This is a genomic window from Vibrio sp. 1F169 (assembly GCF_041439605.1).
Taxonomy (GTDB): domain Bacteria; phylum Pseudomonadota; class Gammaproteobacteria; order Enterobacterales; family Vibrionaceae; genus Vibrio; species Vibrio tasmaniensis_A.
Window position 1 is genome coordinate 54,505 of sequence record NZ_JBGOOI010000011.1, and the last position, 41,621, is coordinate 96,125.

44 protein-coding genes, 1 tRNA gene and 2 pseudogenes (1 of these 47 running past the window's edge) are annotated in these 41,621 nt (G+C 43.4%); 23 read left to right on the plus strand and 24 right to left on the minus strand.

Translation table 11 applies throughout. The annotated features are described in order from the left end of the window. From mgtE to ACED53_RS07115, 12 genes are all read right to left on the minus strand, one after another. Positions 1–1,350, minus strand: partial view of a magnesium transporter gene (mgtE, locus tag ACED53_RS07060; RefSeq protein ID WP_017100033.1) — the 5' portion only. The gene continues 6 nt to the left of window position 1, outside the view; only the first 1,350 of its 1,356 coding nucleotides appear in the window; the start codon lies at positions 1,348–1,350; its stop codon lies beyond the left edge, outside the window. Positions 1,351–1,497: 147 nt separating this feature from the next. Continuing rightward, a complete protein-coding gene (locus ACED53_RS07065; RefSeq protein WP_009847745.1) occupies positions 1,498–1,773 on the minus strand; it encodes an HPr family phosphocarrier protein in 276 nt (91 codons plus the stop codon). Between the two features lie 2 nt (positions 1,774–1,775). Next, positions 1,776–2,645 carry an RNase adapter RapZ gene (gene rapZ, locus ACED53_RS07070; RefSeq protein WP_017097544.1) on the minus strand — a complete coding sequence of 290 codons (870 nt, stop codon included), beginning with the start codon at positions 2,643–2,645 and terminating at the stop codon, positions 1,776–1,778. 4 nt (positions 2,646–2,649) lie between these two features. Then, positions 2,650–3,108: a PTS IIA-like nitrogen regulatory protein PtsN gene (gene ptsN, locus ACED53_RS07075; protein ID WP_017100034.1), complete on the minus strand. Its 459-nt coding sequence runs from the start codon at positions 3,106–3,108 to the stop codon at positions 2,650–2,652. A gap of 1 nt (position 3,109) precedes the next feature. Then, complete coding sequence (gene hpf / locus ACED53_RS07080; protein ID WP_009847742.1) at positions 3,110–3,397, minus strand: ribosome hibernation promoting factor; 288 nt, start codon at positions 3,395–3,397, stop codon at positions 3,110–3,112. Between the two features lie 90 nt (positions 3,398–3,487). After that, entirely contained in the window at positions 3,488–4,948 is a 1,461-nt protein-coding gene (locus ACED53_RS07085) for an RNA polymerase factor sigma-54 (protein ID WP_009847741.1), read from the minus strand. Between the two features lie 54 nt (positions 4,949–5,002). Beyond that, positions 5,003–5,728, minus strand: coding sequence for an LPS export ABC transporter ATP-binding protein (lptB, locus tag ACED53_RS07090; protein WP_009847740.1), 726 nt, complete (start codon positions 5,726–5,728; stop codon positions 5,003–5,005). Positions 5,729–5,730: 2 nt separating this feature from the next. Further along, positions 5,731–6,225: a lipopolysaccharide transport periplasmic protein LptA gene (lptA, locus tag ACED53_RS07095; protein WP_009847739.1), complete on the minus strand. Its 495-nt coding sequence runs from the start codon at positions 6,223–6,225 to the stop codon at positions 5,731–5,733. Then, on the minus strand, positions 6,206–6,769 hold the full coding sequence (gene lptC, locus ACED53_RS07100; protein WP_012604869.1) for an LPS export ABC transporter periplasmic protein LptC: 564 nt from the start codon (positions 6,767–6,769) through the stop codon (positions 6,206–6,208). The genes lptA and lptC overlap by 20 nt, the downstream gene beginning before the upstream one ends. After that, positions 6,766–7,323, minus strand: coding sequence for a 3-deoxy-manno-octulosonate-8-phosphatase KdsC (gene kdsC, locus ACED53_RS07105; protein ID WP_017100035.1), 558 nt, complete (start codon positions 7,321–7,323; stop codon positions 6,766–6,768). Before kdsC ends, lptC begins: the two co-directional genes overlap by 4 nt. Next, positions 7,323–8,294 carry an arabinose-5-phosphate isomerase KdsD gene (gene kdsD, locus ACED53_RS07110; RefSeq protein WP_017100036.1) on the minus strand — a complete coding sequence of 324 codons (972 nt, stop codon included), beginning with the start codon at positions 8,292–8,294 and terminating at the stop codon, positions 7,323–7,325. The genes kdsC and kdsD overlap by 1 nt, the downstream gene beginning before the upstream one ends. A 34-nt stretch (positions 8,295–8,328) precedes the next feature. Then, positions 8,329–9,294 carry a calcium/sodium antiporter gene (locus ACED53_RS07115; protein ID WP_009847735.1) on the minus strand — a complete coding sequence of 322 codons (966 nt, stop codon included), beginning with the start codon at positions 9,292–9,294 and terminating at the stop codon, positions 8,329–8,331. A gap of 263 nt (positions 9,295–9,557) precedes the next feature. On the opposite strand from ACED53_RS07115, the gene mlaF reads away from it, so the two are divergent. The 8 genes from mlaF (at position 9,558) to ACED53_RS07155 (ending at position 15,017) form a co-directional block, all read left to right on the plus strand. Beyond that, a complete protein-coding gene (gene mlaF, locus ACED53_RS07120) occupies positions 9,558–10,364 on the plus strand; it encodes a phospholipid ABC transporter ATP-binding protein MlaF (protein ID WP_009847734.1) in 807 nt (268 codons plus the stop codon). Then, positions 10,354–11,133, plus strand: coding sequence for a lipid asymmetry maintenance ABC transporter permease subunit MlaE (gene mlaE / locus ACED53_RS07125; protein ID WP_009847733.1), 780 nt, complete (start codon positions 10,354–10,356; stop codon positions 11,131–11,133). The genes mlaF and mlaE overlap by 11 nt, the downstream gene beginning before the upstream one ends. Positions 11,134–11,135: 2 nt before the next feature. Then, complete coding sequence (gene mlaD / locus ACED53_RS07130; RefSeq protein WP_017100037.1) at positions 11,136–11,627, plus strand: outer membrane lipid asymmetry maintenance protein MlaD; 492 nt, start codon at positions 11,136–11,138, stop codon at positions 11,625–11,627. 4 nt (positions 11,628–11,631) lie between these two features. Then, positions 11,632–12,291 (plus strand): phospholipid-binding protein MlaC, encoded by a 660-nt coding sequence (locus ACED53_RS07135; RefSeq protein WP_050546893.1) that lies wholly within the window; start codon positions 11,632–11,634, stop codon positions 12,289–12,291. Continuing rightward, a complete protein-coding gene (locus ACED53_RS07140) occupies positions 12,291–12,599 on the plus strand; it encodes a lipid asymmetry maintenance protein MlaB (RefSeq protein WP_004735315.1) in 309 nt (102 codons plus the stop codon). Before ACED53_RS07135 ends, ACED53_RS07140 begins: the two co-directional genes overlap by 1 nt. 13 nt (positions 12,600–12,612) lie before the next feature. Next, positions 12,613–12,867, plus strand: a complete 255-nt coding sequence (gene ibaG, locus ACED53_RS07145) for a BolA family iron metabolism protein IbaG (RefSeq protein ID WP_004738686.1) — start codon at positions 12,613–12,615, stop codon at positions 12,865–12,867. Positions 12,868–12,875: 8 nt separating this feature from the next. Further along, entirely contained in the window at positions 12,876–14,141 is a 1,266-nt protein-coding gene (gene murA / locus ACED53_RS07150; protein WP_029225388.1) for a UDP-N-acetylglucosamine 1-carboxyvinyltransferase, read from the plus strand. A 150-nt stretch (positions 14,142–14,291) separates the two neighbouring features. After that, positions 14,292–15,017 (plus strand): 1-acylglycerol-3-phosphate O-acyltransferase, encoded by a 726-nt coding sequence (locus ACED53_RS07155; RefSeq protein ID WP_029222177.1) that lies wholly within the window; start codon positions 14,292–14,294, stop codon positions 15,015–15,017. A 124-nt stretch (positions 15,018–15,141) separates the two neighbouring features. On the opposite strand, the gene ACED53_RS07160 is transcribed toward ACED53_RS07155, so the two are convergent. From ACED53_RS07160 to arcA, 5 genes are all read right to left on the minus strand, one after another. Then, a complete protein-coding gene (locus tag ACED53_RS07160; protein WP_004735319.1) occupies positions 15,142–15,531 on the minus strand; it encodes a RidA family protein in 390 nt (129 codons plus the stop codon). 136 nt (positions 15,532–15,667) lie between these two features. Next, entirely contained in the window at positions 15,668–16,129 is a 462-nt protein-coding gene (gene pyrI / locus ACED53_RS07165; RefSeq protein WP_004735320.1) for an aspartate carbamoyltransferase regulatory subunit, read from the minus strand. A gap of 12 nt (positions 16,130–16,141) precedes the next feature. Beyond that, positions 16,142–17,071, minus strand: a complete 930-nt coding sequence (gene pyrB, locus ACED53_RS07170; RefSeq protein WP_004735321.1) for an aspartate carbamoyltransferase — start codon at positions 17,069–17,071, stop codon at positions 16,142–16,144. A gap of 286 nt (positions 17,072–17,357) precedes the next feature. Continuing rightward, positions 17,358–18,362 (minus strand): ornithine carbamoyltransferase, encoded by a 1,005-nt coding sequence (locus tag ACED53_RS07175; RefSeq protein ID WP_017100041.1) that lies wholly within the window; start codon positions 18,360–18,362, stop codon positions 17,358–17,360. A 155-nt stretch (positions 18,363–18,517) separates the two neighbouring features. Then, the gene (gene arcA, locus ACED53_RS07180; protein WP_009847726.1) at positions 18,518–19,738 is read right to left on the minus strand and encodes an arginine deiminase; all 1,221 of its coding nucleotides are present in this window, start codon (positions 19,736–19,738) and stop codon (positions 18,518–18,520) included. A gap of 577 nt (positions 19,739–20,315) precedes the next feature. On the opposite strand from arcA, the gene rraB reads away from it, so the two are divergent. Both rraB and ACED53_RS07190 read left to right on the plus strand, forming a co-directional pair. Then, on the plus strand, positions 20,316–20,732 hold the full coding sequence (gene rraB / locus ACED53_RS07185; protein WP_004735324.1) for a ribonuclease E inhibitor RraB: 417 nt from the start codon (positions 20,316–20,318) through the stop codon (positions 20,730–20,732). 124 nt (positions 20,733–20,856) lie between these two features. Further along, the gene (locus ACED53_RS07190; RefSeq protein WP_017100042.1) at positions 20,857–21,654 is read left to right on the plus strand and encodes a beta-galactosidase; all 798 of its coding nucleotides are present in this window, start codon (positions 20,857–20,859) and stop codon (positions 21,652–21,654) included. Between the two features lie 94 nt (positions 21,655–21,748). Here the strand turns inward: ACED53_RS07190 and ACED53_RS07195 are convergent, their stop codons facing one another. From ACED53_RS07195 to pepA, 5 genes are all read right to left on the minus strand, one after another. Next, positions 21,749–22,654 carry a bifunctional helix-turn-helix transcriptional regulator/GNAT family N-acetyltransferase gene (locus ACED53_RS07195; RefSeq protein WP_017100043.1) on the minus strand — a complete coding sequence of 302 codons (906 nt, stop codon included), beginning with the start codon at positions 22,652–22,654 and terminating at the stop codon, positions 21,749–21,751. A gap of 79 nt (positions 22,655–22,733) precedes the next feature. Then, the gene (locus tag ACED53_RS07200) at positions 22,734–23,138 is read right to left on the minus strand and encodes a DUF2061 domain-containing protein (RefSeq protein ID WP_017100044.1); all 405 of its coding nucleotides are present in this window, start codon (positions 23,136–23,138) and stop codon (positions 22,734–22,736) included. Between the two features lie 220 nt (positions 23,139–23,358). Further along, positions 23,359–26,232, minus strand: a complete 2,874-nt coding sequence (locus ACED53_RS07205) for a valine--tRNA ligase (RefSeq protein ID WP_004735333.1) — start codon at positions 26,230–26,232, stop codon at positions 23,359–23,361. A 103-nt stretch (positions 26,233–26,335) separates the two neighbouring features. Then, on the minus strand, positions 26,336–26,785 hold the full coding sequence (locus ACED53_RS07210) for a DNA polymerase III subunit chi (RefSeq protein ID WP_017100045.1): 450 nt from the start codon (positions 26,783–26,785) through the stop codon (positions 26,336–26,338). A 99-nt stretch (positions 26,786–26,884) separates the two neighbouring features. After that, positions 26,885–28,405: a leucyl aminopeptidase gene (pepA, locus tag ACED53_RS07215; RefSeq protein WP_017097529.1), complete on the minus strand. Its 1,521-nt coding sequence runs from the start codon at positions 28,403–28,405 to the stop codon at positions 26,885–26,887. A gap of 191 nt (positions 28,406–28,596) precedes the next feature. Between pepA and lptF the strand changes: the two genes are divergently transcribed. Together lptF and lptG are read left to right on the plus strand one after the other, a co-directional pair. Then, positions 28,597–29,697, plus strand: a complete 1,101-nt coding sequence (gene lptF, locus ACED53_RS07220) for an LPS export ABC transporter permease LptF (protein WP_009847716.1) — start codon at positions 28,597–28,599, stop codon at positions 29,695–29,697. A gap of 3 nt (positions 29,698–29,700) precedes the next feature. Then, a complete protein-coding gene (gene lptG, locus ACED53_RS07225; protein WP_017097528.1) occupies positions 29,701–30,771 on the plus strand; it encodes an LPS export ABC transporter permease LptG in 1,071 nt (356 codons plus the stop codon). Positions 30,772–30,834: 63 nt separating this feature from the next. Here lptG and ACED53_RS07230 read toward each other — a convergent pair whose 3' ends face one another. Continuing rightward, positions 30,835–31,311, minus strand: a complete 477-nt coding sequence (locus ACED53_RS07230) for an RDD family protein (RefSeq protein ID WP_012604849.1) — start codon at positions 31,309–31,311, stop codon at positions 30,835–30,837. A 195-nt stretch (positions 31,312–31,506) separates the two neighbouring features. On the opposite strand from ACED53_RS07230, the gene ACED53_RS07235 reads away from it, so the two are divergent. Then, a tRNA-Leu gene (locus ACED53_RS07235) sits at positions 31,507–31,591 on the plus strand. A 120-nt stretch (positions 31,592–31,711) separates the two neighbouring features. Here the strand turns inward: ACED53_RS07235 and ACED53_RS07240 are convergent. Then, positions 31,712–32,995: pseudogene (locus tag ACED53_RS07240) on the minus strand (carbohydrate-binding protein). Positions 32,996–33,242: 247 nt separating this feature from the next. On the opposite strand from ACED53_RS07240, the gene ACED53_RS07245 reads away from it, so the two are divergent. The 10 genes and pseudogenes from ACED53_RS07245 to ACED53_RS07290 all read left to right on the plus strand — a co-directional run bounded on the left by ACED53_RS07245 (position 33,243) and on the right by ACED53_RS07290 (position 41,232). Next, positions 33,243–33,548, plus strand: coding sequence for a PTS sugar transporter subunit IIB (locus tag ACED53_RS07245; RefSeq protein WP_029225390.1), 306 nt, complete (start codon positions 33,243–33,245; stop codon positions 33,546–33,548). Positions 33,549–33,635: 87 nt separating this feature from the next. Beyond that, complete coding sequence (locus tag ACED53_RS07250; RefSeq protein ID WP_017100048.1) at positions 33,636–34,970, plus strand: PTS sugar transporter subunit IIC; 1,335 nt, start codon at positions 33,636–33,638, stop codon at positions 34,968–34,970. 48 nt (positions 34,971–35,018) lie between these two features. Continuing rightward, positions 35,019–35,330, plus strand: coding sequence for a PTS lactose/cellobiose transporter subunit IIA (locus ACED53_RS07255; RefSeq protein ID WP_017100049.1), 312 nt, complete (start codon positions 35,019–35,021; stop codon positions 35,328–35,330). Between the two features lie 10 nt (positions 35,331–35,340). Then, positions 35,341–36,663, plus strand: coding sequence for a 6-phospho-beta-glucosidase (locus tag ACED53_RS07260; protein ID WP_069591647.1), 1,323 nt, complete (start codon positions 35,341–35,343; stop codon positions 36,661–36,663). 16 nt (positions 36,664–36,679) lie between these two features. Further along, positions 36,680–37,435 (plus strand): chitin disaccharide deacetylase, encoded by a 756-nt coding sequence (gene chbG / locus ACED53_RS07265; RefSeq protein WP_017101456.1) that lies wholly within the window; start codon positions 36,680–36,682, stop codon positions 37,433–37,435. A 108-nt stretch (positions 37,436–37,543) separates the two neighbouring features. Continuing rightward, complete coding sequence (locus ACED53_RS07270) at positions 37,544–38,539, plus strand: LacI family DNA-binding transcriptional regulator (RefSeq protein WP_017101455.1); 996 nt, start codon at positions 37,544–37,546, stop codon at positions 38,537–38,539. Positions 38,540–38,647: 108 nt separating this feature from the next. Then, a pseudogene (locus ACED53_RS07275) lies at positions 38,648–39,004 on the plus strand (DUF3391 domain-containing protein); the annotation flags it as partial. Between the two features lie 251 nt (positions 39,005–39,255). Beyond that, positions 39,256–39,405, plus strand: coding sequence for a hypothetical protein (locus ACED53_RS07280; protein ID WP_157939758.1), 150 nt, complete (start codon positions 39,256–39,258; stop codon positions 39,403–39,405). A gap of 84 nt (positions 39,406–39,489) precedes the next feature. Continuing rightward, on the plus strand, positions 39,490–39,897 hold the full coding sequence (locus tag ACED53_RS07285) for a VOC family protein (RefSeq protein WP_029223884.1): 408 nt from the start codon (positions 39,490–39,492) through the stop codon (positions 39,895–39,897). Positions 39,898–39,978: 81 nt separating this feature from the next. Beyond that, positions 39,979–41,232 carry an HD-GYP domain-containing protein gene (locus tag ACED53_RS07290; protein ID WP_102579911.1) on the plus strand — a complete coding sequence of 418 codons (1,254 nt, stop codon included), beginning with the start codon at positions 39,979–39,981 and terminating at the stop codon, positions 41,230–41,232. The last annotated feature ends 389 nt before the right edge of the window (positions 41,233–41,621 follow it).

Consider the following 41,621-nt stretch of genomic DNA (forward strand, 5'->3'; position numbering starts at 1 on the left):
TAGTATGGTTGCTAAGCCTAAGAACACCGATAGGCCAATAACATCGGTTACTGTGGTCAGTGCCATACCGCCTGCCAATGCCGGGTCGATATTCATCTTTTTCAGCATTACCGGGATGGTTACACCGGCGATACCAGCGACAATCAAGTTGGTCATCATCGCTGCTGAGATGATGCCTCCCAGTATCCAGTTACCTTTCCAAGCAACCACAATACCACCAATGATAACAGCCCATAACACGCCGTTTAGGAAGCCGATGGCCGCCTCTTTGAGTAGTAGTTCGCGTTTGTTACTGTCACCGATATGACCGAGTGCTAAACCACGAATCACAAGCGCAACGGTTTGGTTACCAGCAACCCCGCCCATTGAAGGTACGATAGTCATTAGAACCGCAATCGCTGCCATTTGGTCGAGTGTTGCTTCAAACATATTGGATACAGATGCAGCAGCAAGTGCAGCGAGTACGTTGGCACCCAACCAGACACTACGACGACGAGCAGATTTTACGACTGGAGCGAAGGTATCTTCGTCATCGTCCATACCCGCCATGCTCATCATTGAGTGCTCGGCGTCTTCACGGATAACATCAACCACGTCATCGATAGTGATACGACCAACAAGATGCTGGTTACTATCAACAACGGGTGCAGAAACCCAATTACGACGTTCGAACAGACTGGCAATATCGGAAGCACTGGTTTCAACCGCGATCGCTTCGTCAGCATCTTCCATCACTTCGGAAACCTGAACATCGGGCTGAGTTGTTACTAGTGTGGTAAGCGATAGGTTACCGATCAGACGTTCTTCTTCATCAATAACATACAGAGCATCGGTTGCGTCGGGCAATTCGCCACGCATACGCATATAGCGCAATACAACGTCGACATCGACGTCGCCACGAATCGTGATTACGTCGGTATTCATGATCGCACCCGCTGAATCTTCTGGGTACGAAAGGGCGGTTTCTACTAATGCACGATCGACGGAGTCCATTTGAGAAAGGACTTCGCGAGAAACATCGTCGGGTAGGCTTCGAAGTACGTACGCGACGTCATCGGTTTCCATACCTTCTGTTGCTTCTGCCAAGGTTTCTGGTGCCATTTTCGACACAAGCGCATCTTTGACGTCTTCGTTTAGTTCATCAAGAATTTCACCGTAGTCTTCTGGATCGGTGAGTTGCCAGAGTACGTCACGACTTTTGCGAGGGGAGGCTTCTAAAAGGTGTGCAATATCTTCAGGTTCCATGTCCTGAAGTTGTCGACGTACGTGAACAAATCGGCCGTTTTCTAGGGCTTCGCTGACTTCTTGGAGGGTTTGGTGAGCTTGGTCGAATTCTAATTGCTCTGCCATATTTTCCTCCTATTTTTTATTCTAACAATGCTTGGGATAGTAACTTAATTCTGGGGCTTATTTAAATCATAAACTTAGCTAGAACTAAGATTTAATACTGGTTGGTTCGAAGTTTGAGTCTTCAGTGTTGTGAGTGACTCGTTTTCGCTACTCACCTTCATCAAACTTGTCTTCAATGAGGTGGCAAACAGCATCAAGTGCTTGTTGTGAATCGGTGCCTGTAGCTTGGATCGTGATGTGTTGCCCTTGCGCTGATTCCAGCATAAGCAACCCCATCACACTGTCTGCAGTTGCGATTTTATCTTCTTCGCTATGGATCGTGATAGTTGCATCAAAACTTTGGGCAAGCTCAACCAATTTTACGGCTGCTCTAGCGTGAAGACCCAAGCGATTTTGGATCAGTACAGTTCGAGTTAATTCCATGGTTAGCCTTGTTGGTGCTTCTCTAGGGAGGCATGTCTGATTTGAACTTGATGACCGAGTTGTTCGAAGTATTCACCAATTTTCTGAGTTAGATAAACTGAGCGGTGTTTGCCGCCAGTGCAACCAATCGCGACCGTTAGGTAACTGCGATTATTCTTCTCTAACATGGGTAACCACTGCTCAACAAAGCCTTGAATTTGTTGCTTGAGTTCAAGAACTTCAGCGTGTTTCTCTAGGAAAGAGTGAATTGGAGCATCAAGTCCCGTCAATGGTCGTAGTGCCGGTTCCCAGTGAGGGTTTGGCAGAAATCGAACATCAAACACATAATCGGCATCACTTGGTAGGCCGAACTTAAAGCCGAAAGACTGAAAAACGATAATGAGTTCTTGTTTTTCTTTGCCCTCAACTTTGAAACGAACCTGTTCACTCAATTCGTAGAGGTTACAGTCACTGCTATCAATCACAATGCTGGCTTGCTCTACAAGAGGAGTCAGAAGTGTTTTTTCTAAATCAATAGCTTGTTCAAGAGAGAGTTTTTCTTGGCCGATCGATAAAGGATGAATTCTGCGTGTTTCGCTGTAGCGCTTGAGTAGCGTCTGTTTACTCGCGTCTAGAAATAAGACGTTTAGGTCTATATCTGTGGCGGCTTCTAACTGGTCTAGCGTTTCTGTAACTAACTGAGGCTCTTTTGGTAGGTTACGAATATCAATGCTAACAGCGACGTTTTGATTGATCTCGCGTACCGATTCGACGAAGTCGTTGAGCAGGTTTACTGGTAGGTTATCAACACAGTAATACCCCAAGTCTTCAAGAACTCGTAGCGCAACACTTTTCCCGGCTCCTGACTGGCCACTAACAACGATTAATCGCATGTTATTACTCGCAAGTTGGCACTTGAATCATGATGTCGTAAAGCTCTTGATCGCTTTGAGCATTACGCAACTGTTTAAGAGTCTGCTTGTCGTTAAGTCGCTCTGCCATACAAGAAAGGGTTTTCAGATGCTCTTTACATTGTTCACTAGGAACAAGTAGAGCAAACAGTATATCAACTGGGCGGTTATCGATAGCATCAAATTCGATTGGGTCTTGGCATTGTATTAATACAGCAATCGCTTTATCACTGACATTCATGCGTGCATGGGGAATCGCAATACCGTTACCGATACCTGTACTGCCCATTTTTTCACGGCTCAGCATGCACTCAAACAGTTCTGTTGAATCTTGACCGCAGCTTTCTGCTGCGATTTGACTGATCAGCTCAAGGGCTCTTTTTTTGCTTGTGCATTGGACTGCACTTTTAGTGCAGTCCAATGAAAGTACTTCGCTTAATTGCATGTTAGTGACTACTTAGTTTTTCTTTGTGCTTGTTGAGTTGGCGAACAAGTTTATCAACCAATGAATCAATCGCGGCATACATGCTTTCATCTGTTGCTGTCGCATGAATTTCCCCTTGATTTATATGCAGGGTAGCTTCTGCGATTTGATTGATTTTCTCAACTTTTAAAACAACTTGAACACTATTGATATGATCAAAGAAGCGCTCAAGTTTGTCGAATTTGGTGTGAACATAGTCTTGCATTGAATCGGTAAGATCAACGTGATGGCCTTGAATATTGATTTGCATAGACTTTCCTTTTCAATTGGTTGCCAGGTTACAACTAAATTAATAGTTAACTAATCAATCGTTAATGAATAAAGAGCTAACTACTTTAGTTTATAGCAGGCGTTTACGCTGACTCGATGGGGCAATGCCCAGAGATTCACGGTATTTCGCTATGGTACGTCTAGCTACCTGAATTCCTTGGTCAGCCAGTAAAGCAGCAATCTTACTATCACTTAGAGGCTTTGCGGTATTTTCCGCTGCGACAAGCTTCTTAATGAGTGCGCGAATTGCTGTAGATGAACATTCACCGCCATTGTCAGTGCTGACATGGCTTGAGAAAAAGTACTTGAGTTCGAAGATGCCACGCGGTGTGTGCATGAATTTTTGAGTCGTCACACGAGAGATCGTGGATTCGTGCATATCAACAGCTAAAGCCACATCATTCAATACCATCGGCTTCATGGCTTCTGCGCCATGTTCGAAGAAACCGCGTTGATGTTCAACAATACACCGAGCGACTTTTAGTAGCGTTTCATTTCGGCTCTCTAGGCTTTTAATTAGCCATTTTGCTTCTTGCAAATTTGAGCGGATAAATTGGTTGTCAGCACTACTGCCTTTGCTACTAAGGGCCGCGTATTGTTGATTTACTTTTAGTTTTGGCACGCTATCTGGATTGATGGTGACCAACCATTTCCCAAGCTCTTTGAAGACGGATACGTCAGGAACCACATACTCAGTTTCGTCTGGCGTGATCTTGCTTCCAGGGCGAGGGTCCAGCTGTTGGATTAATTGCAAAACTTCGCGTAGTTCCGCTTCTTTCAACTTGGTCTCTTTGATAACCAGTTTGTAATCGCGATTGCCGAGTTGGTCGATATGGCTAGTAAGTACTAACTTAGCTTCGTTAAGCCAAGGGGTATCTTGTGGGAAGGTCGCCAATTGCAGTAACAAGCAATCTTGCAGATTCACAGAACCGACACCTAGCGGATCAAACTGCTGAATTCGTTTACGAACGGCTTCAATTTCATCAAGCTCGATCTCTTCGTTGTCGAAGTTCTCAAGGATGTCTTCACAAGATACGGTCAGGTAACCGCGGTCATCGATAGCATCAATTAGCGCAAAAGCTATGCTGCGGTCAGTTTCAGTAAATGGTGTTAAATCGAGTTGCCAGAGCAGGTAATCGTATAGACTTTGTGTAGTTTCGCCTTGATAAACGGGCATATCGTCATCAATCGCAATGCCAGTGTTACCTGTGTTTGCGCTGTAAACGTCTTCCCAAGTTGTATCGATTTCTAGTTCGTTGCCGATCTCTGATTTTTCGATCAAATCGGAGCTATCAGGTAAGTCTTGTTCTACTGTTTCAACTGTTTCTTTCTCGTCACTGCTAGGTTTTTCTTCCGATGTTGGCGTATCTTCATTGCCGTCTTCGACATCGAGTAGTGGGTTCGATTCAAGTGCTTCTTGAATCTCTTGTTGCAAATCCAAAGTAGACAATTGCAACAAACGAATCGCTTGTTGCAATTGAGGAGTCATTGCTAACTGTTGGCCTAGCTTAAGTTGTAATGAGGGTTTCATTCAGTGTTACTTACCTAGTTATTATTCTAAGAACTCTCGATACTCTCTATCTAATCATAGACGGAATTGTTCGCCTAGATAAACTTGTTTAACTTGTTCGTTATTGAGAACATCTTCAGGAGTTCCCTCAGCTATTAGATGCCCTTGACTTACGATGTAAGCTTTTTCACACACGTCTAATGTTTCACGAACGTTGTGGTCGGTAATCAAAACGCCTAAGCCGCGATCACGTAAGTGAACAATGATTTTTTTGATATCGATAACCGATATAGGGTCAACACCGGCAAAAGGTTCGTCCAGGAGAATGAATTGAGGGTTTGCTGCTAGTGCGCGAGCAATCTCAACACGGCGACGCTCACCACCAGACAATGCCATACCATTACTCGCTCGAATATGTTGGATGTGAAACTCTTCGAGAAGATCTTCCAGCTTATCTTGACGTTGCGCGTTAGTCATCTCATCACGCGTTTGTAAAACAGCCATGATGTTGTCTTCAACTGACAATTTACGAAAAATGGATGCTTCTTGAGGAAGGTAACCGATACCAAGACGAGAGCGACTGTGCATTGGTAAGATACTGATGTCTCGGTCGTCAATGCTGATAGTACCTTCATCTCGCGCAACCAGACCCACTATCATATAGAAAGAGGTGGTTTTACCTGCACCGTTTGGGCCAAGTAGCCCTACGATCTGACCTGACTCTACTTGTAAGCTTACGTCTGTTACAACTTTACGTTTTCCGTAGGTCTTCGCTAGGTTCTTTGCTGTAAGGACTGCCATGATTACTTATTCACTTCCGCTGGTTGTAAAACCGTTGATACTCGCTCACTGCTATCACTATCGGCAACCAATTTTTGAGAGGTGATCTGATAGGTAATCTTAGAGCCACGAATGATACTGCCATCTTGAGATAGCATCGCGTTCTTAGTCATGATCAATCTATCGGCAATCAGCTGGTAATGTAAATCGTCAGCTTCACCATAGAGTGTTTTCCCATCGTCAGTAAGTTGAGAAAAGGTTGCGGGCTTTCCGAAACCTTGTATTTCTTCAATTTCACCGTTGACGGCATTACGTGTAACAATGACCTTATCGGCATTGATATTGATGCTACCTTGTTTAAGGTTCACATCGCCAAGAAAGGTTACTTGATTGCTTTTCATATCTAATTGCTGACTGTCTGAATCAATATAGACAGGCTGCTCGCTATCCGAAGATAGAGCATAGACATTAGACGCCGCAAGGGTCAAAGCCAATAAACTAAGGTGTGAGAGTTTCATATCTACCCTGAACAGAATTAAAGAGAGTCGCATTGTTGGTACCGAAGTTCCCTTTCATTGCTTGCCCCTCATTTTCAAAAAATGTACCGATCATATGGACCGGAGTGTCTGAATAAAAATCTCGACTAGTCAGTTCAACAACCATTTTATCTGTGGTCATTGTATCGAAGCTAGCATCTGGCAACAGGTTTTTCGCCACAACATTGTCATAAAAAGTGATGACTTGATTTTCATCCATAATTGCGCGATCAGCGGTCACTCGCCATTCTATCGTATGCCCTTCACGGAATACTGAAAGAATAGGGTCTTGAAAGTGCGTATCGCCAACGACCGAGTAGTGCTCTAGATTAGTTGATTCAACTCGGTAGCTACGAATACCGCTTTCGCCATAGCTAATGTTATCAAGATTCTTTCCGCTAAACGCAGGCAGTTCCAAGTTTGGATCTACTTGTATCGTCGATGTTTGCTCTTTGTCGTACAAGTAATAGGCCGACCAAGAGGCAATAAAGATGAGTATTAAATAGATAATACGATTAAAACTCATATGCTTAAACCTTTGTGCACGTCGAGTTCGTTTCTTGCTTGTAAAATAAGGTCGCAGACTTCACGAACAGCACCGTAACCACCATTAATGGTGGTTACGTAGTTGGCTCTTTGTGCAAGCAATGGGTGGCCGTCTGCCACACATACCTTCAAGCCAACCTTTGCCATTACAGGCCAATCGATTAAATCGTCTCCGATATAACCTGTGTTTTCAGGATTGATTGAAAGCTTATCGCAAATATCTTGGTAGGCTTTAACTTTATCATCCTGACCTTGATAAATTAGCTTAATACCGAGAGCGGTCATTCGATTTTCAACAATTTTAGATTTACGGCCAGTGATGATCGCGATTTCAACGCCCGCGTTCATCAACGATTTAATGCCGTAACCGTCGCGCGTATGGAAAGTTTTTAGCTCTTCACCATTGTTACCCATGTAGATGCGACCATCTGAGAACACGCCATCGACATCGCAAATAAGCAATTTGATCTCTTTTGCTACGGCAAACACTTCTGAATCTACCGTGCCGTATAGGGTTTCGACTGTTTGTGACATTACATTACTCCTGCTTTCAGTAAGTCATGCATATTTAAAGCGCCTACTAATTTGCCACTATCACACAACACCAAGCCATTGATGCTCTTAGCTTGCATCAAATTTAAGCCCTCAACTGCGAGCATGTTTGGTTCTGCTACCGTTGGGTTCAGTGTCATTACATCGCCGATCTGCGTGCTATGAATATCAATACGTTTATCTAAGATACGGCGTAAATCACCATCGGTAAAAATGCCCTTCATTTGGCCATCTTCACCGACGATTGCCGTCATACCCAAGCCTTTTTGAGATATCTCTAACAGGGCATCTCGAACTAGTGCATCCGGAGCAACAATTGGGAGTGAATCGCCGGTGTGCATGATGTCGTCTAGTTTCAACAGCAGTTGACGGCCCAAAGCACCACCAGGATGAGACAGTGCAAAATCTTGAGCGGTAAAACCTCTTGCCTGTAAAAGTGCAACGGCTAATGCATCACCCATAACCAAAGTAGCGGTAGTACTGGTTGTTGGTGCTAAACCTAGAGGACACGCTTCTTCGGGTACTGAAATCTGTAAATGAATATCAGATAAAGTCGCCATGTTTGATGCCGGCTTGCCAGTCATGCTGACAATCTTAATGTTTAAACGCTTTAATACTGGGAATAGGCTGAGGATTTCTCCTGATTCACCTGAGTTGGATATTGCTATCACAATATCGCCAGGTTCGATCATGCCCAAATCACCATGCGCTGCTTCACCTGGGTGTACAAAGAAAGCCGATGTACCAGTGCTTGCCAGTGTAGCTGCTATTTTGTTACCAATGTGGCCTGATTTGCCCATGCCCATCACTACGACTTTGCCTTTGTTGTTCAGGATTAGGTCGCAAGCTTTGCTAAAATCATCATTAAAATATTGGTCTAATTGCGTGAGACCTGCAACTTCAGTTTCCAAAACTTGTTTTGCAACGCTGCAATAATCAAATGGCTGAGACATCAAATACTCCAAGTACGGGAAGTTAAATCAACAATTAAGCTGACATGTTCATTAGTAGGTAACTTTGATACGCCACAAACGTCACGATTAACACGCCGCCTTCGATACGATTCACGCTACGAGATTTTCCTAGTGCCATGATAACAAGGAGTAGTGATACGCCTAGCATCACCCAGAAGTCACGACCCATTGCAAACTCGCTCAAGATGGAAGGGTTTAGGATGCCTGGGATACCCATCACGGCAAGGATGTTGAATACGTTTGAGCCAATGATATTACCCACAGCCATATCATCTTCACCTTTCATAACACCAGCTAGTGATGCTGCAAGTTCAGGTAAACTTGTGCCAACGGCAATAATGGTTAAACCAATCACAAGGTCGCTCATACCAAAGAACTTCGCGATTACAACCGCGTTGTCAACCAACATGTTGGCCGCTAGAGGTAGAATAATCAGGCCAACCACCACCCACATTGCGGCTTTGGGGTTGCTCACGCCTTCAGGAACTTCAGATTCTTGTTCGTCAAGAAAGGCATCACCGTTCTTTTTCTCACTACGGCTGATTTGCAGCATCGCAAATAAGAAAGCGGCAAAAAGAACAAACAACAACACACCTTCATAGAAACCTAAGTGATTATCCCAAAGCAGTGCGCCCGCTAATAGAGTGACACCTATCATTAAAGGTAGTTCACGACGAATCACACCAGAGCTAATCGATAATGGCTTGATAAGGGCTGTAATACCTAAAATCAGCGCGATGTTAGCGATGTTTGAGCCTAATACATTACCTACCGCCGTATCTGTTTTACCATCAAGGGCTGCTGTAGCAGAAACCATCATTTCAGGAGCTGAAGATCCCATTGCTAAGATTGTCATACCGATAACTAGTGGTGAAATACCGAAGTTGCGAGCAAGAGCAGCGGCACCGTAGACCAGCTTATCTGCACTCCACACCAAAAAACCTAGACCGATAATAAGAAACGCAATCGCTTCAAGCATGATGATTCCTAAAAATTAATAAAAAACGGAGAATTAACCGCTAATTTTGACTTGTTGCTAGATAAAAGGGAAGTCACTCGACAAATTAATTGCTAGTTAGTGGTAAAGAAATGTTGATGAGGAATGAATTTCTCAATGCTTTCAAATCCCTGCCTTTGTTTTCTGTTTTTAATAATTAATTGAACAGCGCTTTTAATTCTAAAGTAGACTCATTATTATTGCAGCCATAATTGGCGTTTTTAAAGCAAGGAAACAACAAAAGTATGTTGAACACTGAGCTTGTGAAAGTTAAGAATCTCAGCTTCTCACGCGGTGAGCGAATTATCTTTGATGACATCAGTTTAGAGGTTCCTCAAGGAAAAATAACCGCGATCATGGGGCCGTCAGGGATCGGTAAAACAACCTTATTACGTCTGATTGGTGGACAATTACCACCAGATGAAGGTGAAATTTGGTTTGATGGCGACAACATCCCTGCATTGCCACGTCGAAAGCTATATCAAGCACGCAAGAAAATGAGCATGCTTTTCCAATCGGGGGCACTTTTCACGGATCTGAATGTCTTTGATAATGTGGCGTTTCCTTTGCGAGAGCACACTGAACTTAACGAAAAATTCATTCGTACCATTGTATTGCTTAAGCTTGAGGCGGTAGGGTTGCGAGGCGCGGCGCAATTAATGCCGAGTGAGTTGTCTGGTGGTATGGCGAGACGAGCGGCGTTGGCCCGTGCGATCGCATTGGACCCAGAACTTATTATGTATGATGAGCCTTTTGTTGGCCAAGACCCAATCACCATGGGTGTTTTGGTTGAGTTGATTCGTAACCTCAATCAAGCCTTGGGCTTAACCTCGATTGTCGTTTCTCATGATGTCCCTGAGGTGATGAGCATTGCTGATTGGGTTTATTTGATGGCTGATGGGAAAATTATTGCTGCAGGTTCTCCTGATGAGTTGTACAACAACAGCGACCCAAGAGTGCAGCAATTTTTGCAAGGTGAATCGGATGGCCCTGTGCCATTTAGGTTTCCTGCAAATAGCTTAGAAAAGGATTTGTTTGAATATGATTGCTAAAACTATTGCGGGTGTCGGTAAGCGCGCACTTGCGATCTGTGAGTCATTTGGTCGAGCAAGCCTAATGCTATTTGGGGCTTTGTTTGGCATCCCGAAACTAAAAAACTTCCCTCTATTAGTTAAACAATTTTATAGCGTTGGCGTTCAGTCATTGGCTATCATTTTAGTTTCGGGTTTGTTTATTGGCATGGTACTCAGTCTGCAGGGCTATGTCGTATTAATCGACTATGGCGCAGAGGGTAACCTTGGGCAAATGGTCGCGCTCTCGTTGTTACGGGAACTGGGCCCTGTGGTGACAGCACTTCTGTTTGCTGGCCGTGCGGGTTCAGCATTAACGGCTGAGATCGGCTTAATGAAAGCAACGGAACAGATCTCTAGTCTTGAGATGATGGCGGTTGATCCTCTTAAACGCATTATTGCGCCACGTCTCTGGGCCGGCCTTATTTCTATGCCACTGCTCGCTATGATTTTTATGGCGGTCGGGATTTGGGGTGCTCAGTTAGTCGGTGTGGATTGGAAAGGTATTGACCACGGCAGTTTCTGGTCTGCGATGCAGTCTTCCGTTGAGCTTGGCCGTGATATTGGTAACAGTATGATCAAATGCATGGTCTTCGCTATCACCGTAACTTGGATCGCACTTTTTAATGGTTATGATGCAGTACCGACATCCGAAGGTATTAGTCAGGCAACCACACGCACAGTAGTACACTCTTCTCTAGCGGTATTAGGGCTAGATTTTGTTCTTACCGCATTGATGTTTGGGAATTAATCATGCAACAAACTCGAAAATTAGAATTATGGGTCGGCACCTTTGTTATTGCCGGAATTTGCGCAATCTTAATCATGATCTTTCAAGTCGCTGACGTAAAAGGTCTCGGTTCAAACCATACTTACAACTTAAAAGCGACCTTTGACAATATTGGCAGCCTAAAGGTTCGCTCACCAGTAAAGGTGGGGGGCGTCGTTGTTGGTCGAGTTCAAAGTATTGAACTTGATACTGAGAGCTACCTTCCTGTGGTTGAACTGTCTATTGATGCGAAGTACTCACAATTTCCTGATACCTCTAGTGCTCAAATCTTAACGTCGGGCTTGATCGGTGAGCAGTACATCAGCTTAGTTCCAGGCTTCATCTTTGAAGATGAAGAGATGTTGGTTGATGGTGATTCTATCGAAGACACCAAGTCGGCATTAGTATTAGAAGATTTGATTGGCCAAGTGCTGTATAGCGTCGGTGGCTCTGATAATAGCGAAGCTAAGGAGTAGGCTCATGTTAAAGACTAATTACTTATTGAAAAGACTGCTTCTGACAGCTGTCGCTTTGCTGATGTCGACTCCAGCTTTTTCGGCAAAACCGATTGACCGAACTCAGCCTTATCAGATGATGACTCAAGTTGCAGAAGAGGCTTTCGCCCGTTTGAAGAACGAGCAAGAGAATATCCAACAAGATCCTGAGTTACTGAAGGTCATCGTGGAAGAAGAGTTGATGCCTTATGTGAATGCTCAATATGCGGCGCTGAAGTTGCTAGGGCCGAACTTGAAAGGTGCTGACAGAGGAGACGTGCGCGTATTTATTGATGCATTTCGTAAATATCTCGTTTCTTCTTATGCTCAAGTGTTAACTCAATATACAAATCAGACGATTAAATTTGGTCCAGAACCAACAATTAAAACAGATAGCCGTATTACCAGTATTAAGGTTGATATCATTGATACGCCTCGACCAAACATTAACCTTGAGTTTAAACTGCGCAAAGATAAGAAGTCAGGTGAGTGGAAGGCATTTGATATGGTTGCCGAAGGTATAAGCCTGCTATCAAGTAAGAAGTCTGAGTGGAACACTAAGATTCGTCAAGAAGGCATCTTACAAGTAGCTGACGAACTCGAGAAACTGGCTTCTCAACCGATTCGTTTTGAGAGTAATAAATAATGAGCCATTCTCAATGGCAAGCGCTAAGCTCTAAAGAATATCAACTTCTTGGTGATATAGATCGAGATAGTGTACCTGCAATCTGGCGTATATTGGAAAAGTGGCAAACGACAGAATCGAGCGTTGAAATTGACCTTAGCCATATAAATCGAGTCGATTCAGCAGGAATGGTGATGCTAATTCACTTATTAGAGCATGCAAAAAATCAAAACTGTCATATAATGCTCAGTTTCGTGCCAGAACAATTACGAACGTTGTTCCAATTGAGCAATATCCAGCCAATGATGGCAGAACACATAAAAAATTAGGCAGGAGCTATTTGTGGACAGCACAAAAGTACAAGAATTATTAGCAGAGGCTCTGAACCTTCAGGAAATTATCGTGAAGGGTGAAGGCAGTCATTACGAAGTTGTTGCGGTTGATCCATGTTTTGACGGCATGAATCGAGTTAAGAAGCAGCAACTAATCTACGGCCCACTAATGGAATACATTCAACGCAATGATATCCATGCTCTTTCTATTAAGGCTTTCACGCCGGAAGAGTGGGAACGTGATAAGAAACTGATGTCACTTTAAGGTTTATGATGGAAAAGTTTCGAGTTATTGGATCGGATAAGCCGCTAAGCGGTGAAGTGACGATCTCAGGCGCAAAAAATGCAGCCCTACCAATCCTATTTGCTTCAATTCTAGCTGAAGAGCCGGTTGAAGTGAGTAATGTTCCTCACCTACGTGACATCGATACTACGATGGAATTGCTTAAGCGTTTAGGCGCAAAAGTATCACGCAACGGTAGTGTTCATGTTGATGGCAGCGAAATTAATGAATTTTGTGCACCTTACGATTTAGTAAAAACAATGCGCGCTTCTATCTGGGCTTTAGGTCCTTTAGTCGCTCGTTTTGGTGAAGGCCAAGTGTCACTTCCTGGTGGTTGTGCAATTGGCGCTCGACCTGTTGATTTACATATCCATGGCCTAGAGCAACTAGGTGCGACCATTAAGTTGGAAGATGGTTATGTAAAAGCAAGTGTTGACGGCCGTTTGAAAGGCGCGCACATCGTGATGGATAAAGTAAGTGTGGGTGCCACCATTACTATCATGTGTGCAGCAACGCTAGCGGAAGGTACAACTGTATTAGATAACTCAGCGCGTGAGCCTGAGATTGTTGATACGGCTGATTTCCTAAACAAACTAGGTGCTAAGATTTCTGGCGCAGGTACAGATACGATTACTATCGAAGGCGTTGAACGTCTTGGTGGTGGTCATCACTCTGTGGTTGCTGACCGTATCGAAACGGGTACGTTCCTTGTTGCTGCTGCTGTTTCTGGCGGTAAAGTGGTTTGTCGCAACACCAACGCTCATCTTCTTGAAGCTGCATTAGCGAAGCTTGAAGAAGCGGGTGCGAAGGTTGAAACGGGCGAAGGTTGGATCAGCCTTGATATGACAGATCGTGAGCTGAAAGCGGTGAAAATCGTAACAGCACCTCACCCAGGTTTCCCAACCGACATGCAAGCACAGTTTACTCTGCTCAACATGATGGCGAAGGGCAGTGGTGTTATCACTGAGACTATCTTTGAAAACCGCTTTATGCACATTCCTGAGTTACAGCGAATGGGCGCAAAAGCGGAAATCGAAGGCAACACGGCTATTTGTGGTGAAACTGAGAAGTTAAGCGGCGCTCAAGTAATGGCAACGGATCTTCGTGCATCTGCGAGTCTAGTTATTGCTGGTTGTATTGCCCAAGGCGAAACTATCGTTGACCGTATTTATCACATCGATCGTGGCTACGATAAGATTGAAGATAAACTTTCAGCTTTAGGCGCAAACATTACACGATTTAGCGAGTCGAACTAACTTAGGTTAGTGGATTCATGAATCAGTAAGATGAAAACATAAAAGTCGGAACCTTGGTTTCGGCTTTTTTATAGTTGTATTTACCGCAAGTGAATCTATTGCCTATTTTGTGTGAATAGATGAATCAACTTAGCGGTTGTGAGGAGCAAAATGATAGCAATATTACGTATTTTCGCAGTGGCGATATTTGCGATTCTTATGTTTGTATTTGGTTGTGGCTATTGTCTATTAAGCCCACGTAACCCGAAACACGTATTTACCTTTGGCCGTTATTTCGGTCGCATGTCGAAAATCTTTGGCATGAAGTTAGAGCTTCGTATCCCGGAAGATGCTTACTCTCGCGGCCAACATGTTTACGTTGCAAACCACCAAAACAGCTGGGACCTATTCACGATTTCATCAGCGGTAACACCTAAGGTTGTGACTGTTGGTAAGAAGAGCTTAGCGTGGATGCCTCTTTTTGGTCAGCTGTATTGGCTGACGGGTAATATCCTAATCGACCGAGCTAACCGCAGCAAAGCGGTAGGTACGATCGATCAAGTGGTTACTAGCCTTAAAGAGAGTGATGTTTCAGTATGGATGTTCCCTGAGGGGACTCGTTCTCGTGGTCGTGGTTTGTTGCCATTCAAAACGGGTGCTTTCCATGCTGCGATTGGCGCTGGCTTACCTATTATCCCTATCGTGTGTAGCTCAACAGGTGGCGTGAAGCTGAACCGTTGGAACAATGGTCATGTGATTGTTGAAATGCTGCCACCAATCAGCACTGAAGATTACGATAAGTCTAATGTTCGTCAACTGGCTAACCTAGCTCGTGAGCAGATGGCTGCGAAGCTTGAAGAGTTAGACAAAGAAGTGATTGAGCTTAATAAGAAGTAATCATCTAAGCGAAACGATGAACAATAAAAAAGGTTGCCAATTGGGCAACCTTTTTTGTATCTGATAAACGCTCAGCATTATGCCAACTTGTTTACTAGAAACCGTTTATTCTAGATATTAAAACCTATTTGCGAACTGCAATAGCTTCGATCTCGATACCTACATCTTTTGGCAGACGCGCTACTTCAACACATGAACGTGCAGGGTAGTTTGCAACACCGTGCTCATCAAAGAACTTACCGTAAACTTCATTTACTGTACCGAAGTCGTTTAGGTCTTTAACGAATACCGTTAGTTTTACGATGTCTTTTACTGTTAGGCCAGAAGCTTCAACAACCGCTTGAACGTTGTCTAGAGATTGGCGAGCTTGTTCTGCGATATCAGCAGATACTTCACCAGTTGCTGGGTTTACTGGGATTTGACCAGAAGTCAGAACCATATTGCCAAGGTCAACACCTTGTACGTATGGGCCGATTGCAGCTGGAGCAGATTCTGTGTGAAGTACTTTAGTCATTGGTTTATTCCATCAGTTATTGGATAAAAATCAATTTTCAGTGTGCCTTCAAACTTTGGATAGGTAAAGATCAAAATACCCCGCACAGGCGAGGTATTGAATAGTTTTTGCGTTCGATCGGCGTTGCCGTATGACGTTATCTTTCTGTCACGATCTCACGAGAGAATACTTTTTCGCAGTACTTACACTTCAATCGAATATCTTCTTTCTTTTCAAAGATCTTAAAGCTGCTTTCTACGGGCTCATTGTGAGTAATACAGTTGGTGTTTGGGCACTCAAACACATCGTTGATTTGCTCAGGAAGTTCTAGTGGTAGCTTCTTAACCACTTCGTAATCTTCGATTTGGTTTACCGTTGCGTGAGGTGCGTAAAGTGCTAACTTGCTCGCCTGTTCTTCAGTGATAAAAACATTCTCTATCTTGAGTAAGTCTTTGCCGCCTAGAGCAGAAGATGGCAGGTTTAGGCCAATGGTTACTCGCTGATTTGAGTTATGCATGTCGAACAGTTTGAGTACCTTGATCCCGATGTTGGCTGGGATATGGTCGATAACCGTTCCGTTCTTGATTGCTTCAACTTTTAATTGAGTCTCTTTAGACATGATATCTCTCCTCTACAGCGTTTCGTTAAGAACAAGGGCTAGCAGTGCTTCACGTGCGTAAACACCGTTCTCTGCTTGCTGGAAGTAGTAAGCGTAAGGTGTTTTATCGACATCGACAGTAATTTCATCAACACGAGGAAGAGGGTGAAGAACCTTTAGGTTATCACGTGCATTTTCCAGCATCGGAGCAGTCAGGATGTACGCTGATTTGATGTGCGCGTATTCCGATTCATCGAAGCGCTCTTTTTGAACTCGAGTCATGTACAGAACATCCAACTCTGGAATCACATCTTCCATGTCTGTCAGAAGTTGGTACTTGATACCCGCTTCATCAAGTTCTTCGCAAATGTAGTCTGGCATCGCCAGTGCTTCTGGAGCAACGAAGTAGAAACAGATGTTGTCGAACTTCGCTAGTGCTTGAGTTAGCGAGTGAACTGTACGGCCGTACTTAAGGTCACCAACGAATGCAACGTTAAGGTTGTCGAGGCGGCCTTGAGTTTCGGCGATAGAGAACAGGTCTAATAACGTTTGTGTTGGGTGTTGGTTTGCTCCGTCGCCCGCGTTAATAACAGGTACACCGTTAGAGAACTCAGAAGCTAGACGCGCTGCGCCTTCTTGAGGGTGGCGCATTACGTAAGCATCAACGTATGAAGAGATAACCTGTACTGAGTCCGCTAGCGTTTCGCCTTTCTTCGCTAGTGACGTGTTACCACCACTGTCGAAACCAATCACATCACCACCGATGCGCTGAATAGCCGTTTCAAAAGAGAGACGAGTTCGCGTTGAAGGTTCGAAGAAGCAGCTTGCAACAACTTTGTTCTTGATGAGTTCTGGGTTTGGTTCAGCTTTAAGTTGACCTGCCGTTTGAACAATTAATTCTAGCTCTTCACGAGAAAGCTCTGGAATTGAGATGATGTGCTTTTGATAGAGCGAATTCGCCATGATCTTCTTCCCCACAATAATGTATTGGCCATAAAAAAGCCCCCCATAATGGGAGGCTTTAAAAAAGTGCTGAAAAGCAGAATAGACGGCCTGGCAAGCATGCTAGCTTGCGAGCAATATTTGGTGTCTTCACAATTTTATTATGTGTTTTCACAATATCATTATGTTTTATCACAACATTGCTTGGCGTCATTTTCACTACTCTCAGACAAATTGCCGAGAATTATACGCTTTCAATTTGTGAGCGCAAGCGATTACATCAAGCTTTGTTTACTTTCATTAGTCTCTATTGGCCAAGTGTCGCGACCATTACTGCTTTGATGGTGTGCATGCGATTCTCTGCTTCATCAAACACAATTGAGTAGTCGGACTCAAATACTTCGTCTGTTACTTCCAAACCGTTCATTCCATATTTGTCTGCGACTTGCTGGCCGATCACGGTTTCATTGTTGTGGAAAGCTGGCAGGCAATGCATGAACTTCACTTGAGGGTTACCTGTGAGCTTTATGACATCCATATTCACTTGGTAAGGTGTCATCACAGCCACGCGTTCGTCCCAAGCTTCAGGTGCTTCACCCATAGAAACCCAAACATCGGTGTAAAGGAAATCACAACCTTTTACGCCTTCGGCAACGTCTTCAGTCAGCGTTATTTGTGCACCTGTATTTTGCGCAATTGCTTGGCATTCTTCGACAAGCTGTTCTTCTGGCCAGAAAGCTTTAGGTGCAACAAGGCGAATATCCATACCCATCTTCGCGGCACCGACTAACAGAGAATTACCCATGTTGTTGCGTGCATCGCCTAGGTAAGCAAAACTGATTTGATGCAGATGTTTACCGCGACCATGCTCAAGCATAGTGAGGAAATCAGCCAAGATCTGAGTTGGATGGAACTCATCAGTAAGGCCATTCCACACTGGAACGCCAGCATAAGCGCCAAGATCTTCGACAATACTCTGGCCAAAACCACGATATTCAATACCATCGTACATACGACCTAATACACGCGCGGTATCTTTCATTGATTCTTTTTGACCAATCTGAGAACCAGAAGGGCCTAAATAAGAGACTTGAGCTCCTTGATCAAAAGCAGCAACCTCAAAGGCACATCGAGTTCGAGTTGATGCTTTTTCAAAGATCAAAGCGATGTTTTTACCGTTAAGCTTTTTTTGCTCTGTACCTGCATACTTAGCCTTTTTAAGGTCAGCAGACAGGTCGAGTAAAAACTGAATCTCTTTAGGAGTAAAGTCGAGAAGTTTTAGAAAGTTACGATTGCGAAGATTAAATGCCATCTCTCGCTCCTTGGGTATATAGAATCAATGAAGAACTTAGTTAAACATAAAAATGCTATATTTGTGAATAGTTATTTTATTAATTTGATAAAAAAGGCCAGTACAATGGTACTGGCCTAGATAAGTTATGTGTTCGCTTTACTGAACTACTTGAGTTAAATACCGTCTCTTTCTATAGGACAGCTCATGCAACGAGCGCCACCACGACCGCGACCCAGTTCATTGCCTGGAATTGTCAGAACTTCGATGCCTGCTTTGTCGTATTTCTCATTGGTGTAAACATTACGCTCATAACCGATAACCGTACCCGGTTTCACCGTCAGTACGTTGTTAGCGTCATTCCACTGTTCACGTTCAGCTTCGTAGTTATCACCACCAGTTGTGATGATCTTCAGTTGATCGAGATCCAGTGCGCCTTCAATCGCTGTTAGGTAGTTTTCAGCTTTCTCTACTCGCATTTCGCCATTTTCTTTTGGCGTTAAGCGCCAGGTGTCTAAATCTTTGCGAACGATCTCTGGATAGACAGAGAATGTGTCGATATCCATGTGCGTCATGACCGTATCAAGGTGCATACAAGAGCGGTGCTTCGGTAAATCAATCGCAATCACTTCTTTAGCTTGACCGGACTTGAATAAACTCGCAGCTAGGTTTTCGACACCTTGTGGCTTGGTACGCTCTGAAATACCGATAAGAACAGCGCCTTTACCGATTACCAGTACATCACCACCTTCAATATTGGCGTTGTCGTAATGAAGATCTTCATCACCGAAGTACTTAATGAAATCTTGCCCCGCGAATACAGGGTGCCAGCGATATATTGCTCGCAAGTGATTCGTTTCTCGTTGACGAGCAGGCATCATCATAGGGTTAAGAGAGACACCGCCATAAACCCAGCAAGAAGTATCGCGGGTAAATAGATGGTTAGGTAGCGGCTCAATAACGAAATCAAGTGGGCGGTGCATCTTCGGTAGCATTGAAGAAGATTTAATAGGAAGCTCAGAATAGGCTAAACCACCAAGTAGGATCGTCGCCAAGTGCTCATTGTCCATTTGAGCAAGGTACTCTCTTAAATCACGTGCGAATGTAGGGCCGTAACGGAAATCAGAGATTTGAGTATTAAGCAGCCACTCACGAGCTTGTGCTACAGCGAGTGTCTCAACCAGTAGGTCATGCAGTAATAACACTTCAACGTCTTGGTTACGAAGTGTTGTCGCAAAGGCATCGTGTTCTTCACCTGCTGCTTCTACTGCAAGTACATCATCAAAGAGTAGCTCATGACAGTTAGAAGGGGTGAGGTGGGTGAGTGCCCTTTCAGGCCTATTTAGGAGAACTCGTCTTAATTGACCGACTTCGGAGCCAACGTACAGCTTACTCATTTTGCATCCTTACTATTAATCCAGCGTCTATTTATGACAAGCTTGTTCGTAATATGCAAGTTTTGAAACTTGTGTAAAGGTTATGTTATTTTGATATTTTTGGTTTTAAATGCTGAGTTGTTTGGGGTTTTTGATATTAAAATCCAATCGAAAGGCTGAGTTCTGAAACAAACTTTTTGCGGATCTATGCTCAAATTTCAGTGATTCGATAATCCACTTTGCTTGGTTAACATGATTTTTCATTCAAAATTTATGCAGTTATTTACTTTTAAGTGCGGTTTTATGCACCACTCAAGTGATCTACCGTATGCATCTGATATGACTAACCACTCAACTTTGAAGGAGTAAGACTAAAAGTAACAATAAAAATGAAATGCTAAAACACGCGATGGTTAATAATATGTTGAAAATTTGTTTCTGTGATTTTGATTTCACTTTTTAATTGATATCCCTTCTGTTATCTAGCGATAAACTTACTCTTCTGCGCCTGATCTAGGTGGCTTTTCTAGGCGATCCGTGCCATATTTCGTGGCAATCAAATTTGATCTTTTCATAGTCAACACTCTGGAGCAGACACATGTCTCACGAAGATGAATATCTATCAGTAGCGGAATTAATTGAATTTCAAAAAGGAGAGACTCGCGACATCATTGAAGCACTAATCGAAGATGGTAGCGATCCTGAAGCTCTATACGATATCGAGCATCACCTATTCGCTGAAGATTTCGCAGTACTTGAGAAAGCCGTTGTTGAAGCATTCAAAATGGGCTTTGAAGTGCTTGAAGCTGAAGAGACAGAAGACGAAGATGGCAACAAGCTACTTTGTTGTGATGCAACGATGCAGTGTACTCTGAACGCAGAAGCGATTGATGAGCAAGTTGAGAAGCTTGTAAACCTTGCAGAGAAGTTTGACATTATCTACGACGGTTGGGGCACTTACTACGAAGGTGAAGATGCTATCTACCCTGACGAAGATGATGAAGACGAAGAGTAATCTCTCCCAGTTTTAAAGAATGCCAGCCTTGAGCTGGCATTTTTTTGTCCTCAGAAAAATAAATGTCTTTATATGCATTCATTCATTATAATGCGGTCAAAATTGATCTAGCTCAAGGAATGACATGCGGCTACCTCTCGATGGTCTTTGGCAAATTTCGCCACTGACGGATCTCTCTATCCCACAAGATGACATTACCTTTCCTGCTCCATTAAGCTCAAAGCTCCCTAATAGCTTGAGTGAAGAGGAAATCGCAGAGCAAGAATGGCACCTGATGCATGACATCGAAGTGGATGATGCCATGTTGGCATGCCCATTTGTTGAGCTAGTCGTCGCAGGCGTTGACTACTTTGCAGAAGTGCGACTCAATGGCGTTGCCGTGTTTGACTGTGATGGCAGCGAAGCCGAATATCGCAAGGACATTCGTCCTTATATGCAGCCTGGTCGAAATCGTTTTGAGATCCTTTTCCTTGAAGAAGAGGAGAGCCTGTTGCTTGAAGAGGATATGGATGACTCTATCTCTTCACAGGTCGTCGCTAAATCAGATTCTCGTATCGGAATCTGGCAAGCTCCATATCTGCAGTTCGTTCGTCACGTCAAGCTTGAGCAAGTTGTCACCGAGCAAATCTGGCATCACGGTGGTGGGTGTGAGTTTAAAGTAGATGTTATCTATCAAACGCTAAAGCCGGGGTTAATATCTGCATCAATCAAGTTTAATGGTATGACTCTCGTGATGCCGATTGATGTGCGAGCAGAACATACGGGTGTTGTGTTTCAGGTTGAGGCTCCACTGGTATTTAACCTTGAGAAGCCCAATCCTAAGCATTTATATCAGTTAGAAGTGGAACTCGATGGGCAAAAAGAGAGTTCTTTCGTAGCCTTGAATCCAGCCTCTTGCGTGAGTAACTTTTTGCGTAACTAGCGGTTATTCAATTAGCCCGTTACGTAATGAATCAATTTGCTCACTCGCTTGTCATCTAATGAACTGCCAACGCTAACCCTATTTCAAAAACACATTATAGCGTTTTGGCCATGACAACCTCACAAGCGTCATGGCCTGTTTCTCCCCAAGCTGAATCAAGGTGTTCAAAGCCCAATTTTTCGTAAAGTTTAACGGCGGCATTAAGGCATTCGGTCGTTTCTAGATACATATGTTGATAACCCAGTTCCTTAGCTTTCTCCATCGACATATTAACCAACTTCTTCGCTAAACCTTTGCCTCTGGTTTCTGGCAAGAAGTACATCTTTTGCAGTTCACAGACTTCTGGCATACCTGCTAGTGGTGCAAATCCACCACCACCAACAACCTTTCCATCAAGTTCAATCACCCAATATTGAGATCTTTCATTGTTATAAACACTGAACATGTCTTCTAAGGTGGGATCAGCCACACCATAACCTTTATCTTCAGTTAGCCCGTTTTCATAAGAGACTTGGCGAATCACATTGGCCACTACGATGTTGTCCTGCTGTTGTAGGGGGCGAACCACCACATCTATTGAAGCGTGGCTTTGTTGCAGTGCTTTAAGGTAGTGCTCGATTCCCCCCGAAACTTGTTGAGTTTCCGCTTCCGTTAAACGCTCAAGTACCGAGTCATAAAATTGATTTTGTTGATTGTGAAGTTTGGCAAGAGTGTTTTTCCCTTGCTCTGTTACTGAAGCCACAACACTGCGCTTATCGCTGGGGTGTGGTGAGGTTTGAATTAACGAGTTCTTCGCTAGATTGTTGACTGCTCTACTGGCGTTGGACTTATCAATATTGAGCTTATCCGCTAATTGGTTCACGGTTAATGGCTGCTGTTCTAGTTCAATCAGTGTATGAGCTTGAATCGGAGGTAGGGCAATAACACCACAATCTTTGTCGAGCATTCCAAACTGTCGAACGAGTTGACGTGATAATTCTCTAAGTTGTGCTGAAGTCATGTTGCCTCTCAATATAGTTGCGATGTACAACTATAATTTAATTGCGAATCGCAACCATGTCAACAGTAAACTGTTTAGGTTAAGCATGTTGGTGCAAACAAAACTGTGGTTGTGCTGCTTTGCTTTCTGCTTTTCGTAACCACACCTTCTCATGGAAATAGTAAGCCACAGTATTCAAAGCGGGTTCTGACGTTGCCATCACACCACCAACAAAGGCGTCGCCAGTCAATAAATAGACAACGGTAAAGGCAACACTAAAGTGGATAGTAGCGAAGCTTGCTGTTTTTAACTTTGTCATCCACTGACGAGCTTTAAGCGCTGGAACTTGAGCCCACGCCTTTTCATGAAAATAGAAGGCGACGGTATTCACAGAAGGCTCAATCATAGCGATTAAGCTACCAATTAAGATGTCGCCAGTTAGTACGTAAGCGACACTAAATGCGATAGTAAAATGTAATGCAGCAAAGGTTAGTGTCTTTTTCATGATAATTACTCAGTCGTTGTGTTGTTTCGATAGAACTATTATTGAGAATTATTATCATTAAATCTAATGGGAAGTTAAGATTGTTTTGATAGGCAAAAGCTATCAATAAGCTGGAGTGAGGTTGATTGGACTGGAACTTAGGGCACAAAAAAAGGCTGACCATGAAGGCCAACCTTTTTGTCTAGAGCGGGAGGTTCGAAACCTCCTCGTTCATTCAGTTTTAAAGAGCAGCGATTGTCGCTTTTTGCTCTTCTAGCTTAACAAGAGTTTCTTGGTAGCCTTCAAGCTTTTCACGCTCTTTCGCGATAACCGCTTCTGGTGCTTTAGCAACAAAACCTTCGTTACCTAGCTTACCTTCGATACGCTTAATCTCACCGTGAGTCTTCGCTACTTCTTTATCTAGACGAGCAAGCTCAGCATCTTTGTCGATAAGACCCGCCATTGGGATCATCAGCTCAGATTTGCCAACAAGTTTAGTTGCACAAGCTGGAGTCGCTTCGCCGTCTGCTAGAACTTTAATATCGTCTAGCTTAGCTAGAGAAGTAAGAACGATCTTATTTGCTTCGATACGAGCTGCATCTTTCTCATCAGCGACTTTGATCATTACTTCTAAGCCTTGGCTTGGTGCAATGTCGTATTCCGCACGTAGGTTACGGATAGCTGTGATGAAAGTTTTAACCCATTCGATGTCGTCAACGATCTCAGCATTGAAGTTAGCTTCATTAAACTGAGGAAGCGCTTGAGTCATGATGGTCTCGCCTTCAACGCCGTCTACTAGCGGCTTAACGCTTTGCCAGATAGATTCAGTGATGTAAGGAAGAACAGGGTGAGCAAGACGCAGAGTCTTCTCTAGAACCGTGATAAGCGTGTAACGAGTCGCTTGTTGTTGAGCTTCAGTACCCTTCCAAAGAACAGGTTTAGTTAGCTCTAGGTACCAGTCACAGAATTGGTTCCAGATGAATTCGTAAAGCGTGTTTGCTGCCATGTCTAGACGGTAGTTGTCTAGATGAGCGTTAAATTCTTTCGCTGCAACTTCAAACTGAGATTCAATCCACTTGTCTGCTAGAGAGAATTCCATGTTTGCACGGTCTTCAACAGACAGTGACATGCCACAATCGTGCTCTTCTGTGTTCATCAGTACGTAACGGCTTGCGTTCCATAGCTTGTTACAGAAGTTACGGTAACCTTCAAGACGCTTCATGTCCCAGTTGATGTCACGGCCAGTTGAAGCCATAGCAGCAAGAGTGAAACGCAGTGCATCAGTACCGTATGGTTCGATACCATCTTCGAAAGTCTTACGTGTTGCTTTTTCGATCTTAGCAGCCAGTTTAGGTTGCATCATGTTGCCACAACGCTTTTCTACTAGCTCTTCAAGGCCGATGCCGTCAATCATATCGATAGGGTCAAGTACGTTACCTTTCGATTTAGACATCTTGTCGCCGTTTTCATCACGGATAAGGCCCGTCATGTAAACTGTTTTGAAAGGTACTTGAGCCTTGCCGTCTTCGTCTTTCACGAAGTGCATGGTCATCATGATCATACGAGCAACCCAGAAGAAGATAATATCAAAACCAGATACTAGTACTTCTGATGGGTGGAATGTTTTCATTGCTTCAGTATCTTCAGGCCAGCCTTGTGTGCCGAACGTCCAAAGTGCAGAAGAGAACCATGTATCAAGAACGTCGTTGTCTTGCTTAAGAACAATTACCGGTGAAAGGTTGTTCTTTTCACGAACTTCTTCTTCAGTGCGACCTACGTAAACTTTACCATCGTTGTCGTACCATGCTGGGATACGGTGGCCCCACCAAAGTTGACGAGAGATACACCAGTCTTGCACGTCACGCATCCACGCGAAGTACATGTTTTCGTACTGCTTAGGTACGAATTGGATCTCACCATCTTCAACGGCTTTAACAGCAGGAGCAGCAAGAGGCGCTGTACGTACGTACCATTGGTCCGTCAGCATTGGTTCGATAACCACGCCACCACGGTCACCGTAAGGAACGGTTAGATCGTGATCTTTGATTTCTTCAAGTAGGCCTAGCTCTTCAAATTCAGCAACCGTTGCACGACGAGCGGCAAAACGCTCCATACCTTGGTATTTTGCTGGAAGCTCTGTTGAGTACACATCGCTTTCTTCACCGTTCGTTGTGAAGATTTCTGCCGCGTCACGGATATCACCGTTGAACGTTAGGATGTTGATCATTGGTAGGCTATGGCGCTTGCCCACTTCGTAATCGTTAAAATCATGAGCTGGCGTGATTTTCACACAACCCGTGCCTTTATCCATGTCAGCGTGCTCATCACCTACGATAGGGATAAGACGATTTACGATAGGAAGCAGGATTTCTTTGCCGATAAGATCTTTGTAGCGAGGATCTTCAGGGTTAACTGCAACGCCTGTATCACCAAGCATGGTTTCAGGACGTGTAGTTGCAACGACAATGTAGTCTTTGCCATCAGCGGTTTTAACACCATTCGCTAGTGGGTAGCGGAAGTGCCACATGAAACCTTTTTTGTCTTTGTTTTCAACTTCAAGATCAGAAATTGCAGTGTGCAGTTTAGGATCCCAGTTTACTAGACGTTTACCACGATAGATTAGGTCTTCTTCGTATAGGCGAACAAATACTTCTTGAGTCGCAGCTGATAGGCCGTCATCCATAGTGAATCGCTCACGATCCCAGTCTACAGATGCACCAAGACGACGAAGTTGTTGAGTGATCGTGCCACCTGATTCGCCTTTCCATTCCCAGATCTTGTCGATGAAAGCTTCACGGCCGTAGTCGTGTTTTGTTTTGCCTTCTTCAGCAGCGATCTTACGCTCAACAACCATTTGAGTTGCGATACCAGCGTGGTCAGTACCCACTTGCCAAAGCGTGTTTTTGCCTTTCATACGTTGAGCACGGATAAGTGTATCCATGATCGTATCTTGGAACGCGTGACCCATGTGTAGGCTACCAGTGACGTTCGGTGGCGGGATCATGATGCTGTAAGCTTCTTTTGATGTGTCACCGTGTGGCTTAAAGTAGCCTTTCTCTTCCCAAGTCTTATACAGAGCTTGTTCGATTGATGTTGGGTTGTATGTCTTTTCCATAGTGCTCTTATAACGGATACTGTGAATGGTTAATCGTGGTCAAACTTCATAAGTGAAGCTTCTTGAATCTAAATCCAAAGATAGCTTTAACTATGAGGTTTGACTATGGATGTTGAATCTCGATAGTTTGTAGCTGATATCCAGCCTGACGGTAAATTTTATACCTTTCTCGAGCGAGTTGCTTAGCTTTTTCTTCGCAAGGAACGAAGTCTATCACCTGAGCAAAGGCGTTCGCAAAGGTTGTATGATTATCGGCCAGATTTATTACCAATTGGCGGTTCCAATTAGGTTTGATTCCTTGATGGCCTATCTCAATATTCGTTGAATATTTTGGACCTTCGCCAACCAAGTTGTGCGCGATAAATTCAGTAGGCTCTACCTGCCAAAAAACTTCAGCGATACGCTCAGCATGAACTTTATCGTTACAGTTGAGATAAAGTTTAGCGCCTTGTTTTGCAAAATGCTGAGCAAGAAACAACACGTAGTGAGCAAAACCCTCTTCGCCGGCTTGTGGGCTGTCTGAAGACACAATGTAAAATGTGGCAGTCTGCATACTGAATACTCGAACTTGGAATCGTGGAAACCAATGTTACTTGGTCAACAGGAGCTAGCAAATAACGCTTATTAAAAAAGGGCCCGTAGGCCCTTTTCATTATTTAGAAGATTGCTCTTCAGTCTCATGGCCGCTGCGGTTCAATAAGAATTGGACTAGCATTGAGACAGGACGACCTGTCGAGCCTTTCGCTGCGCCTGACTTCCAAGCTGTACCGGCACTGTCAATGTGTGCCCAGTGGTACTTTTTAGCAAATTTAGATAAGAAACATGCTGCTGTGATTGTACCAGCAGGTCGGCCACCGATATTTGCCATATCTGCAAATGGACTCGTTAGTTGCTCATGGTATTCATCGGCCATTGGCATGCGCCATGCTCTGTCACTTGCTTGCTCAGAAGCATTCACTAACTCGTGAGATAGTGGGTTGTGATTAGACAGTACAGCACTGATGTGGTGACCTAACGCCATCACACACGCGCCAGTGAGTGTTGCTACATCGACAACACAGTCTGGTTCAAAGCGTTCAACGTAAGTAAGCGCATCACATAGAACCAAGCGACCTTCAGCATCCGTGTTTAACACTTCAACTGTTTGGCCTGACATGGTCGTTAGGATATCACCTGGGCGGTAAGCATTGCTGCCTGGCATGTTTTCACAACCTGCTAGGATACCAACTACATTAATCGGTAGGTTCAGTTTAGCTAGTGCCTTCATTGTACCGAATACAGAAGCCGCACCACACATGTCGTACTTCATCTCATCCATACCTTCACCAGGCTTAAGCGAAATACCGCCTGAATCGAAAGTAAGACCTTTACCGACTAGAACAATCGGTTTTGCATCTGGGTCAGCAGCACCTTTATATTCCATGATAGACATCATAGATTCGTTCTTAGAACCACGGCCTACCGCTAAGTATGAAGTCATACCCAGCTTTTCCATCTCTTCTTCGCCAATGATCTTAGTTTTCACTGTCTCGTAATCATCGGCCAAGCGACGAGCTTGAGAAGCAAGGTAAGCAGGATTTGCGATGTTAGGTGGCATGTTGCCTAAATCTTTAGACGCTTTCACACCTGAAGCAATCGCAAGACCGTGAGAGATTGCTTTCTCACCAAGGCTCAATTCACGACGAGTTGGTACGTTGAATACCAGTTTACGTAGTGGACGACGAGTCTCTGGTTTATTACTCTTGAATTGATCAAAAGTGTAAAGGCCATCTTTAGTCGCTTCGACTGCTTGGCGAACTTTCCAGTAAGTATCACGACCTTTAACGTGCAGTTCAGTCAGGAAACATACTGCTTCCATAGAACCCGTTTCGTTTAGTGTGCTGATGGTTTTTTGGATAATTTCTTTATATTGACGCTCGCCTAGCTCACGTTCTTTACCGCAGCCTACAAGCAGAACACGTTCTGAAAGTACACCAGGTACTTGATGCAGTAGTAGCATCTGGCCAGGTTTACCCTCTAGATCACCGCGACGAAGCAGTGAACTAATATAGCCATCGCTAATCTTATCTAACTGCTCGGCTACTGGAGAAAGGCGGCGCGGTTCGAATACACCGACAACGATACATGCGCTGCGCTGTTTCTCTGGGCTGCCACTTTTTACACTGAACTCCATGCGTACTCCTACATCCTGAAGACAAATCGAACTAAATGTTGGATAATGGGTTCTTACTTGTTGGATCCTATAATGGAACTGACCTTAAAGAAGAACGTTAACACTTAGCTAAAAATTTAAAAAATAAAAGGTTCAACGGGAAATTATAGTGATTCAATCAAAAAAACAAGTTTTGTATAGGTAATTTGAGCGTGATTATTGTTAGATATTTGATCCGAGAGACAATCAAGAGCCAATTTGCGATATTTTTTGTTCTCTTTCTCGTGTTTCTCAGCCAAAAGTTCATCAGTGTTTTAGCCGACGCCTCTGATGGTGATATTCCAGCAAGCCTTGTATTATCGATCGTGGGTCTAAATATGCCAGCGATGGGGCTCTTGATGCTTCCACTTAGTATCTATATTGGCATTTTGCTGACTTTTGGCCGCCTTTATGCCGAAAGTGAGATTGTGGTGATGAATGCTACGGGTATTGGCAATAAATTCCTCATCCAATCAGCACTTTATCTGGCGTTGATTACCGCAACTGTCGCTGCTTTTAACTCCTTTTGGCTGTCTCCGTGGTCACAAGATAAAGTAGAACAAATGTATGAGGAAGTGGCTGCAGAGAACAGCGTCGATTTACTACCCAAAGGCAAATTTGCAAGGACTCCCGATGGTTCTTCAGTTGTGTTTATAGAGGGTATCGATGGTAATCAATTAGACAATGTGTTCGTTTCTCAAATGCGACCTCGTGACTCAGTGCTTCCTAGTGTGATGTTCTCTAAGTCGGGAGACGTAAAAGAATTGAGCGATGGCCGCCAAGTTATTGTGATGTACGATGGTACTCGTCATGAAGGAGTGCCTTCTCGCCTTGATTATAGAGTGACGCACTTTGAAGAGTATGAAGGCTTAATTGGTCAGCGTGAAGTAGAGAAGAAAGGTCGAGAGTGGGAAGCGATTCCAACTATTGATCTTATTGGAAATCAAGATAATCGTGCCAAGGCTGAATTGCAGTGGCGCATGTCACTGGTGTTGTGTATCCCATTGTTGACTATGCTCGTTGTACCGCTGTCAGCAGTTAATCCACGACAAGGTCGTTTTGCAAAAATAGGTCCGGCAATCCTGATTTATTTGACTTACTTCTTGGCAATCAGTGCAACCAAATCTTCAATTGAAGAAGGGGACATTCCTGCTGCAATAGGCATGTGGCCAATCAATGCATTATTATTGTTTGTCGCGATTGGTGCCAACTTTATGGATAGTGTGCCGGTTAGGCGTTTGAAAGAAAAATTCAAGAATAAGAGGTTGGCTTAAGCCGTGTTTAAGATTCTCGATTTATATATAGGCAGAACCATCATCGCGACCACGTCACTGGTATTGGTGACGTTTGTCGGTCTCTCTGGAATTATCAAGTACGTTGAGCAATTGCGGAAGGTAGGTCGTGGTACATACGATCTATTACAAGCGTTGTATTTCGTTTTATTGAGTATTCCTCGTGATATCGAAATGTTCTTCCCAATGGCGGCATTGCTTGGTGCATTGATTGGGCTTGGTATGCTTGCTGCGAGTTCTGAGCTTGTGGTTATGCAAGCCGCGGGTTTCTCTAAGTTAGATATTGGTTTATCGGTACTTAAGACTGCGATTCCGTTAATGGTGATAGTGACATTACTTGGGCAGTGGGGAGCTCCGCAAGCGCAGAAGATGGCTCGTGACTTAAGAACCATCTCGGTTGCTGGTGGTAGTATTATCTCTACTCAAAGCGGTGTTTGGGCTCGAGATGCCAATGACTTCATTTTCATTGTTAAAATAGACGATGATAAGCTCTATGGTTTGAACATGTGGCGCTATGATGAGAACAAGGCTCTGAAAACGGCCATATATTCAAAAGAAGTCGATTACGTTGGAAACAACGTTTGGACAATGCGCGATGTTGAGGTCACCTCTTTTGAGAATGATATTCAGGTCACTAAAGAGAGTTTACCGACTTTTTCTTGGGAAACATCGTTAGCTCCAGACAAACTCGCGATAGTGACGGTGAAACCGGAGGAGCTGTCGTTAAGTGGGCTGTATGACTATGTTTCTTATCTCAAAGCATCAGAACAAGATGCAGCACGTTATGAGCTAGCATTGTGGCGAAAGATAACTCAACCTATTTCGATAGCGGTCATGATGTTGATGGCATTGTCGTTTATCTTTGGTCCTTTACGTAGCGTGACCATGGGAGCAAGGATTCTCTCTGGTGTGATTGCTGGTTTTACTTTCTATATATCCAGCGAGTTCTTTGGGCCAATCAGCTTGGTTTACCAAATACCACCTGCTTTTGGTGCGATAGCCCCTAGCGTGGTGTTCTTCGGAATTGCCATTATGCTTTTGAGGCGGAAACTATAAATAGAAGAAAGGAAGGCATTGCGCCTTCCTTTTTTGATCTTGCTTTAAGTTCGCTTAATAGCGTTATTGTGCTTTTGGCAACACAACGACTTCGGTCTTTGCCCAGATATCGTGAAAGCCACGTTTCTGAGGATCGAATGGAACACATAAGTTTGCAAGTCCAAACCCCGATGTACCTAAACGTATTAGCGCTTGAGTTATTGTGATCGCAGAACCATCTTTGTTTTGAACTCGTAGCTTCCAAGCTCTCATTCCCAGAGTTTGACCTGCTCTGGTCCAGAAGAAGACAAAGAAGTAAACCCAAACGACGACTAAGTAAAAAGTATACGCAGGGCTCCAAATCGGATGATTAGTCAAGAAGTCACTGACATCGGCATACCCGCCATGGTTAAAAATACCAAGAGCCATGAGTGCGTGCAGTAGAGCAACAATGATGCCGGCAGCCATCATTTCAATAGCGATTACAATGAGTGCGTCATAGAACAAGGCACCAAATCGGCGCATTACTCCGGCTGGTGGCAGAGTGTTTATTGATGTCATGGTGTTATTACTTCTTTAAAAATTGAGGCGTCAGAATATAGTTTAAGGCCTAGCCTGAAAAGAGACATGACGCACAGCTTATGACTTAGTGGCGAAATTATCGGCAAACACACATGAATTCAAGTTTTTATACTTGCCACATCAGTTCGCATACGTATAATGCCAAACATCGAAAGGGCGATGCCCCAAGATAATGCCGGTATGGTGAAATTGGTATACACGACGGATTCAAAATCCGTTGCCTTCGGGCGTGGCGGTTCAAGTCCGCCTACCGGTACCATATTTAAATGATAAAGCCTCGACGAAAGTCGGGGCTTTGTTATTTCTGAATCCCCAAAAAGAAAAAAAGCGCGAGGGGTATGCCTCGCGCAAACTACTACATGGTGATAGTAGGAACAGTCTATAGAGCTGTGAACAAGGTTTTCTGTGTATTTGGAGTCCACTCGGCTTGTGATACATGTGGTACGTTTACTAGGTAACGTAAACCTTGATATGTCACTACATCACTTTCCTCATAAGCAACGTTTAGCGTCCAATTGGTTGCTGGGTCGGCATTAGTCCAAAGGCTAGAGGTTGAAGATGGCGCCCAGTCTTGTTGTGCAACGTGTGTCGTTACGGCTTTGTAAACGGTGCCTGAGTGAGTGACGTAATCGCCAGCTGCGTAAGCGCTGCCAACTTGCCAAACCGGAGTGTAGTTATCCATGGTGTCGAAGACATATCCTGCTTCTTGAGCTATTTGAATGAACTTAGCTAACTTAGGTAAATTTTTGGTTGCTCCCATACCTCGTTTACCATCTTCAAATAAGAATTCATGCGTTAACACTATCACTTTGTCTGCGTGTAACGGCGTACCACAAGGAAATTCTTGTGCTTTGGAGTTGATAGGATTAATGGTAGTTGGTGCACAACTATTAAGTGCTGCATTAACATAGGTAAGGAATGGTTTTGCTTCTGTTAAGCTGTTTGCTGGCATCGCTATACCCCAGTTCTCAGGTGCCCAGTCTAAGTCCCAACCATGGGTTTGGTATCCATTATTCGCTAAGATGTTTTGCACTTCAATCGAGGCCTTAACGCTGTTTGAAGGGTTTTCAGTGTCACAGAATTAACCAGGCTCCCAAGGTTTAAAATCATCAGATGTTGCACATAAACCATCTGCCTTAAAGTTCTTTGTTACACGCCAGCCATTGGTGTAAGGCAGTCGAGCAAATTCCTCTCCACGATAGTTTGGATAGCTGTTGATACTTGGTAAGTATCGTTCTAACACGGCTAAGTTTTCGGTAAAAGTACCCGCATCATGAGCAGGATCTTGGTAAGAGTTGATTTGATGGTCGCCGGTTGAATTACACTCTGCGCCACTGTTAGGGCCAAACTCTTCAACACAGTTATGAATCATGTGTGCGTAACTGTGGTTAGCCACGATATGCCCCGTATCAAGAGCAAGTTTTAAGGCCTCTAAAGCACGATCTTCATTTTCATCACCAATGCCATCTAAATGCCAAGCATTAAAATAAAAAGTACCTTTAATACCTTGTTCATTCAGCACATTAATTACATCGATAGATGCATTAATAGGGCCGTCATCGAAGGTTAAATATATGGTACCTATTGGTGCTTCTTGGGCATGAGAAAATTGAGATAGGGCAGTGCCTAAAAGTGTAATTATAGCCAGTTTGTTTAATTTCATTTTATATTCCTTAGTGGAAATTAATTATGACGTTGTCAGAAACAATATATTGATAGTTATAAGTATAGGTTGTTGCTTTTAATTTCTTTCTGGCTTTTATCCTAGACCTAAATAATTAATAAAAAATAGGCCGTATTTTCTAAAGTGGGATTCAGTTCACGAACAATGCAACCGGTTGCGCTTTTTTGCGTTGGTTATTTTTGCTACAATTTTTGCAGGTTGAAATTTACACAATGGGAGTAAGGCTATGAAAAAGATCCTTTTATGCTGTAGCGCAGGAATGTCGACCAGTATGCTGGTTAAGAAAATGGAGCAAGCAGCTGAAAAGCAAGGAATTGTATGTGAGATTAACGCTTTGTCTGTGAACGCGTTCGATGAGGCTATCAAAGAGTACGATGTTTGCTTACTTGGTCCTCAGGTTCGTTTCCAGCTAGAAGAACTACGTAAAACCGCACAAGAGCATGGTAAAAATATAGAAGCGATTTCCCCCCAGGCTTATGGAATGATGAAAGGGGAAGAAGTACTACAGCAAGCTTTAGATCTGATTAACTAATTCAATAATTTTAAATATAAATAAGAGTACCACTGAATATTAATATTTGGTGCGGGATTCTTTTGTCTGAAAATAAGGATGGACTCTATGAAGCTTTATGATGCGATTATAGGAATCGTCGAAAAGCATATAGCCCCAATAGCGGCTAAAGTGGGTAATCAGCCCCATGTTAGAGCAATGAGAGACGGGTTTATTGTGGCAATGCCGTTTATTATTGTCGGTAGCTTTATTTTGATTTTTGCTTTCCCCCCATTTGAAGAGGGTACCTCGTTTACTTTAGGTCAAATATGGTTGGACTTTGCGACGACGCATTTCGATACTATTATGATGCCGTTTAATATGTCGATGGGGATAATGACCATATTTGTCTCGCTTGGGGTCGCCTATAGCTTGGCTAAAGCGTACAAAATGGATGGAATCACCAGCGCAGTATTATCGCTCATGAGCTTTTTATTAGTTGCTGCACCTGCAAAAGATGGTGCCTTGGCGATGAAGCACATGGGTGGTACTGGTATCTTTACTGCTGTCATGTGTGCTTTCTTCTCGGTAGAACTCTACCGCTTTATGAAGAAGCATAACATTACGATTCGTATGCCAGAGCAGGTCCCACCTGCAATCGCTCGTTCTTTTGAAGTTCTTTTACCTGTCTTAGCGATTTTCATTACGTTATATCCATTAAGTATTTTTGTTCAGACTCAATACGACATGCTGATCCCAGATGCGGTGATGGCAATGTTTAAACCACTGATCAGTGCTTCAAATACCTTACCAGCGATCATCGGCGCGCTGCTTGTTTGCCAATTATTATGGTTTGCAGGCATTCACGGTGCAGCGATCGTTGTTGGACTATTGTCTCCAATCTTCCTTACAAACATTAGCGTCAACATCGATGCGTTTGTTGCCGGTCAACCAATTCCAAATGTATTTACTCAGCCCTTCTGGGATTTCTACATCTTCATTGGTGGTTCGGGTGCAACTCTAGCGCTAGTCTTGTTGATGTCTTTCAGCCGTTCAGCGCACCTCAAAAGTATAGGTCGCATGAGTGCGGTGCCGGGTTTCTTCCAAATCAATGAACCGGTGATCTTTGGTAGCCCAATTGTGATGAACCCAATTTTGTTTATTCCATTCGTTTTCGCGCCAATCTTAAACGCAACCATCGCTTATTTTGCTATACATCTTGGTTTTGTTGGTATGGGGGTGGCGACAACACCTTGGACAACCCCTGCAATCATAGGGGCCTCATGGGGTAGTGGTTGGACGTTCTCACCAGTGTTGTTGGTTATTGCTCTTCTTATTCTCGACCTCTTCATTTATTTACCTTTCTTCAAAATGTTCGAGAAACAGGTGCTGGAGCAAGAGCTACCAACTAATAAAGAAACGAAAAATGCAGAAAAACCAACAGGCGAAGGCGTGACAGCCTAATGATTATCTGGGCTGTCATTTGGCAGCCCTCCTTTCTGGAGAGAAGATATGGAACAAGAATTAGTGGTAATGGAAATTATCTGTAATGCGGGCGAGGCCAGAAGCTTAAGCTATGAAGCATTGCGTCTATCTAGAGAAAAAGATTTTGCAACGGCTGAAGAAAAGCTATCCCAAGCAAGAGAATGTATTAACAAGGCGCATTTGGTTCAAACTCAACTAATTGAAGAAGATCAGGGAGAAGGCAAAGTGCCAATGACCTTAGTGATGGTACATGCTCAAGATCACTTAATGACCACAATATTGGCTCAAGAAATGGCCGTTGAAATCGTCGCATTGAACAAGCAACTTGCAGAGAAGTAGGGAAGCAATTATGTCGAGAGATGCAATCAAACTTGCCATCATTGGTGGTGGTAGTAGCTATACACCAGAACTCGTTGAGGGCGTTATCAAGCGCTTGGAATTTCTACCAGTGAAACAAATGCACTTTGTTGATATCGAAGTGGGGGCAGAGAAGCTCGAAATCATCAAAGGGTTAGCTCAGCGTATGGTTGACAAGGCTGGCGCCGATATTGAAATCAAAGCGGGATTTGATCGTCGAGAAGCCATCAAAGGTGCTGACTTTGTAATGACTCAATTTAGAGTAGGAGGCTTAGCTGCACGAGCTAATGACGAACGTATCCCTATCAAGTATGACGTTATCGGTCAAGAAACCACTGGGCCAGGTGGCTTTGCCAAAGCAATACGAACCATCCCTGTGATTCTCGATATTTGTAAAGACATTGAAGAGTTAGCGCCAAATGCATGGATGCTGAATTTCACAAACCCAGCAGGCTTAGTTTCTGAAGCAGTGAGTAAACACTCCAAAGTGAAGAGTCTTGGCTTGTGCAATGTACCAGTCTCGATGGAGATGATGATCGCTGAAATGATGGATTGTGAGCCAAAAGAATTGCAGCTTGAGTTCGCAGGTTTGAATCACTTGGTATGGGTACACAAAGCATGGCTTAGAGGGGAAGATATTACTCAAACTGTATTGGAAAAAGTCGGAGATGGTGCCAACTTCAGTATGAAAAATATTTGGGAAGAGCCATGGGACCCTGCTTTTCTTAAAGCTTTAGGTGCTATTCCTTGTCCTTACCATCGCTATTTTTATCAGACCGACGCTATGTTAGCAGAAGAGAAAAAGAGTGCTAGGGAGCAAGGTACTCGTGCTGAACAAGTCATGGAAACAGAATCTGCCCTTTTTAAGTTGTATCAAGACCCTAATTTGGACCATAAACCGAAGGAACTAGAGGAACGAGGCGGAGCTTATTATTCCGACGCGTCATTGAACCTAGTTGATTCGATTTATAACAACCGCAACAGTATTCACGTCGTTAACGTGTTAAATAATGGGGCCATTAACAGTTTGCCAGATAGTGCTGTGATTGAGTGTAGTGCAGTGATTGGTAGTTGGGGGGCAAAACCACTCGCGGTAGGGGAGCTATCTAATAACATCAAAGGTTTGCTCTATCAAGTGAAGGCTTACGAACAATTGGCGATTGAAGCCGCCGTTGAAGGCAGTTATGACAAAGCACTTATGGCGTTGACCAATAATCCGCTAGTGCCTGATATTGGTCGAGCGAAATCCATTTTGGATGACATATTGAGAGTCAATGCGTCATACCTTCCTCAATTCAAATTAACAACGTTATAGATAAGGTTGTATCGTCATGAAAGTGATTTTTAACGCAGATGACTTTGGCTTAACGTCAGGAGTAAATATTGGAATCATCAAAGCACACCAGCAAGGCGTTGTTAACTCGACCACTATGATGGTAGGCATGGATGCAGAGAAGCATGCTGTTGAGTTGGCGAAACAAAATCCAGATTTAAAAATTGGCGTGCATCTGCGTTTTACAGCGGGGCCTCCAATAACGGGGCACCCTAATCTTACTAACAATAAGGAGGAGTTTGTTAGTTACGCTGACCTGTGGAAGAAACAAGATTTCGATGCCAAGGTAGTGTATGAAGAAGCTGAAAGTCAGGTAGAGCATTTCCTTGCTTTAGGTTTATCCCTGAGTCATCTCGATAGCCACCATCATGCACACACTCACCCTCAATTACTGCCCGTAATTAGAGAGCTTGCTGCAAAGTATCGAGTGCCTTTACGTGGGAGTGGACTATGCCATGAAAGTAATTCTACTCGATATTTTTTTACTGATGAGTTTTACGACCAGGGCGTGAATTTAGATGGACTAATGAGGAACTTGCTCAGCCTAAAGGCTCAATACGATATTGTCGAAGTGATGTGCCATCCTGCAGAAATCGATAAATCTCTAATACATAAAAGTGGTTACGCATTACAGCGAGAGTTGGAGCTACAAGTACTGACCTCTTCGATACTTAAACAGGAACTTCTTCAGTGTGGTATCGCAGTCACGGATTACTCTGCACTTAGTTCTTCTTACCAAGTCGTCAGTGTATGATTTAGGCTGCCAGCGTCGACCCCCTATAATCACCTTACGATTTGCTGGTGGCCGCTTTACTTTTGGTCTCCCTTTTCAATAAAACAAGTAGTTGGATTAAGTAGTCATATGGCAAGGATTAAAGATGTCGCCGAACTCGCCGGAGTAAACCGCTCTACCGTTTCTCGTATTATTAATGGGGAGGGTAAGTTTCGAGACGAGACAAGAAAAAAAGTCGAAGCGGCCATGGCACAGCTCAATTATCGCCCAAGTGCTATTGCTCGCTCTCTCGCTACTTCATCAAGCAACATGGTTGGCTTGTTAGTGACCTACTATACAGGTGGGTTCTTTGGGGAGATGATGGAGCAAGTTCAAACTGAATTAGACACCCATGAAAAGTTCCTGATTACCGCGCAAGGCCATCATTCTGCAGATGGTGAGAGAGAGGCGATTCAACGTTTTCATGATCTTCGCTGTGATGGGTATGTGCTCCATAGTCGCTACCTTTCTGATGATGACTTACGTGAACTTGCCAAGTTGCCGACACCATTTGTATTGCTAGATCGCCATGTAGAAGGTATTGAAGAACGATGTGTTACGTTTAATCATTATGGTGCGAGTCGTATTGCTGTAGAGCACCTTATAACAAATGGTCACAGAAACATTGCTTGTATTATGGGACCTTCACAACGGCATAATAGTTTGCTGAGGAAGCTTGGTTATGTCGATGCAATGACAAGCGCAGGGATTGAAATTGATGAGAGTTGGTGTGAAGAAGGGGATTACGGACGTCAAAGTGGTTACGATGCAATGGCTGCTCTATATAGACGACATCAAGAAATGACCGCCCTTTTTTCTTGTAGTGAGGAGATGACGGTTGGCGCTATGCAATTTCTACATGAACATAAAATCCCGGTCCCAGAGAAAATCTCGATGGTGAGCTTTGATAGTGTTGATTTATGTGAAAGCCTTTATCCAACGGTATCAGCAGTACATTTCCCTATCAGTGATATGGCTAGAGCCGCAGTACAAACACTTATGGGACTAGTAAAGGATCAGCAATTAGAGAACAAGCTGCTCTTTGAAACTCATTTGAAAATACGCAAAGCAGAGAGGCCCATATAGCTTCTATTTAAAGCCATACTGCACACCATCTACATGGCGTGTTTATTGATGAATTCGTTTACAAAATCTATTATTAAAAGATTATAAAGAAAAGTCAGTAGTGGAAAAGTGGCAGACATTAAACTTACAGTAGATCGCATCCAGCCCGGCCTACATATACGACTCCCCCTAAAATGGAATGAACACCCATTTTTATTCAACAGCTTCAAAATAAAAGATGACGCTCAAGTGAAAATAATTCGGCATCTTGGGATTAAGCATGTCTATATAAATCTAAGTCAAAGCGATACTGCACCTTTACCTTCTAATCACGAGGTAGAGAAAGGGGCCGATTCAGATCTACAGATAAGCCTTGAAACTGAAAGGATGTGGAAAGATAAGCATGAACGTATCGAAACCCTAAGCTCTTACCGTCGTAGAGTCAGTCATTGTGAGAAAGAATTGTCGCAAGCATCCTCAATAATGATTGATTTACCATAAATTTCGTTGTGCGAACTAAAATGGGGGAGGTTGTACTCATCCTGTCCAGGTTTTGGTTGTGTGAGTGTCATGTGAATACTCGAAAGTTAAGCCGATACATCTAGATCTAGTTGCTGGCAACCTGAGAACAAAATAGGTACCTGTAGATCTAAGTAAGTATCAGTAACCTTCACGCTTTCAAAATCCGTTGCCTTCGGGCGTGGCGGTTCAAGCCTGCCAACAGGTACCATATTTAGATGACAAAGCCTCGACTCAGTCGGGGCTTTGTTGTATCTGGAGAGCAGAAAACGTTGCCTTGGTGGTGGCAGGAATGTCTGTCCAATCAGTCAGTCCTTATTGTGCCATTCCAAAATATTACCGTTTCCGTTCGTAATGTGACTCCTTAGTAAATTAATTATCTTAAATCAGAATGTTATCTGTCATTCTCACGTCTATTGTCTATGTTTAAAGGACTAATAGAGGAGAAACATATGCTGACAGTAACCCCTTACTTGTTTTTTGATGGTCGTTGTAGTGAAGCGTTAGATTTTTATCATAAATGCTTTGGTGGTGTTGTTTTATCGAAGCAACTCTTTAGTGATGCTCCTCAGGTAATAGAGGGGGCACAACCTAGTTGGGTTATGCACGCTGAGTTCGAAGCATTTGGTATGAAGCTCATGATGTCTGATGGCGTTAAAGCTAAAGAACTTGAAGGGAACAATCTGGCACTTTCCTTGGTTACCGAGGATACCGCGACTCAAGAGAAAATTTTTGAGAAGCTTAAACAAGGAGGGCGAATAATGACGCCACTCGCAGATACGTTTTGGGGCGCTAGATTTGGTAAAGTGGAAGATAAGTTCGGTATTCGTTGGATGGTGCATTGTGATTCTTTAAGTTGAACCTGTGAAATTGGATAGTGAAATTCCCGTGTGGTTTTATTAGAATTATAAATATAGATTATTAATCAATATTATATAAATATGGGCAGCATAAAGATTACTGTAGATCGCATCCAGCCCGGCCTACACATACGACTCCCCCTAAAATGGAACGAACACCCATTTTTATTCAACAGCTTCAAAATAAAAGATGACGCTCAAGTGAAAATAATTCGGCATCTTGGGATTAAGCATGTCTATATAAATCTAAGTCAAAGCGATACTGCACCTTTACCTTCTAATCACGAGATAGATAAAGGGGCCGATTCAGATCTACAGATAAGCCTTGAAACTGAAAGGATGTGGAAAGATAAGCATGAACGTATCGAAACCCTAAGCTCTTACCGTCGTAGAGTCAGTCATTGTGAGAAAGAGTTCGAGCGCTCGCTTGCTCGAATGCGTTCAGTAATGACAAAAATTCGTAACCGACCTATAGATGCGGTAGGAGAGGTTAAAAGTCTAGTTGATGATATTGTTGAAATACTGGCAAGTGACGATAGCGTTACCTTACATCTTATGAATGCTAAAGCTGACTTTGAAGACATTTACTTTCATACATTAAATGTCTCTGTCGTTGCGTTAATGATAGGTAAAGCTAAAGGCTACAATACTCAACAATTGAAAGCGCTTTCTTTTGCTGTTTTGTTCCATGATGTAGGAAAGATCAAAATACCAGCTGCAATACTTAGAAAGCAGAGTACGCTGACAGCACCGGAAGAGAATTACCTAAAACTTCATACGAAATATGGTGCTGATATTGTCTCTGGAATTGATGACTTTCCTGAAAGTGCCAAAAAAGTAATCGTTCAACATCATGAAATGAATGATGGCTCTGGTTATCCTGAAGGCTTAAAAGAAGAAGAGATAGATGAACTAACCAAAATAGTTTCAGTGGCTAACGCATTCGATAATCTTTGTCATGGTAAAGCGCAATCTCAACAAATGATCCCATACTTGGCATTGTCCCACTTATATAAGAACTGCAAACATCTATATAGTCAGGATAATTTGAGTCTATTGGTTAAGTTCATGGGAGTCTATCCGCCGGGTACTGTCGTGCAGCTTTCCAATGAATCAATTGGAATCGTGATTTCGGTTAATGCCAAACATATGCTTTATCCGAACGTACTGATCTATGATCCTAGCGTTCCAAGAACCCAAGCCCCGATCATTGACCTATTTACTAAAGAGATAAAAATTGTCAATGCAGTTCATCCAAGCAAGTTACCGGAGCAAGTTAGAGAATATCTAAACCCTAGGGCTCGTTTATCTTACTTTTTTGATAATGGTGAGTAGTTATCCACAGGTTCTTGTGGGTAGTTTGTTCGAAACTTGGGTTGAAAGTTGTATAAATAAGCCCTTGGTTGAAATGTCTTCACTTAACCTCTTTTTTAAATAAAAAACGTATTTAATGCTTGCCAATGAGAGCTGCATCTCTATAATGCCGCCTCACTGACACGGCAGACGCCATAAGGCTTCAGCGAAGAATGTTAGTAAGGCAACTAGCTTTAAGCGATGATTCGCTTTTACTTTTTAAAAGTAGAAATTAATTCCGAATAAGTGTTTGACACTGAGAATTAAATAGCTAGAATGGCCGCCTCTTCCTAAGTGATGTAAGTCACAACGAAGAGAAGCTCTTTAACAATTTAAACCTATCAATCTGTGTGGGCACTCGTTGATGAATA

Excerpts from the sequence above, each read along its gene's own strand:
- ACED53_RS07065 (WP_009847745.1), bottom strand. The coding sequence starts at position 1,773 with ATGGAATTAACTCGAACTGTACTGATCCAAAATCGCTTGGGTCTTCAC.
- rapZ (WP_017097544.1), bottom strand. The coding sequence starts at position 2,645 with ATGCGATTAATCGTTGTTAGTGGCCAGTCAGGAGCCGGGAAAAGTGTT.
- ptsN (WP_017100034.1), bottom strand. The coding sequence starts at position 3,108 with ATGCAATTAAGCGAAGTACTTTCATTGGACTGCACTAAAAGTGCAGTC.
- hpf (WP_009847742.1), bottom strand. The coding sequence starts at position 3,397 with ATGCAAATCAATATTCAAGGCCATCACGTTGATCTTACCGATTCAATG.
- ACED53_RS07085 (WP_009847741.1), bottom strand. The coding sequence starts at position 4,948 with ATGAAACCCTCATTACAACTTAAGCTAGGCCAACAGTTAGCAATGACT.
- lptB (WP_009847740.1), bottom strand. The coding sequence starts at position 5,728 with ATGGCAGTCCTTACAGCAAAGAACCTAGCGAAGACCTACGGAAAACGT.
- lptA (WP_009847739.1), bottom strand. The coding sequence starts at position 6,225 with ATGAAACTCTCACACCTTAGTTTATTGGCTTTGACCCTTGCGGCGTCT.
- lptC (WP_012604869.1), bottom strand. The coding sequence starts at position 6,769 with ATGAGTTTTAATCGTATTATCTATTTAATACTCATCTTTATTGCCTCT.
- kdsC (WP_017100035.1), bottom strand. The coding sequence starts at position 7,323 with ATGTCACAAACAGTCGAAACCCTATACGGCACGGTAGATTCAGAAGTG.
- kdsD (WP_017100036.1), bottom strand. The coding sequence starts at position 8,294 with ATGTCTCAGCCATTTGATTATTGCAGCGTTGCAAAACAAGTTTTGGAA.
- ACED53_RS07115 (WP_009847735.1), bottom strand. The coding sequence starts at position 9,294 with ATGCTTGAAGCGATTGCGTTTCTTATTATCGGTCTAGGTTTTTTGGTG.
- mlaF (WP_009847734.1), top strand. The coding sequence starts at position 9,558 with ATGTTGAACACTGAGCTTGTGAAAGTTAAGAATCTCAGCTTCTCACGC.
- mlaE (WP_009847733.1), top strand. The coding sequence starts at position 10,354 with ATGATTGCTAAAACTATTGCGGGTGTCGGTAAGCGCGCACTTGCGATC.
- mlaD (WP_017100037.1), top strand. The coding sequence starts at position 11,136 with ATGCAACAAACTCGAAAATTAGAATTATGGGTCGGCACCTTTGTTATT.
- ACED53_RS07135 (WP_050546893.1), top strand. The coding sequence starts at position 11,632 with ATGTTAAAGACTAATTACTTATTGAAAAGACTGCTTCTGACAGCTGTC.
- ACED53_RS07140 (WP_004735315.1), top strand. The coding sequence starts at position 12,291 with ATGAGCCATTCTCAATGGCAAGCGCTAAGCTCTAAAGAATATCAACTT.
- murA (WP_029225388.1), top strand. The coding sequence starts at position 12,876 with ATGGAAAAGTTTCGAGTTATTGGATCGGATAAGCCGCTAAGCGGTGAA.
- ACED53_RS07155 (WP_029222177.1), top strand. The coding sequence starts at position 14,292 with ATGATAGCAATATTACGTATTTTCGCAGTGGCGATATTTGCGATTCTT.
- ACED53_RS07160 (WP_004735319.1), bottom strand. The coding sequence starts at position 15,531 with ATGACTAAAGTACTTCACACAGAATCTGCTCCAGCTGCAATCGGCCCA.
- pyrI (WP_004735320.1), bottom strand. The coding sequence starts at position 16,129 with ATGTCTAAAGAGACTCAATTAAAAGTTGAAGCAATCAAGAACGGAACG.
- pyrB (WP_004735321.1), bottom strand. The coding sequence starts at position 17,071 with ATGGCGAATTCGCTCTATCAAAAGCACATCATCTCAATTCCAGAGCTT.
- ACED53_RS07175 (WP_017100041.1), bottom strand. The coding sequence starts at position 18,362 with ATGGCATTTAATCTTCGCAATCGTAACTTTCTAAAACTTCTCGACTTT.
- arcA (WP_009847726.1), bottom strand. The coding sequence starts at position 19,738 with ATGAGTAAGCTGTACGTTGGCTCCGAAGTCGGTCAATTAAGACGAGTT.
- rraB (WP_004735324.1), top strand. The coding sequence starts at position 20,316 with ATGTCTCACGAAGATGAATATCTATCAGTAGCGGAATTAATTGAATTT.
- ACED53_RS07190 (WP_017100042.1), top strand. The coding sequence starts at position 20,857 with ATGCGGCTACCTCTCGATGGTCTTTGGCAAATTTCGCCACTGACGGAT.
- ACED53_RS07195 (WP_017100043.1), bottom strand. The coding sequence starts at position 22,654 with ATGACTTCAGCACAACTTAGAGAATTATCACGTCAACTCGTTCGACAG.
- ACED53_RS07200 (WP_017100044.1), bottom strand. The coding sequence starts at position 23,138 with ATGAAAAAGACACTAACCTTTGCTGCATTACATTTTACTATCGCATTT.
- ACED53_RS07205 (WP_004735333.1), bottom strand. The coding sequence starts at position 26,232 with ATGGAAAAGACATACAACCCAACATCAATCGAACAAGCTCTGTATAAG.
- ACED53_RS07210 (WP_017100045.1), bottom strand. The coding sequence starts at position 26,785 with ATGCAGACTGCCACATTTTACATTGTGTCTTCAGACAGCCCACAAGCC.
- pepA (WP_017097529.1), bottom strand. The coding sequence starts at position 28,405 with ATGGAGTTCAGTGTAAAAAGTGGCAGCCCAGAGAAACAGCGCAGCGCA.
- ACED53_RS07230 (WP_012604849.1), bottom strand. The coding sequence starts at position 31,311 with ATGACATCAATAAACACTCTGCCACCAGCCGGAGTAATGCGCCGATTT.
- ACED53_RS07245 (WP_029225390.1), top strand. The coding sequence starts at position 33,243 with ATGAAAAAGATCCTTTTATGCTGTAGCGCAGGAATGTCGACCAGTATG.
- ACED53_RS07250 (WP_017100048.1), top strand. The coding sequence starts at position 33,636 with ATGAAGCTTTATGATGCGATTATAGGAATCGTCGAAAAGCATATAGCC.
- ACED53_RS07255 (WP_017100049.1), top strand. The coding sequence starts at position 35,019 with ATGGAACAAGAATTAGTGGTAATGGAAATTATCTGTAATGCGGGCGAG.
- ACED53_RS07260 (WP_069591647.1), top strand. The coding sequence starts at position 35,341 with ATGTCGAGAGATGCAATCAAACTTGCCATCATTGGTGGTGGTAGTAGC.
- chbG (WP_017101456.1), top strand. The coding sequence starts at position 36,680 with ATGAAAGTGATTTTTAACGCAGATGACTTTGGCTTAACGTCAGGAGTA.
- ACED53_RS07270 (WP_017101455.1), top strand. The coding sequence starts at position 37,544 with ATGGCAAGGATTAAAGATGTCGCCGAACTCGCCGGAGTAAACCGCTCT.
- ACED53_RS07280 (WP_157939758.1), top strand. The coding sequence starts at position 39,256 with ATGACAAAGCCTCGACTCAGTCGGGGCTTTGTTGTATCTGGAGAGCAG.
- ACED53_RS07285 (WP_029223884.1), top strand. The coding sequence starts at position 39,490 with ATGCTGACAGTAACCCCTTACTTGTTTTTTGATGGTCGTTGTAGTGAA.
- ACED53_RS07290 (WP_102579911.1), top strand. The coding sequence starts at position 39,979 with ATGGGCAGCATAAAGATTACTGTAGATCGCATCCAGCCCGGCCTACAC.